Consider the following 47,331-nt stretch of genomic DNA (forward strand, 5'->3'; position numbering starts at 1 on the left):
ACTTAAATATCTGAAATTCAGTGAAATAAATCAAATTTAAACAGGACGAAAATTAATTTTTTTTCCACAAAAAAGAGACTGCCTTTTTGAGACAGCCTCTTTTTTTACGATATTTTGAACCTTGTTGTATCTCCTACTGTAGGGATTTAATTTCGATATCAAGGGGAATATTTTTTACTGACTTGTCCAAATTAGGTCAGCAAATTTAATTTCTCTATTATTTTTAAAATTTCTCTCTTTGAATACACTCTGATAGTTATTTCCTTGCCTGTGATTATGTTTTTCAACCTTGCAACTATAATCTTTTTACATTCGTGAGCAAAACAACTTTCTCCTTGATTTAGTAATCATGCGTATGGTTGAGCCTGATCCAAACTTCGTTCAATCAGTTTATTGGAGGAGTATTATGGCTTAAAAGATCGCAGACAGAAACCATTATTACTCCGCTCCAATGTAGATAAGGAGCTTTGAAATCAACTCATGTAAAAATGAATAATGTACACCAATAAAGTCAGTCGGTTTTATGTTTATAACGACGCTTAAGACAAAAATATTTCAATTGGAAAGTCTAGGTGCAAAATCTCACTCAGCCTATCAGTGGGGTAATACCCGGAGAGGCTACTGGAGAATAGCCCATAATCCAATATTCAAGTGAACGCTCAATAATAAAGCTTTAAAGAAAGCAGGCTTACTAAGTTTGATAGAGGTAATAAATCTCTGAAGACTGTTAATGTTTAATGAACCGCCGTATGCCGAACGGCACGTAAAGTGTGAGAGGAGCAGATAGGGACATAATCCCTATCTGCCTACTCGATTTAGGATTAGTTCTCTTTATAAAGATAAAGATGCTCCTATTCCAGTTAATAATGATACGAATCCTGTTAAATCGCTAATAGCGCTAGACTGTGTAGTATATTTGTTGTTTTCTTCTTTAATAATTTTAGTATCACTCATGTTGTTAATCATGTTTGTTACTGTTTTAGTGCTACTAAATAAGTTAAAACCTAAATTGTTGTAAAACTCAAGTGTACCACCAGTATTGTATAAATCTAACACCTGACCTTCCCAATCTTTAGAAGTATTCATTTGACCAACTGTGTTATTATACACTTTAGCATTCGCAAATGTCGTTTTACCAGGATACATGTTTCTATCGAAAGCTTGTAATTCAAAACCTCCGTATTTTCTTGTGTTGAAACAAATGTTATTGTAAATTTCGTTTGTTGCTGGAGTTGATCCTCTAGAATATAACCACATTCTTATAGAGTTTCCTTGATAGTTTGTGCATTTGTTATCATGGAATTTACCATTACCCTGCATTGAGAATATCCCATTATGGTTATTGTTAGAAGGATTAACGTTGTTTACAACATTATGATGGATGTTGTAATCCTGAACATTTGTGAAAGAACATAAACTTCCAACATTTGTATTTTGGAAAGTATTGTACGCAATTTCAACATCTTTAAAGAAACCACTGTCTTCTCCCGAATCTTTGTTCAGGTTTCCGCCAAAAGTTATTGCACCAGCGTTATCAAACAGGCAATTTAAAATTTTAAAGCCTTCAGTTCTTGTAGCAGCTGTACCAGCATATTTTAAGTTATTATCGTTACCGCTGTCACCAGAAATGGTATAATCGTTAACGTTTTTGAAACTCATGTTTTTCAAAGTTAAGCCACTCATTTTACCGTGTAAGCTAATCGCTCTATAGCCAATATTAGTAAAGCTAAAGCCATAAGTAATACCAGCGGTATAATCTCCGGTAATTTGAAGGTTACTGATATTGTCAGTAATCAAAGATTCAGAAATGTTAACCTGTCCGTTGTTTTTAATTAAGACTGGTTGATCAACTGTACCTGCGATATTTAAAACAGTAATTGTTTTATAGGTTCCTGCTTTAACTTTAATTAATTTAATTTTGGTTAAATCTAAAGATTTGCCATCAATTGTTAAGTTTCCTGAACCAGTTCCAATTTCATAAGAAGGTGTAACTGCAATAGGGTTTGAGGTTGTTGGTGGTGTTGTACTAACTGGAGTTTCTGTTGTTTGATCGGCTGCAGTATTATTTTTCTTGCAAGCAGCGAACAAGATAATCAGCACGAAAACGATGAATTGCATTTTTTGAAATCTTTTCATTAAATATCTTTAAATATAAGTGATAAATTGTTTGTTCCTTCTTAAACGACAATTGTAATGAATATTATACATATTAATATATATCTCTATATATCACTATTTAGGGTTATTTATTTGGGTAAGTGTGATTGTAATAGAAATATACCGTTATCATACACTGAGGCCTTATTCCCAAAGGGAATTTTTTATTATTCTGGTAAGTTGTAATTTTATTTTATGACATTAAAATTACAAACAAATTTCAAAAATCAAAAGTCTTCTTAATTTGCTGATAATGTATGTTTTGCTTTGTTTATCTGTGTTTTTGCTACAGATCATGTATGATTATTGATGCAATTTTAAATGAAATTGTTGGAAAATCGAAAAAAAATATTTAAACTGCAATTATTTTAATTTTTGTAGGTTAAAAAATACGCAGTAGCTAATTCTACATTAGTTCTTATATGGTTGATTCTCAAAAAGCTAACTTGATATGTGAAGCGCTGTTACAAAACCTCTCACTAAAGTTACCAAAGCTTATTTTTCTTTTAAACTTAAAGTAGGTAAATTGCCGAGAATATTTTAAATTAAACACTCCTATTTTTTAGTAATGATTGAAAAAATTGAGCATAATAGCACCCTTTTAGCTATAATTATTAGGGCTAATTATAAGTCTGATGGTATAGCTTTTTTTACTCCTGGAGATTTTTCTCAGCAATTGGGGTACATGAATAGAAATAAAGGCTATATCATCGAGCCCCATATTCACCGAATTGTCGAAAGGAAAGTTACGCTCACTCAAGAGGTCCTCTATATTAAAACCGGTAAAGTTTTAATTAACTTTTACGATGACGATCAAAAATATTTAGAACATAGAATTTTAGAAAAGGGTGATGTAATATTGCTGGCAAACGGAGGACATGGTTTCGAAATGTTAGAAGATACAGAAATGATAGAAATTAAACAGGGACCGTATATTGGCGACGAGGACAAAGTTAGATTTAAAGTCGATTAAGCTTATAATTAGGAATAACTCCCACAATATTTTAATATAGCTAAAAGCTATTATCAGAATAATAATTAATGTAATTTGCTCTCATGAATTTTATCCCCGTTAATGTTCCTCTTCTCGAAGGAAATGAATTAAAGTATGTAACGGAATGCATAACCACAGGTTGGATTAGCAGCGAAGGCCCCTTTATTACTAAATTTGAAAATAAATTTTCTGAATATATCGGACAAAATCATGGTATAGCAGTTAGTAATGGCTCTGCCGCTTTAGATATAGCGATTAAAGCCTTAAATATTGGTAAGGGTGATGAAGTTATCATGCCTAGCTTCACCATAATTTCTCCCGCACAATCAGTTGTAACTGCGGGCGCTATACCTGTTTTGGTTGATAGTGATCCTGTTACCTGGAACATGGATGTTTCAGAAATTGAATCTAAGATAACTAATAAAACAAAAGCGATACTTATCGTTCATATTTATGGGCTACCTGTAGATTTGAATCCAATTATTGATTTGGCGAAAAAATACAATCTGAAAATTATTGAAGATGCAGCAGAAATGCATGGACAAACCTATCACGGTAAAATGTGTGGTTCATTTGGCGATATCTCTATTTTCAGTTTCTATCCCAATAAACACATTACAACAGGCGAAGGGGGCATGATTTTAACAAATGATGATGGATTGGCAAAAAGATGTAAAAAGCTAAGAAATCTTTGCTTCGAACCTGATGGGCCAAGATTTATACATCATGAAATAGGTTGGAACTACAGAATGACAAACCTTCAGGCCGCATTAGGTTTAGCTCAACTAGAGCAAATTGATTCTTTTTTAGTAAAAAAAAGAAGAATAGGCCATATTTATAATGAAAAACTACAATTTTTAAAGATTAAAGGGTTTCTTTTACCAGAGATAAGTACATCCTATGCGCATAACATTTATTGGGTTTTTGGCTTGGTAGCACCTACCGAGGAAGAAAAGAATAGGATTGTTAATGTTTTAAGTGAAAACAAAATAGCAACTCGACCATTTTTCTGGTGCATGCACGAACAACCTGTTTTTAAAGAAATGGGGTTGTTTGCTGAAGACAAATACATCAATGCCGAGAAAATGGCAAGAAATGGATTTTACCTGCCATCGGGTTTAGGAATAACCGAAGAAGAATTACTAAGAGTTGTAGATGTTATTGAGCATGCATATTAATAGGTTAAAAGTAGGAGTTTTATTAGAAAATTATAAAAAAGAAGAAGGCGGAGCTCATTCCTACTACAATACATTAGTTGAAGGGATTGCAGATTATAAATTCGATGCGAATTTAGAGTTTGTATTTATTGCTGTTGGAAAAACAATTGATCCATCAGCTCCTGAGAAAAGCCTTCTTTTTAATATTGATAAAATCATGAAAAGAAAACATACGTTTTTCTCCATTCTCAACATGATTTCAAAATTAAGAGGAATAAATTATTTCCCTTTAGCGATTAAAATCCAAAAATCTTATCTGCTTAGGTTTAACGAGGAAATCAAAAATAAACTTGTTGAAAATGAAATTGATTTAATCTATTCTTTAACACCTTATTACAACGATTTAAACTATCCTACCGTAATAACTCATTGGGATATTGGCCATAAAAGTACATTTGCTTTTCCTGAAGTAATGTACAATGATGAGTATGAATTTAGAGAATTGTTCTATAGAAGGTATTTGCAAAAAGCTTTTGCAATAATGTGCGAATCTGAAGCAGGTAAAAAGGAGCTTTGTTCATATAAAAATATTAACCCAAATAAAGTATTCGTTGTTCCTATGTTTGCTGGAAACATGGTGAATTTGAAGGTTGAAGAGGCTGAAGAAAAAACAATACTTGATAAGTTTAAAATTAAAAAAACAGAATTCTTTCTTTACCCATCTCAGTTTTGGGCGCATAAAAACCATTATAATTTAATTTTAGCATTTGAAGAATTTGGTCGGAAACACCAAGATGTTAAGTTGTTACTGCCAGGTAGCAATAAAGGCAACTTACCTTATATTAAAGAATTAGTGAAAGGTTTAGGTATTGAGCAGAAAGTTATTTTCGGCGGCTTTGTTACCAATGAGGAGTTAAACGTATTTTATAAAAATGCAATTTCTTTGGTTATGCCAACATTTATGGGACCAACAAATATGCCGCTTTTGGAAGCACAAGCATTAGGATGCCCCGTAATTTGTACCGATTTTCCTGGCCATAGAGAAAGCTTGGGTGAAAATGCAATTTATATTAACCCATCAAAAAAAGAAGATATTTTGCAGGCATTAGAAGATGTTTATGCAGGAAAAGATTTTGAAAGTAATAAGTTTAAAAACTCACTGGAAAATTCTTTGATTCAGATTAATAAGATATTTAACAGGTTGATTTCCATAAGAAAAACATTCCCTGTTAATTTTAAAGTGATTAATATACTTTTCAGTCTTTGGGCATTCTCTTAAATAATCTTATATATGGTTACTTTACTTGCCTAAATAGGTATTTCAATTTAACTATAGCTAGTTTAGAATAGAAATAGGGAATCATTAGAGGATTTTCCTTAAATAAATGCTGTTTTATTGTTTGATGTAAATGATACCCAGTATCAGCTACTGCAGTTTTATTCATTCCATCCGAATGAAAGATTCCTAGTATTTCGTTAATTTTTACGATTTTAAAATCTTTATAAACGCGTAAAAGAAACCATATATCCATCGCGTAATGATCATCTACAGGGAAATGACCTATTTTTTCTTGTACTTTTCGCTTATAAAAATAACTTATGGGGTTATTAGGAAATACATTCAACCAATACTGCAAGATATGTCGATACTTTTTTGATGGAACACGTTTAATACTTTCCTCATCGGTAGTAAAAATTAAATCGCCAACAACCATATCTGCTTTTGCATCCTTTTTAAAGGCATCAACAATTTTTTCAAACGCTCCTGGGCTGAATTCGTCATCTGCATTTAGGTAAACAATAATATCACCATCGCTCATCTTAAAAGCTTTGTTCATCGCATCCGACTGGCCTTTATCTTTTTCAGAAACGTAAATAATTTTATTGTGTTTTTTTACAATTTCAATGGTATCATCAGTCGAGCCTCCATCTGCAATAATATGTTCATAATTAGTGTAGCTCTGATTAAGAACACTATCAATTGCTCTTTGAATGTATTTGCCTGAATTATAGGAAGGTGTTAATACACTTATTTTCATTTAATTTTTTTAAGAGTTGTTTTTAATGTAGCCTGTTTAGGAAATAAGTTCTTTGTCTATTTTATCAAGAATTACCTCATCAATTTCTGTATCAAATTTTCTTGCGAAATGCATGGTTGATGATTTTAGATTCGAATAATCTTCTATTTTAAGCATTTTAGGATGTGCATTTCCTTCTGACCAATCTATATAACGTAAATTATTGTTATTGGTTTTATTTTTAAAATCAGAATTCATAACTAATGTTGCAATTATAAACTCATCAGTTCCCCAACAATATTTTAAAAAATTGTTTAGTTTCTTGTTTTTAGTTACCATTTCAGCAACATGTTGGGCGCAGTCGCCACTTAATGTCCACCATGAAGAATCACTTCCTCCATACAATTTTAGGTTTTCTGGAAATTTTCTCTTAGGTAAAATTTTATTAATCATTCTTTGGAAAAAATACTTCCCACTTATGTTTACGTCAGTAAGATGGTATTTTTCATAGCGTTCGGGTGCTGCTGCCCACCAATCGGAATTGTCAGGGGCAAAGTTTATAAAATTTTGCGAAGGTCTTTCGCTTAAATAATTATGAATCTCTGTTACAGAGCTTATTGGGTAATCTTGTGCGCTTAATAAATTAATGAAATTATAGTTCTTATTTAAGGATATTATTTCATTTATACAATTTATTATTCCTTGAGTAAAATTCCACCCACCCCAGTTACATTTAATTCTGTTTCTAATAAAAAAAACCTGATCCATTTTTTCTAAGAAGAGGAAATCATCAATTGAGATTTTCTTATCCAGGTGTATATAAAAATCAAAATCTTTATGCTGTAAGCTTTTTATTAATCTAGCCAATTGAGCCGGATTTTTATGAGTCATAACGATATGTGCAATGCGCATATTTGAGGAGTGAAGAGGTTACTATAAAAGTAATTAACTATTAAATGTTAAAAATACACTTAATTTATTATTTTCTTTGTTTCAATTCTAATAAATATAAGCTTACGTCTTTCGTAGCATATTTTTTTATAGGCTTGTAATTTTTAAAAAGTTCGTTTAATAAATGATTGGTGGGATTTAAATCTTTTGTGTAGTACCATTTAGGTGTATCAATCCTATCTCCAATATCGGTTAAGAATTGTGTATTATAAACTACCCATACACGTTTATTATTTGAGAATTTATTAAAGTCGCTTTGAAGATTCTGGTAATATTCTTTATAATTTTTTGAATTATTTCTCTGGTCAGTTCCTTCAATTGCATTATACTTGAAATTGTACATTTCATAATACAGTTTAAATCCAGGTAAATTATTCCAGTAAATATATACGGCATCATTTTTTGCGTAATTTTTGTCTAAATAGAGTAACGCCTCTCTTTGAAATGATTTTTTGTGGATATAAAATTTTTCAGGACTTACAATGCTATAAATTGAACCAAATACTGGTCCAGTAATTAATAATGCAAACAAAATTATTGATAATGCTTTTGATTTAAATTTTAAGCTCAAGTATTCGAAGCCAAAAGATATTATGATGATGAAAATTGGTGAAATGAAAACCCAAAACCTTTCTGTAAGTGGATATAATTCTAGCCCTGAAGCTAAAAACATTAAAATTATTGGGATAAGCAGAATTAAGGAAGTTTCTGCATTTTTTTTCTTAATTACGGTGTAAAGTCCAACTACCAACAATATAATCGGCAGCATTGGCATTTTCAGAAGCATGTTTAAAGCCTGGTATTTTGTTATGGCACTAAAATTCCATAGCAATCCTAGTGGATAGTCAAGCATCCTGTAAATACTAATGGCAAACCATTTCAAATCAGTTATAGATTTTGGAGGAAAAGGCATGAAATTATCATAAGCCCTAAACCAGTAGGCTATCCATTCAGATTCTGCATGTTTGTGTGTAAAAAGAAGATAGTTAGTAACAAAACTAATTAACCATATGGAGAAAGGTATTAAAGATATAAAGAAGATATTCCAGTTTTTTTTGAATAAGTTATATATACTTAATCCTATACCAATACCTGCAAACACAAATATCGAAGCATAAGAAAACCATAAGATAATAGCTCCGCTAATTCCCCAGAGCAGTAAGCTTTTTATATCGTTTTTTTCTTTAAACTTAATGAATAAAAAAAGCGCTAACAGAGTACCTAGTAATTCGGTAGAATATTGTTTTATTTCTACGCTATGATAAATTAATGCTGGTGAAAGGCAAAAAATACTAGAAGCTAATAGAGCTGCCTGATTTTTAAGAAAATATTGCGATACAGTAATAAACAAAAGCATGGATGCAATACCCGAAATTAAAGGAAAAATTCTAAGATATATTTCTTTGTTTCCAAATTGATTAACGAAAAATTTAACCGTTAATAAAAAGCCGATAGGTGCTTTTTGCTGGTAGTATAGTGGCGTTGAAATAATTTCTTTATAGCTCATCTTTACCAAACTCGTTGATAAATAAACTTCATCCATCCATAAAGAGCGATTATAGATAAGATGGAATATTCTTAAAGCTAAACCTAGTACGAAAATAGCATAGAATATTATTGTACTAGAGCTACTGGTATAAACTTTATTTTTACTATCTGATAAGTACATTATTTAAGGCTAACGCTTCGCAATATCGGATTTTTTAATAATTTTACTGTAATTAATACCTTCTGTGAAAAATATATACCTGGATAACATAAAACTAGTCATTTTTGATGTAGATGGAACATTATATGATCAATCTAAATTAAGAAAAAAAATGTTAGTGGAATTAATCAGATACTATATTTTAAGGCCCTGGAAATTTAAGGATTTACTAATAGTATATCATTTTAGAAAAGAACGGGAGAAAAAAGCTGGTCAGCAAATAGACAACCTTCAGGAGGAGCAATACAACTGGTGTGCTACAAAAATCAACCTACCAGTAAGCAGAATTAAAGAAGTTGTAAATAAGTGGATTTTTAATTTCCCAATCAAATACCTTAAAGAATCTACGTACCCGGGAGTAAATTCTTTCTTTTCCAAATTAGAGCAGAATGGTATTTTAACCGCAATATATTCAGATTACGATTCTAAGTTAAAGTTAGAAAGCATGAATTTAGCCGCCGCTTTACTGGTAAGCTCTACCGATGAGAATATAAATGCAATGAAACCACTACCCAACGGTTTAAACTACATTTTATCAAAACTTAACATAGTAGATAAAAACAAATGTTTATTTATAGGAGATAGACAGGAATTGGATGGTTTATGCGCCGAACAAGCAGGTATTCCATTTTTATTAGTTGATAAGGAACAAGCAAAAGATAATTTTTATAAATCACTCTCAAACAAACTGGCTTAATTTAAATTAAGTCGAAATATTATGATAGACAAAATCACGTTACCTAATGATCCCTCATCATCAGACGATACAGTACAGACGGAGCTGAGGCCAGCTAAACTAAAAGAGTACGTAGCAATTGCTCGACCAGATAATTGGGTTAAAAACCTTTTTATGGTACCAGGAATGCTCTTTGCGTTATCTATATTTCATACGCCATTTAATTTGGAGCTTATATTTAAAATTATTTTTGGCCTGATAAGTATTTGCCTTGTCGCATCAGCTAATTATGTAATTAATGAGTATTTGGATGCTAGTTTTGATAAATACCACCCTTTAAAAAGCAAACGTTCGTCGGTAGTTTCAATTATAAATCCTAAAATAGTTTATACCGAATATACAATACTTGCAATTATTGGCTTATTGTGCGGGTTTTTGGTTTCAATAAAGTTTTTATTTGTAGCTGCTTTTCTGTTATTCATGGGAGTAATGTATAATGTTAAACCATTTAGAAGCAAGGATAGAGTTTTTATGGACGTATTATCTGAATCTATAAATAACCCGATTAGATTTGCTGCAGGTTGGTTTATTTTTAGTCCAGCTTTAGGTATTCCAAACAGTAAATGGGATTTAAACTGGATAAATACTTTTCCGCCAGTTAGTATAATTATTGCTTACTGGATGGGGGGAGCATTTTTAATGGCAACTAAACGTTTTGCTGAGTTTAGGCTTATCGATAATCCTCATGTAGCAGGTTTATATCGCAAATCGTTTAAGTTTTATACCGAGAATAGTCTTTTGGTATCCATGTTTTTTTATGCAATTACCTGTGCCTTTTTTATGGGTATTTTTCTGGTAAAAGATAGAATTGAATTATTGGTTAGTTTCCCGTTTTTTGCTTTGCTATTCTCATGGTACTTAAAAATCGGTTTATTAAACGATTCTCCGGTACAAGGTTCGGAAAAACTATATACCAGAAAATGGTTTATGTTATACCTGGTTTTATTTACAGCATTACTTTGCACATTAATGTTTATCGATATTCCATGGTTGCATTGGTTCTTAAAAAATGCAAATAATTATTAATTCATAAGTCTTAAGTTGTTGCAATGAAAAGAGATTTTTATGATTTAGTTGTTGTGGGTACTGGTTTTGCCTCGAGTTTTTTTTTAAAGAAATATCTCTCAAAGGTTGGTAAAGATAAAGAGGTACTAGTTTTAGAAAGGGGGCATTTTTATCCACACGAAGAGCGCTTAAAGACAAAAAGGGGCGAAGAATCACCATATCAGAAATATGAAGAGCCTTGGGAAAAGGCCATCAATAATTTAAGTCCGTATAAAAAATGGCCTTTTACAACAGGCTTAGGTGGTTGCTCTAATTGCTGGTGGGGCTGTACACCGCGTTTTATGCCAACTGATTTTAAAATGAAATCATTGTATGGTATAGAACAAGATTGGCCCATAGATTATAATGATTTGGACCAATACTATTACGAAGCCGAAGATTTAATGCATGTTTCTGGGCCAGAAGGAACCCCATTTCCAAGAACTGGAAAATATCCTTTGCCTGCGCATGAGTTTAGTTTAGTAGATAAAATTTTACATAAAACCTACGGCAACAAGTACATAAGCCAACCTACCGCAAGAGCAAGTAGAGCTACTGAAGGGCGTAATCAATGTATGACTTCGAGTACTTGTGACACTTGTCCTGTTAACGCAAAGTTTACAATAGAAAATTCTAAAATAGGCGTTTATGAAGATGAACGCGTAGAACTGGTTTATGGTGCTCAGGTTTATAGTTTAGAAATCGCTAATAACGTTGTAAAAAAAGTTTATTTTATTCAGGATGGAAAAGAGAAAAGTATTGGAGGAGAATTAATTGTTTTAGGGGCAAATCCATTTTTTAATTCGAATATCCTTTTAAATGCTGGAGATACATCAAGTTTATTGGGAAAAGGGGTTGGCGAGCAGTTAGGAATGCAGGTCCTTATTTACTTAGATGGAATGAGTAATGCTGGTGGAAGTACATGGGTAAACGCTAATGGCTACATGTTGTACGATGGTGATCATAGAAAGGATTACGCCGCTTGCTTGATGGAGGTAAGTAATGCCCCTTATTATATACGATTAGAAAGAGGGAAGTATTTAAACATTGCAAGCATAAGATTGCTATTTGAAGATGTTCCTTTAAATGTTAATTATGTAAATAAAACTTCAAATAAACTAGTTCCTGATGTACACCATGTTGAAAGATCTCCATATACTTTGAAGGCGATTGAAAATATGAAAGAGAAACTTCCGGGTATTTTATCTTGCCTACCAGTTGAAAAATTGGAGTATTTAGAGCCATTTCCAAATGAAGGACATATAATTGGGGGTACAAGAATGAGTAGTGATCCATTACTTGGCGTTGTCGATAAGCATCTTATGCATCATAAATACAGAAATTTAATGGTTTTAGGAGCTGGTGCGTTTACAACATATAGTGCATCAAACCCCACACTCACACTATCCGCATTATCTTTATTTGCGGCTGATAAGACATTTTAATATGAATCGTAGAAAGTTTTTGTTTTTAACTGGAGTAGCAACCGGAGCGGTAGTAATTCCGGCATCGGTATATTTTGTTTCAGGCTCGGTTAAAAAATATGCGGTTTTATTAATCGAAAAGGAACTCAAATACCTTAAGTTAGAACCCGGAAGCGTTATTAAGTATGTAGATGATTATTTTCAAAATAGCAATGATGCTGTTTCGAGGATGAAATTCAAAACAATGTATTACCTTAACGTCAACTGGGAAAAATCTAATCATCTTAAAGAACTAATTAAATATTATTTACTTTCAACAGATTTCTTTATAAATAAAATGGACGAAAGTAAAGAAGTGAGGTATCTTGGTCAATATAGCCCTTATAAAAGCCCAGTACCAAATCCATTTGCGTATACGCTTTATCCTCCAGCAACTATAAAAAATCCTTAATACATTAATTAAATAAAAGTTTCGAAATTCTGTTTGTTATTATTGGTATAGATAATAAACAAGATTTATATCCTGTAAATGCAGAAGTATAGGATTGGATTACTATTTTTACATATAAATGAATACGGTCTCCATCATTACAGTTAATTTCAATCAGCATGAGGTTAATATTGATTTTTTAAAATCGATAAAATCTTATCCTTCAAATTTTAACGTAGAAGTTATTTTTGTTGATAATGGAAGCAAAGAACAATACGAGCAAGAGTATAAGCAGATCTTACCCGAGCTTGTATATATCCGATCGGAAAAGAATTTAGGTTTTGCCGGGGGAAATAATCTTGGTATTAAAGTGGCAACTGGCAAATATTTACTACTGCTAAATAACGATACCGAAATTACAGCCAATTTAATCGATTCCCTAGTTTCTGAAATGGAAGAAAATCCCCAAATTGGAATAGTTTCTCCTTTAATTTTATACTTTGATAAACCTGATACCATTCAGTATGCTGGTTTTACAAATATGAATTATAAAACTTGCAGAAACAGCGCAATAGGTTTTATGGAAATTGATAAAGAGCAGTATGCTGTAAATAGTAGAGAAACTGGATATTGCCATGGTGCTGCTATGATGTGTCGTAGGGCAGATCTTGCAACTGTTGGTTTGATGGCAGATGAATTTTTTCTGTATTACGAGGAATTAGACTGGTGCGAAAGATTTAAAAAGGCTGGAAAAAAGATTTGGTTTACCGGTAAAACTAAAATTTACCACAAAGAATCGATTAGCGTAGGTAAAGAGAGTGCTATCAAAACTTATTTCATGACACGCAATCGAATGTTGTTTATAAGACGAAACACCTCTACTTTTAATACTTTAATATTTAGTATTTATTATATTTTAATAGCTTGTAGCAAACAGGTAATAACACAATTCTTAAAAGGTAGAAAAGATTTAATAAAATGGACCTTTAAAGGCTTATTTTGGAACTTTAAGAATTCTAAAAACAGTAAAAACTTAGGTTTTAAAATTTAAAACATTCCAATGATTATAGCTTTCTGGATTTCTTTATTCGTAATTATCTACACTTTTGTAGGTTATGGTTTTGTGTTGTTTTTTCTGGTGCGTATAAAAAGAGTCTTTAAAAAGCGCTTTTCATTTAGTGATAATGCAGAATTGCCAACGGTAACGATATTAATAGCGGCTTATAACGAAGAGAACATTATAGAAGAGAAAATTAAAAATACACTGGAGCTGGATTATCCAAAAGATAAAACTCAAATTATATTTATTACAGATGGTTCTTCAGATTCTACACCAGCTAAGATTGCATTACACCAAAATGTTTTGCTTCTTCATAAAGATTTAAGAACTGGTAAAATGGCTGCTATTAAAAGAGCAATGCCATCTGTCGCCAATGAAATTATCGTTTTTACTGATGCAAATACCTTTCTTAATAAAACGGCAATAAAAGAATTAGTAAAACATTACCAAAACGAAAAGGTAGGTGCAGTTGCGGGCGAGAAAAGAATTATGGTAGAGGAACTTGCCGATGCGAGTTCAGCGGGTGAGGGGTTTTACTGGAAATATGAATCGTTATTAAAGAAGTGGGATTACGAATTATACTCTAATGTAGGTGCAGCTGGAGAATTATTTAGTATTAGAACAAAGTTATATCAACCTGTAGAAAGTGATACAATTATAGACGACCACATGATTGCAATGAGAATTGCAGAAAATGGCTATTTAATAGCTTATGAGCCTGAAGCTTATGCAATGGAAACAGCCTCAGCCAATACAAAGGAAGAGTTAAAAAGAAAAGTTAGAATCGCCGCAGGAGGGATACAATCGATATTAAGACTTAAAAAAGCTGCCAATCCTTTTTATTACCCTGTATTAACTTTTCAATACTTATCTCACCGCGTTTTAAGGTGGACTGTTACACCTTTTCTACTAATTGCTGCATTAATACTTAATGTAATTATTGTCTGTAAAACAGATTTTTTTTTCTATAAAGCTGTACTTATCGCACAAATTTTATTTTATGCATTAAGTTTATTAGGTATGTTTTTCGAAAGAAAAAATATAAGGATAAAGGCATTCTTTATCCCATATTATTTTTGCGTAATGAATTATGCAGTAGTGGCAGGAATTATTCGTTTTTATCGTAAAAACCAAAGTGCAGCTTGGGAAAAATCGCAAAGAAAATCTTAATCGCTTTTCAATTAACCCGAATTAAAAGTTTACTCTTTTGATTTTAATAATTCGTAAACATCTTTTCGTACAAACGTTCGTTTCATCATGTAGGTAGAATGAACTAAAACATAGCCTGCTTTTAGAAGCTGGCTGCACGATTTTTTAATTCTCATTTTATGAGATAAGCCCTTTGCGTGATAAACTTCGTCAAATTCTATACAAATTACTTTGATATCAAGCTTGTCTTTAACTATTGTATCAATCACTGTATATTCTGCACCTTCTATTTCAATTTTTACTAAATCAACCGTTTTGTGGTTAAATTCTTTCATAAAATTCGATAAGCGGTCTACTGGCGCCTCTATATACTCTCCAGAATCTTGAAAAAGATAAACAGAATGGGAGATGTAGTTATCTAATTTTGGCGCATAAAACTTCAATACCGTATTTTCGTCCCAAACACCTCTATTAACGTATTTGATTTCATCCAATTGTTTGGCAGTTGCCCGATACATAAAGTTTTCATCATCAAAAACACCAAAGGTCTCACCTCTTGCAACAAATTCTTTGAGCTTAATAAAATAATTAATACCCTCAGGCATTGGATCGAAAATGAAAATCTTTGAATCGTATAAAACTTTCAGTTCAGTATCAAAAGAAATATCCTCACCAGCCCCAATGCAATAACATACAGAATCTTTATTTAGAAAGCCATCAGGAACTTTATAGCCGTGATGTTCTGAACCTACATGAACCAAGTTTTGAAGTGGTTTAACATCAGATTGAGGGTGGAATTTGATAATTTTTTTTGCAATTTCCTTTATAGCCTTCATAGTATTTTCGGTATAATATAATGATTTTTGAAGTACAATTTTTTTAGCTAAATACTTTTGATTCAACAATTACAGTATTTAACTTATATTTTAAGTATTAACAGTTATAAAATTATAGTAAATAGAAGTTTTTAGGTAGATAACTATTTTAAATTATCACCCATTTTACAGCCAACCCATGCGTAACTATGCATCATTACGGCTCTCATCAAACCTTCCCGGCGTCTAAAGTCCCAAACGTCTTTTAAAAATGGTTTGTAATTTTTAGAGTTTAACTGATCGAAGGCGACTGAAATTGTAGCTGTTAAAGAATAGGCCGAATGCCAGGTTCCAAAAGGAATAAATAATGTTTCGCCGGCCCCAACCGTGAAATTTATTGGGGTTGCATTTTTGTAGAGCGGAAATTTATCGTAATCAGGTTCAAAAATATTCACTTCTGAGCGCCAAGGATCATCAGCTTTTGGGTAAAGAAATTCTTCTTGTCCTCTTGGAAATACTGTGAATTGTTTGTCGCCATACAATTGAGTAATCCAGGCATTTAAGTGATAATAATCAAGATGTAAATAAGGGAATTTACCACCAGGTCCACCAATAAAAAGCTCAGTTGCACTTCCCCAATATCCTTTTTTAAACCATTTGCTTTCTAACCAATTTGGAAGTGCATAATTTAAGTTCAAAGGATCTATAAGTGGTAATAGCTCAGGTAATTCTTTCGAAATATTATATTTTAACGGATAAGGGGCAGGGTTACTTTCTGTACTCGCTTCAACTAAATCCATGGCTTCTTTCATAGTGTATGTTTTTCCACTTTTTTCGAGCTTTCTATCTCCGTAATTTGATCTAAACCAGTCTGGGGTAAATAAACCTTTAGCTTTCCATACACTTGCTGCATTTTTGAAAACTACCGGAATGCCTGGTTCATAAAATTCTTTTATAAATTCTTGATGAGAAATGTTATCAACTCTTTGAATTTCCATGGGGAGTAATGGTTGTTTTAGAATACAATTATAATTATAAAATTTGTTTAAAAATATGTTATTTAGTAAGATAGCTTACTGAATATATTGATTTTTTATGTTTTATTAAACTTTTAAATCCCAGTATTTGTAATGATAATTTGAGTTTTTAACAGCTAAACTGAGCAGATAATTATCCTCTACCTTGTAGCTTTTCAGTTTGTAAATTGAACCAAATCTTTCTACAAATTCCTTTGAACAATCAATGGAATTTAGGTTGTCAACTAAGCCTTCTCCAGTTGCTTTAAGAAGCGCTTCTTTTCTTGTCCAAAATGTATAAAAATTTGTTGTGTTAATTATTTTTTCAATTTCAATTTTATTAAAACACTCTGGCAGTAACGATTCGAAGTCAAAATTTGCTTTAATTAATTCTATATCCACCCCAACGGGTAATGGACTTAAAACAATGACTACAAAATTGCCACTATGACTAACATTAAAATGGTAATCTTTAAAAAGAGGCTTGTTGTTTTTCGTGAAAGAGAAAATAACATCAGAAGCATCTAATTCGCCCAGCTTTGTTAACAATACCTTAGAAAAAAAAATTCCAATAATAAACCTTCTCTTATCATCATGTTGCCTAAATTTCTCAGCTTTTTGTAATTCGTTTTCTTGAAGAATTTCCCTGCAAGATTTTTCTATTTTTTCATATATATCAATTGAAATTTTAAAAACGTGAATACGATCGGTTTCCAGAATTTTTTCGCTGCAATAATCTTCCCAAATAATACTGTCGGTTATCAAGTTTTTCAATTTAATACGCTTACTTACTTTTGAATGCCATCCAGAACTTCTTGTAACTTTTCTGAAAATACATGTACGTACTTTGGATCAAAAAACTGCAAATGTTCCAAAGGAATATCAACAATGGTTAATTCTCCACCCACATATGGTGCCCAGCCATTAGTATCCATATTCGGTACATAATTCATTTTTTTATCATTGGCTTTAAAAAGATGAACATTTACATTGTATTTTTTTAGCTTATATTTATTTAAAGCAATTTCATGAGTTTTTTGAATTTTATCTAAAACATACTTCGGATTAGATAAATCCATCTTAATCGGGTTAAATTTTTTGTAAAAATTATACATCGATCCAAGCGTAAAGCTTATATTATGGTTTATGTAAGCTTTAGGGTATTTGGATAGGTATAAAAAAGCAGAACTAACTGTTTTAAAAACATGGCTGAAAACTGCAGAAAAATTAGTGTCTTTAATCAGTTTTAAATAACTATCTCCATCATAGTAAGTATCAAGAAGGCCTAAGAATAAAACATTTTTGTTCATCTTTTGAAGCTGATGAGCCATTTCCAAAGCAATGGTTCCGCCAGAGGAATAACCCATAATTAAATACGGCCCATTTGGGTTTTCCTTTAAAATTTCCTGAATGTAACCAGCTGCAATATCTTCGATAGTCGTAAAAGGATCTTCTTCAGGATTTAATCCTCTAGGCTGAAGACCATATACAGGTTGATCTTTATCGATTTCGCCTGCAAGGCTTTTAAAAATGATAATGTTCATTCCTTGCCCATGAATGATGTATAGGGGAGGTCTATTTCCTGATTTTTTAATCGGAATTAGCGAGCCCCATGTTATTTCCTGCTTTGTTTTATTTAGTTGTAATGCAAATTTTTCAATGGTTGAGTTATCAAATAAAATAGCAAGCGGCAAGCGTATTCCGGTTTGCTTTTCAATTTCAACCATCACTTTAATTGCAATCATAGAATGACCGCCAAGTTCAAAAAAGTCGTCAGTAATGCTAATTTTATCTAGCTCTAAACTTTCTGCCCAAATTTTTGCTACAAGTTCTTGCTCTCTATTTCTTGGTTCAACAAAGGTGTTTTTATCAACTTGCTCACTAACATCATATTGTGGGAGCGCCTTTCTATCAACCTTACCATTTGAGGTTAGCGGTATATTATCTAACTCAATTAATATACGGGGAATCATATATTCTGGTAGTTGGCTTCTTAAAAATGAAATTATACTTTCCTTATCAAGAACATTTTCCGTAACCAGATAAGCAACTAGTTGTTTCTCATCACCATCCGAATCTGTTGTTAGAACTGCAGATTGTTTTACATTTGGGTGTTTTTGCAAAATATTCTGTATTTCACCCAATTCAATACGATTGCCTAGTATTTTTACCTGATCATCAATTCTACCCAAATATAAAATATTTCCATCAGGTAGCCACTTAACTAAATCACCTGTTTTGTAAATTCTATTATCTTCAAAATTAGTATTAGGATTTTGGATAAACGATTTTTGAGTCAGTTCATCATTATTTAGATAACCTTTTGCGAGTCCATCACCACCAATATGAAGCTCTCCTGGAACACCAACGGGGCAGTATTTTAAGTGTTTATTTAACACATGAATTGAAGTGTTTGAAAAAGGTTTTCCAATCGGTATAATAATAGGATAATCATAATCCTTATCTACAAGATGTACTAATTTTCCTATTGTTGTTTCTGTAGGGCCGTAATGATTAACGATTTCGCATGAAGCATTTAACGCTTTTATTTGTTTGATATACTCTGCAGGTAATGCCTCGCCGCCGAACATTAAAATTTTATCCGAGGTAAGCAGTTTGCCTTTGTGATTTAAAAATTTCCAGTGAGAAGGAACGACTTTTAAAAAATCTATCGTGTTTTGATTAAAATATTCGTGAATATATTCTGGGTTATTAAATCTATCTTTAGCAAAAAGATGTAGTGAAGCGCCTAAAGTTAAAGCACTAAACAACGTTGTGTTGCCTAAATCTGTAGAAATTGCAGAACCTAATGCAAAATTTTTACAATTTTTTAAGCTGGTTAATTTTGTTTTCAAACCGAATAAGTAATCTACAATTGCGCTATGCGGAATCATAACACCTTTTGGATTTCCTGTAGAGCCGGAAGTATAGATAATGTAAATTAGAGCTTCAGGACTTATAGAAACTGAAGGGTTTTCTTTTTTTGCTTGCCACACTTGATGATTAGCATCATCAAGACATATTATATCGCCACCAAAAGATTCGCTTATCTTTTGGTAGCTCATTTTATCACTAATTACGAAATTACCTTGCGATTCATCTGTTAAGAATTTTATTCGCGAAGAAGGATATTCTGGATCGATCGGTACGTACGCTGCACCTGTTTTTAGTATTCCGAAAATACTAATAACGGTTTCTAAAGATGAATGAATACAAATCGGAATTAACGTACCCTTTTTTAAACCAGCATCAATTAAATAATTTGCTAACTGATTGGATTTAATGTTCAGTTGCTCATATGACAAAGACTTTCCTTCAAAAACAACAGCCGTTTGGTTTGGGGATTCGTTTACCGTTTCGTTAAATAAATCAACAATTGTTTTCTCTTTTGGATAATCACAGTGTGCAGGGGTTATTTCGGGGAAAGGATTAGTATTAGATTGCGTATTACTGATTAAAACCTGCGGATTTGATGTTATATTCGATAATAACGAAACGAAATCGTTCATCATTCTGTTTATCGTTTCAGATGTAAAAAGCTGTGTATTATAAGCCCATTCAAAAATCATCGAATCTTTTGAACCATTTACATTCAACGAAATCTCAAAAGTTTGACAAACCCTTGGATTAGAAATAATTTTATGTGTTAATCCCGAAAAATTAACGGCATCGTCCATTCCTCTATCCACATTAAAAACCACTGGAACTAAAGGAATATTAGCTTTGTTCCTTTTTATATTAAGTTTTTTAAGTAATTCGCTAAAGGTTAATCGTTGATGATCGTAAGCATCTAAAATTTCATTTTTCCGTTTTAATAAATAATCTAAAAAGGTAGCATTTGGATCTATTTTACTGCGAAGGGGTAGTAAATTTACACAGTGACCTACAAGGTTTAAATTTTCTGATGCCAGTTGACCAGCAGATGGTAAACCTAATACAATTTCCTCTTGCCCAGTTTGGTTATATAAAAATACTTCGAATGCTGCGATTAATGTTGAAACAACACTGCTTTTTGCCTTAACAGATAGGTTTTTTACAGAATTGTACAAAGCACTATCTACAACATAATCATTTCTTTTACCTTCATATGTTCTGGTGGTTGGTCGGCTAAAATCTAAGGGCATATCCAGAACAGGAATGTTATTTTTATACTGATTTAACCAAAACTGCTGAGTTTCATAATATTCATCAGTTTTACTGAAAATAACTTGTTCTAAAGCGTATTTACTGATTTGATCTGGTAAAGCAAGTGTAGATTTTATTCCACTAAGAGTAATATTATAACAATTACTTAAATCTTCAAGAATGATTCCTAACGACCAGCCGTCTCCAATAATATGATGAATAATAATTGTAAAATAGTGAGTTTCCTCATCTAACTTATGAATGAATATCTTGAAAAGTGCATCATCATAAAGGTTAAAAGGTACACCGACTTTTTCAGTCACAAAATCCTTTAGTTTGGCAGGTATTAAAGCGGAATCGATGTCAGAAAAATCGGTAAATATAATGTCGTTATCTACCTGATTATATACAATTAAATTTTCTCCATCTTTAGAAACATTCGCTCTTAAGGCCTCATGACGAGAAGTAACGAGCTTAACTGCTTCCTGAAATGCTCGCAAATTAAATCTGCCGCTCAATTGAAGAGAAATAGATTCGTTATAGGCTAAACTAGCAGGATCGCCACCAATAACACATGATAGCCAAATTTCTTTTTGCGATTCATTTAATATAATTACCTTCTCAATTTCCTTTCCTTCTTCGAAAGGATTGTAATCAACCTCAATAAAGTTAGCCTCTGTCATGAATAATTATGTAAGTTTAACTTGAAGATACTTTCCTTCCTGATTAGGGTCTTGTACAAACCAAGCAGGATTTCCTTCTTTATCTTTTCCCAACTTTGCACCTTTTACCGGAGGATTACTGCTATCTACAACTACATCGTTTGCAACATAATTATTATTTGATTGATTTAGTACCGGAAAAAAACCAGCTAAAACCATTTCATCCATACTTTCTACGAAGCAATTAATAATTTTATCAATATCCTGATAAGTTAAGGTTTCTGTTATAAAACATGGGAAACCATCCAATACATGAATTCCTTTTTCACGCATTAAAACAAACATTAACTCACTGTAGGGAATTTCTTCATGATATTTAACTTTCCAGAGTGAGCCGTAATTAGCAACATAAATTGGAAGTTGTCTTTTTTCGAATTCATCGTTCACGCCTTTACTCAAATAAGCACCTTTTTCGTTCAGCTCTTGCTGTAAAGCAGGTCCCTTTTCTTTCATGTAGTTAAGTGACGCTTTAGCTGATGCCAAAGCAAGCGGATGACGCACAAAGGTTCCTGCGAAATAGGTAACGCCAATTTCTGGATAAGAGTTATCGCCATATTCCCAATTTCCACCATCCAATGCATCCATTAAGTTACTTGTACCCGCAATTACACCAATTGGCACACCTGCACCTATAACCTTACCATAAGAAGCTAAATCTGCTTTAATACCGAATAAAGCCTGAGCTCCACCTGGATGCATTCTAAAACCTGTAATTACTTCATCAAAAATTAAAGCAATGCCTGCATCAGCAGTAATTGTTCTTACTTTCTTTAAAAATTCTATTGGAACAAATTCTGGCCTCCTACTTTGTACTGGTTCAACTAAAACAGCTGCAATTTCGTCTGCTCTTTCCTTAATTATGGCTAAAGATTCATCTGTTCCATAATCTAAAACAAGTATATTTTGTACGGCTTCTGGCATAATTCCCGCTGCAGCAGGGAATGATTTGAGTTTTTTTGTTCCTCTAACTAAAACTTCATCAATAATACCATGATAAGAACCTGTAAATGCCACAATAAGAGATTTTGCAGTTACTGTTCTTGCTATTCTAATACAGCCTAAAACAGCTTCAGAGCCAGTACTGCAAAGTGCAGCTCTATCAAAACCTGTAAATTCACATATTAATTTACTTACTTCAGCAGCTAGTTCATGCTGAGGACCAACTTCATAGCCTTTATCGATTTGCTCATGCATTGCAGCCTTTATAACTTCAGGCTGGTACCCCAACATACTCGAGCCGAAGCCATTTAAAGCATCAATATATTCGTTTCCATCAATATCCCATAATTTACTGCCTTTTGATTTATTAATAACTATCGGATAAATAAGTTCTTTGGTTGCAGGTCTGAAACCTGATACAACTCTCGGATCGGCCATGTAAGAGCGACTATTTTTTGTGTACTCTTTACTTTTTGAGGTTTTCCTGTTATAACTTTCAACCAAATTGCTAATAAAATCTGTTTGTTTTTGGCTTAAATCCGAAGATTGGCGCTCAATTTTTGGAGTAGCACCAAATGGTTTTTGTATTTCTGCTTTTTCTTCGGCCGAAAGCCCATTATCTGTTGTTTTGCTCAACTCTTGTGGTTTCGCAATATTGTTGGAAACAACCGCTTGTATCGGAGCGGTTTGCATAGGTGCCGGGGCACTACCTTGCATCAACATAACTTGTTTAGATAGTATTTCTAGTTGTTGCGCAATTAAACTGAGTGCACTATCGTTAGCTGGCATTGAAGCCGCATTTTGTTGAATGTATTGAATTGCTTGCTGCGTAGCAATAGGTTGTTGTGAAGCTGCCTGTGCTACATATTGTTGTTCTGTTGCAACATCTGCAGGCGTGTTTTCATCTAAATAATTAACTAAAGTATCTATTGAAGCGTATTCTTCGTTTAATTTTCTAAAAGTAATCGGTAAATTAAACTCTCTTTTTAATGAAATAGCAACTTGAGTTAGTAATAAAGAATCTAATCCCAACTCAAGGAAATTTCTTGCAGAATCAATGTTGCTCATTTCAATACCTGAAGCATCTTCCAATATTTGCTTAACTTTCTCTGTCAGGTTATTTTTTCTCATCACAGTAATATTTAGTGGTATACTTTGTTTGGTTTGCTCGGTTCTGATCTCGTTTATTGTTTCATTATTTTTTGCCGCAACTGCACTTACCCAATATCTCTTTTTATCAAATTGATAGCCCGGAATATCTATAACTCTTCTATTTTGGTTCGCATAGAAATCGTCCCAGTTCGGACTCATTCCATTAACCCACATTGTACCTAGTGCGTTTAATAAGGAACTATATTCATGTTCTTTTGTAGCTAAACTTGATACTGAACTTACTTTTTTTGTTTTAACGGCTGCAATTTGTTTAATTAAGGTTGCCGTTACATTTCCTGGTCCAATTTCAAGAAATAATGGTAAATCCCCATCTATAATAGTTTCTATTGCTTTAGAAAATAGAACGGTTTTTCTTAAATGTAATGTCCAGTAATCAATATCTGTTGCTTCTTCTATCTCAAGTTTTCTCCCAGTAACGGTAGAAACGATTGGTAGCGTAGGAGCAGAAAGTTTTACTTCAGCAACAATTTTTCTAAAGTCACCTAAAATTGGCTCCATCATAGCGGAATGAAAGGCATGACTGGTAAATAATTGCTTATTAGCGATTTCAGCTTGATCTAAAAGCTTGATAAATTCATCAATTTGCTCAAATGGTCCTGCTACTACGCAAACCCTCGGGCTATTAATTGCTGCTATAGATAACTCTCCGAATAATAAACCTTCCACAATTTCACTTTTTTCTCTTACAGAGAGCATAGCGCCCGAAGGTAGTCCACTGATTAATCTTCCTCGGTTAGAAACTAATTTTAAACTATCTTCTAAAGTGAAAATTCCTGCAAGTTGGGCCGCAACATATTCGCCCACACTATGGCCGCAAAGTATTGTTGGGTTAATTCCCCAGCTTATCCAGAGTTTAGCTAAAGCATATTCAGTTACAAAAAGTGCTGGCTGAGTGTATTTTGTGTCTTTTAGCTTATTAGTTGCATCTTCTGATGCATCATCAACATAAATTATTTCCCTGATGTCAGTATCTATATATTTTTTTAAAATACCAGCACACTCATCTATTGCGGCTTTATAAACAGGTTCTTGCTGGTAAAGCTCAAAACCCATATTTAAGTATTGCGCACCTTGACCAGGAAAGGTGAAAACTAATTCTCTTGGTAGTTCATTAAGGGTATTGTCGTTTATAACGTTCGATTGTTCTAATAATTCTTTAAATTGATTAGTAGAATCAGCGACTAAAAATCTACGATATCTAAAGTCATTTCTGGTTTTTTGCAACGTGTAAGAAACATCAGAAAGCTCTGTATCAGGATGTTTATCTAAGTAAACAGTAAGCGCCCTTGCGTAGTTTTCTCTACTATTTTCTGAGTTTGCTGACCAGGTAATAAGTGCAGCAGGCATTTTTTCTGCAGCTTCTTCGATTGTATGCTCGTATCCTTCAAGTATAACATGAACATTTGTTCCACCAACACCAAAAGAGCTTACACCGGCAATTCTTTTACCATCAGTTTCCCAATCAGCAAATGTATTGTTTACATAAAACGGACTGTTTTTAAAATTGATATTTCGGTTTGGTATGGTGTAACCTAAAGATGCAGGAAGCTTTTTGTGTTGCAATGCCAAACATGTTTTTATTAAACCTGCAACACCAGCAGCATGTGTTAAATGACCAAAGTTGCTTTTGACAGAGCCTATAGCACAGAAATTGTTTTTGTCTTGTGGGCCAAAGGCTTCAACAAGACCTTCAAATTCAATTGGATCGCCAATAGGGGTGCCCGTTCCGTGTGCTTCAACATAACTTATTTCCGAGGACTCTATTCCTGCGTCTGCAATTGCATCAGCAATGGCACCCGCCTGACCTTCGATACTTGGCGCAGAGAAACTGCCTTTACCAAAACCATCGTTGTTGATTCCAACTCCTTTTATAACAGCATAAATTTTATCCCCATCCTTTAAAGCATCGTCAAGTCGCTTTAATAAAACAGCTCCAACACCATCGCTAAAAACAGTTCCAGTTGCATTATCGTCAAATGGAGCACAGTGCCCATCAGCACTTAGCATACTGCCTTCCTGATAAATATGTCCACTATTTATTGGTGCGGTAATACTTGCTCCACCAGCAATAGCAATTTCACATTGATTTGTACGTAAGCTGTTTACTGCCGTAGCAATAGCTAAAAGAGAAGTTGAACATGCTGAGTTTACGCTTACCGCAGGCCCTTTTAAATTTAAGTGATAAGCAGTTCTCGAAGCAAGATAATCTTTATCATTAACAGATAAAACCTGTGTTTTACCTTGATTGTTTATTAAGGTTGGATGGCCTAAAACATTGTTTTCGTAATAGGTATTGTTTCCATTACCTGCAAATACTCCAACTTTAGCATTGTGTTTAGAAGACAAATAACCCGTTTTTTCCAGCAACTCATGAGAAACTTCTAAAAAAACGCGTTGTTGAGGATCCATTAATTCAGCTAGCTTTGGATTTATGCCAAAAAATGCCGGATCAAATTTATCAGCATCATTTATAATACCCCTTGCCTTAACATAATTCGAATCATTTCTAAATTCTTCGGGTATACTATCATCTAATTCACATTCAGAAAAGAATGTTGTGGTTTCTCTACCTTCCGATAAAAGGTTCCAGAACTCTTCAATGGTATCAGCGCCAGGAAACCTGCCCGATAGACCAATTACAGCTATATCTTTTGTATTATTTAATGTTCCGTTTATCTTGCTTATTTTTTGTTTTGAATTGGTTTTATCTAAGTATTTTGCTATTCCAGATATAGTTGGAAATTGATAAAGCCTGGTAACGGGTAAAATATAATTAAATGAAGATTTTAATTCGGCAACGGTTTTTTGAGCCAATAACGAATTACCGCCCAATTCAAAGAAATTATCGTTTACACCGATTTTATCATAACCAAAAATGCTTTTTAAAACTTTTTCAATGTCAATTTCTTTTGGTGACGATGGCTTTTTAAAGATTACGTTCGATTCAGGTCTTTTACTATCTGGTTTTGGAAGCAATTTTCTGTCAACCTTTCCGCTTGTTGTTTTGGGGAATTCAGATAACCATACAAATGCGTCCGGAAGCATATAATCTGGCAAAGATTTAGCCATTAACTCACGAAGTTTATTGCCCTCGTAATTCTCCTTTTCGCCAATTAAATAAGCAACTAAAACTTGTCTCCCTGGTAAATCTTCTCTCAAAACAACAGCAACCTGTTTAATATCTTTTTGCTGAGCTAAAGCAACTTCGATTTCTCCAAGTTCAACTCTATAGCCTCTTATTTTAATTTGAAGGTCTCGTCGGCCTAGAAATTCAATATTTCCATCCGGAAGAATTAATGCAAGATCTCCGGTTTTGTAAATTCTTGTTTGCGATTTTGGTATAACTACAAATTTCTCAGCAGTCATTTCAACCGAGTTTAAGTAGCCATTTGCTAGGCAAACGCCACTAATGCAAAGTTCGCCAATTTCTCCGTCAGGTAATTCTTCTAAATTCTCATCGAGAATTAAAATCTTTGTATTATAGATGGCTTTACCAATATTTGGTAGGCTAGGCCATTCTGATGGCACCCCGGTAAGTTTAAGCTCGGTTACAACATGAGCCTCGGTAGGACCATACTGATTATATAGTATTGAACCTGGAATTTTCGTGAAAAAACTAATCACCTGTGGTGTTACTTTTAACTGTTCACCAGCGGTCATTACCTCTCTTAAAGATGAGGGGAAAATATCGTTTACAATTGCACTTTCTGTAATAGATTGCAAAGCAATAAATGGAAGAAATATTCTATTTACCTCTTGCTCTACAATTAAGTTTAATAGCATGTAAGCATCTAGCCTTAAATCTTCTGAAATAAGAACCAAATGGCCACCTGTAGTTAAGGTAGCAAAAATTTCCTGAAAAGAAACATCAAAACTAAGAGGTGAGAATTGTAAAGTTTTAGTTTTATGGCCAGCTATTGATTTTTCCTTTTGCCATAATAGTAAGTTAACCATTGCCATTTGCCCCATGCAAACGCCTTTTGGGGTGCCTGTTGTGCCAGAGGTATGCAGAATGTAAATCAGGCTGTCTTTTTCTGTTTTAACATCTAAATTTTCACCTGAAAGTTCTTTCGAAGAATTCAATGCATCTTCTACAATTAAAATTTTAGCATCACAATCAGCATATTTCGATGCGTTTTTATTCGAAACCAAAAAGAATTTAGCTTTGGAGTTGGTTAAGACAAAATTGGCTCTATCTTTTGGATAACTTAAATCTACAGGAACGTAAGCGCTTCCTGTTTTAATAATGGCAAGTAAAGCAATAATAGTATCTATCGAACGCTCTGTAGATAGAGCTATACGATCGTTAGGTTGAATATTTTCTTGAACTAAAAAACGGGCAAGTTGGTTAGCTTTTTTATTTAATTGATCATAAGAAAGTGAAGTATTACCAAAACTTACCGCGATACTATCACTATAGCTAGCTACAGCATTATGTATCAAGGTATTTAGCATTAAACTAATGTCGCTTTCTGATGTGTCTTGTTTGGTTGAAAACATATTTTTAAATATTGCAATAGCTTAAAAAATAAAGCTTTATAATAAAAAAATGATGATTACTGTATTTTGAAATTTAATATCATAATGTATTTAGAAGCTTACCATTAAATTTAACAAATTTTATTAATTTTTTCATAAAAAACCATGTCAGATAATGATAGACTATATTTTGCAGAAACATAGAAAAGCGTTGGTGCAAACTGCCAGACTGGGTGGCCTAATCTGTTTTTTCTTTTAGTCATGATTGAGAGCTGTTGACTTAAATTTACATAAAAAAGCATCAAATAAATGATAGTTTTTGTTTTTATCATAATAGGGTAATTCGTTGTTTTTATGAAACAACCAAGGTCTATTTGGTAATTAATTAATTGTTTGGTTGCGTATAAATACATTTCAAATATAGCGAAATGGTATTTACTTATTGTACAAATTATGTTACTAACTGTGGCTATTGTATTATTAATTCTTTTTTAGTATATGACTATGCATGTTAAGTGAGCTTAAAAAATTTCTCATTTTCTAAATGCTTTTATTTAATACTTTAGGGAGAAAAATAATAGCAAGTTTAGAAAAGAGAAAGGGGCTTAAATCCATAAGCCCCGATAAACCAAACAAACTATTTATGAAGTTAAAGTATAACCATCAATAAATTAATTTGTTTTAAAAAAGAGATTAAAATTAATTAATCCCTTTTTTGATGTTAATTTTAAATCGTCCCGTTGATTTATTCCTAACGAAACAAACCTCTTGAAATAATGGCGCTAAAACAATACCTAATACTTGGTATTTTTTACTCGTTTTATTAAAATAGATTGAGTTGAGCAGGTTTATACAAGAGTGGATCGAAATTATATTCTGCAGTAGTACTGGTTAGATTAGAAGTGAAATATACTTCGCTTTCTTCATAACGAGAGGCAACAGCTATATGAGTTTTATCGGCAACATCTTTAAATAACTTTTCTACCAAAGTTGGGTCGTTATTATCTTTCGATAAATGACTAAGTAAAAGATGACTCATGTAGCTTGGCTTGTAGTTAAGAAAAAGATCTAAAGCCTGAGTATTTGATAGGTGACCTTTTCCACTCGTAATTCTCCTTTTCAGATGATAAGGATATCTGCCATTTTCGAGCATTTCGGTATCGTAATTTGCTTCAAGAAATGCAGCATGGCAATTTTTAAACTGCGAAATTAATCGATCGCAAACTGAACCTATATCAGTGAAAACGCCAACCCTCGTATCATTATATTCAATGGTAAAACTAAAAGGATCTGCTGCATCATGAAATTTAGAAAACGCACAAATTTTTAAGTTTCCAATGCTAATTGTTTCTAGGTGGGTAAAGGAAAAAATATTTTCGGTATTTAAAATAAGTTTACTGCTTTTTAATGTGTTTGCAGTTATATAAACAGGAATATTATATTTTTTAGATAATACAGCCAACCCCTTTATGTGGTCGCTATGTTCGTGCGAAATAAAAATTGCTTTAACTTTGTTTATGTTTAAACCAAGCCGTGTCATTCTTTTTTCCACCTCTTTACAGGATAACCCGACATCAATTAACACCGCTTCTTCTGCGTTGCCAATATAATAGCAATTACCATTGCTGCCCGAATTTATTGATGTAAAATATAGTGCCATTTATTAATGCCGAAGATAAAGTTAATTTGTTGCGATGGCAAAGTTTGGGGCAGTTTTACGTTAAATCGTGGATAACAAGTTTGCAATCGACCATTACTTTTTGATAATTCTCCATTTCAATTTCTCTGTTAATTAATTTCAATAAGAGATTGATTGCATTTTCGCCAACAGATTCGGGGTTTTCTTCTATGGAAGCAATAGGCGGAGAGTCGAGATAGCTGATAAAAGAGTTATTACCAAAACCAACACATTCAAATTCATCAAATTTAGGGTGATTAATACCGCGTAAATACTTCACTGCATCAAATAATATTGGCTCCTTAAATGCAACTAAGGCAGTTGGCGTATTTTCCTGGTTAGCAAACAAGTTTTGAATGGCAGCTATGGTGTTTTCTTTATCGAAGTCTGTATAAGCAACTAAAGAGGCATCAAACGAAACCTGATTATCTTTCAAAGCATTAATATACCCATTAAAGCGATCGTGTGTAAAATTAATCATTTTTGGCCCACCCAGATAAGCGATTTTTTTATGACCTCTATCAATCAAGAACTTCGTTGCCTGGTAACAGCCTCGAAAAGTATTACCTAAAACTTTGTGGCAATTAAGATTGAAACTTGGGTTACGGGTGTAATAAACTACTGGCAAGCCTATTTGTTCAAACTGATCGAAGTGCGAAAAATCTTGTGTATGCTTCGAAATGGCTACAATTAGGCCGTCTACCCTGCTTTTTAAAAGCATGTTGGCCAATTGAATTTCCTTTTCTAAATCATCGTGAGATTGCCCTATGATTACATTATAGCCATGTTCCATTGCAAACTGCTCAACACCATAAATACTTCTCGTAAAAAAGTGGTCCAACAGGTTAGGTAAAATAATACCTATGATTCTAGATTTACGTTCCTTTAAGTTAATTGCCGATTTATTTGGCGTAAAGTGTAAATCACGAGCCATTTCCTGAACACGTTTCTTTGTGTATTCATTAATTGTAGGGTAATTGTTAAGTGCTTTGGATACCGTAGATACAGACATTTTCAGCTTTTCGGCTAAAAATTTTAATGTAACGGGCGTATTATTCATCTTTTTTTCCGATCTCCATGCATAGTTAAGAAAAATTTTTGGAAATTATTTCAAACGTTTGAAATACTATTCAGGTTAATTTTCGCCCTTTTTAACCCAATAACAGTGATTTTATAAATTACTGTTTTATACATTCGTTAAACAGTAATTATAACTAACCAAGTAACTATGCTTAAATTATTATTCAAAATTAAAGGAAGTAAGGGGATTATCGACTTCTAAATTTCTTATCCAAAAAAATCAACCTTAAAGCTAAGGGTGATTGTCCTGTAAATTTTAATAAACATCAATGTGGTTAAAAAGGCCATCGAGGATTTTTTTTGCAAATTTTTTTAAGAATAAAAATCTTTCTATCCTAAACAAAAAATTTAAAATAAAATAGATAAATAATTAATTATGAGTAAACTATATACTTTAAATAGGAGTTTTCAGTGTCTAAATCTGAATGTTTTCAGAATGGAAGATTTCTGTATTCTTTAGCTTTCTTTATGCTGTTTTCGTGTTTCGCGGCTTTTGCGCAAACTACAATTTCCGGTACGGTAAAAGATGCTGGCGGTTTGGTTATGCCTGGGGTAAGCATTAAGGTTAAAGGAAGTCAAAACCTAACGGTTACTGACGATAATGGTAAGTTTTCGTTAAAAGCAGATGCACGCTACAAATGGTTTATACTCGCTTACCTTTCCTAAAGCGGTTACTAAAATAGATACCATTTATGTTAAGGTATTAAATAGTTCGGTTGCTGGTACAAGAAAAATAGAAATCGATTTGGTGCAAAATACCACCGAACAGTATACCGTTGGTACTTTTACGCAAGCTTTTAAACGCTTTGTTGAAGTAAAATAAAAGCGAGTAGAAAACTCGTTACTTAAGGCCGCAATAGCCTTAATTTCGGGTTAATGAGAATAAAATCAATATATTTGAAACTCAGTTATACTTAGAGGCTGTATCAAAATTAATTTTGAAGGACTATTAGCAGAATAATATTTTGAGCGGTCGTCATTCACGTGAAAACGGGAATCGTAAAGCGATAGAAAGGTTGTGAAATAAAAGCCTTTTAAAGCCCTAAGATGCCCAGTCAAGCTGAGCATGACGATGCCGCCAAATTAAATTCTTTTACAATAGCTAATTTTTTTTGTGATAAGCCTCTATTCTACTAACCAAGTTTATTGTTTTATCTCTTGAACTGAAATCAATTAATTGCTTCAGTTCTGCTTAAAAATTAAATGATTATGCCAAAATTAAAAGTTAGGGTTTTTATAATTTGCTTCACGCTCTTCTCGTCAGTTTGTTTTGCTCAGGTAAGCTCTATTCAAAATATTCAGGCACGTAAAATTCAAAGTCTTAATGGCAAGTGGAACTACATAGTAGATCCTTACGAAAACGGATTTTACGATTACAGGCACCAACCTTATGATCAATCTAAAACTGGAACAGGCGGTTTTTTTGATGATAAAGAACAGAAAGATAAAAGCGAATTAATAGAATATGATTTTGATGGTTCACCTCAAATGAATGTTCCTGGCGATTGGAATTCTCAATCTGAAAAGCTTGAACTTTATGAAGGTACAATTTGGCTACGAAGAAAATTTAATGCTCAACCCGAAAAAGGAAAACGCTATTTTGTGTATTTCGCTGCGGTTAATTATGAAGCACATGTTTATTTAAATGGTAAAAAATTAGGTACACACAAAGGTGGTTTCACTCCATTTCAATTTGAAGTAACCGGAAAACTTAAAGCTGGTAATAATTCATTGATTGTAAAGGCAGATAATACCAGGAAACCTGATGAAATACCAACTGTAAATACCGATTGGTGGAATTATGGAGGTATAACTCGCGATGTTTATTTAGCCGAATTGCCTGAACATTTCATTGCCGATTATAAAATGCAGCTCGAAAAAGGCAGCAATAATTCCATTAGCTTCTCACTAAAATTAGCCGATTCTTTTGCTGGACAAGATGTTTCTGTTACCATTCCAGAGCTAAACCTTAAAAAAGATTACAAAACAGATAACGAAGGCAAAATTAGCGAAGTTTTTATTTGGAATAACCTTACGCTGTGGTCGCCGGAAAACCCTAAGCTTTATACCATTAATATTAAATCGGCTAATGAAAATATCGAAGATAAAATCGGTTTTAGAACGATAGAAGTACAAGGCGATAGCATTTTACTTAATGGGAAATCAGTTTTCTTCCGTGGAATTTCAATGCATGATGAAAACCCACTTTTACAAGGTCGCTTACGCTCGCAAGGCGATATGCGTATGATGTTGCAATGGGCTAAAGATTTAAACTGTAATTATGTTCGTTTGGCTCACTATCCACATAACGAAGAAATGATTCGTTTAGCTGATGAAATGGGTTTATTAGTTTGGGCTGAAGTACCAGTCTATTGGACAATTAGCTGGGAAAATCCGGTTACTTATGCAAATGCAAAGCAACAGTTAACCGATTTAATTTCCAGAGATAAAAACAGAGCAAGCGTTGTGGTTTGGTCTATCGGTAACGAAACGCCATTAAGTGCGCCAAGACTTAGTTTTATGAGTAATCTGGCAGAAACAGCACGCTCGCTGGATGATACAAGATTAGTTGCTGCGGCACTTGAAGTTCATCGCGAAGGAAATACAATGATTTTAAATGATCCACTTGGCGAAAAAATTGATTTAGTAAGCTTTAACGAATATGCAGGCTGGTATTTTGGCGGTGTGCCTAGTGAAATTACTAAATACAATTTCAATATTAAATACAATAAACCAGTTGTAATTACCGAGTTCGGTGGCGATGCCTTAGGTGGCTTCCATGCCGATGAAAATACAAGATGGAGTGAAGAATATCAGGAAGCTTTATATAAAAACCAGTTAATTATGCTTGGTAAAATTCCGGCACTTCGCGGAATAATTCCATGGATTTTAACTGATTTCCGTTCGCCAAGAAGGCAACACCCAGTTTACCAGAATTTTTGGAATCGTAAGGGATTAATGAGTGAAACTGGGAAAAAGAAAAAAGCATATTTTGTGCTTAAAAACTTTTACGATCAAATGCAGGCAAAATATAAATAAGGTTCTATAAATATCATCATGAAAAAATATCTTCCACTTGCACTTCTTTTAACCTTGCCTTTAGCAAATGTTTTGGCACAGGATAAAAAGATTGAAAAGAAAATAGATTCAGTTTTAAAACTGATGACTTTAGAAGAGAAAATCGGTCAGCTGAACCAGTACACTGGAGGCGATGCAACAGGACCAATTACTAATAACCCGAATAAGTTAAAAGATATTCGTGATGGCAAATTAGGCTCAATGCTTAATGTAAAAGGTGCCGCTGAAACCAGAAAGGTTCAGGAAGTAGCCATGCAATCGAGAATGAAAATTCCTTTGCTCTTTGGTTTAGATGTAATTCATGGGTATCGGGTTACTTTTCCAATTCCTCTGGCCGAAGCTGCAAGTTGGGATTTACCTGCTATGGAAAATGCGGCCAGAGTGGCTGCAAGAGAAACAGCTGCTTCTGGTGTGCATTGGACATTTGCGCCAATGGTAGATATTGCCCGCGACCCGCGTTGGGGAAGGGTAATGGAGGGTGCAGGAGAAGATACTTACCTGGGTTCTCAAATTGCTAAAGCTCGTGTGCATGGTTTCCAGGGAAAGGGTTTAGGTAATCTTGATGCGATTATGGCCTGTGCAAAACATTTTGCCGCTTATGGTGCAGCAATAGCAGGAAGAGACTACAATACCGTTGATATGAGCGAGCATACTTTATGGGAAACTTACTTACCTCCCTTTAAGGCCGCAGTTGATGCTGGTGCTGCAACTTTTATGAATTCTTTTAATACTTTAAATGGTATTCCGGCAACGGGAAATGCTTATTTACAGAGAGATATTTTAAAGGATAAATGGAAATATACTGGCTTTGTGGTAAGCGATTGGGGTTCGATAGGAGAGATGATTGACCACGGTTTTGCAAAGGATAAATCTGAAGCGGCAGAGTTAGCCATTAAAGCAGGTAGTGATATGGATATGGAAAGCAGAAGTTATTTGCCTTCGTTACCAAAACTAGTAGCAGAGAAAAAAGTACCCGTTGCTTTAATAGATGATGCCGTTAGAAGAGTTTTACGCAAGAAATTTGAGATGGGATTGTTTGACGATCCTTATCGATTCAGTAATGAAGAACGTGAGCAGAAAGAATTAAATTCGACTGAAAACAGAGCTGCATCATTAAAAATGGCAGAGAAAAGCATCGTATTATTGAAAAACGAAAAGCAAACACTTCCTCTTTCTAAAGATTTAAAAAAGATTGCAGTTATTGGTCCCTTGGCAAAATCTGAAAAAGACATGCAGGGTTTTTGGTCAATAGCTTGGGAAAACGACAAACTTGTTTCCCTATACGATGGCTTAAAAAACAAGGTTGGTAATAAAACAGAACTTTTGTATGCTAAGGGATGTGGTATTTCTGATTCTTCTAAAACTGGTTTTGCAGAGGCTGTAGCAGTTGCTAAGGCAGCAGATGTTGTAATTATTGCTGCGGGCGAAACGTTAGATATGAGTGGCGAGGCAAAAAGCAAAACCAATATTCATATTCCTGGTGTTCAGGAAGATTTAATTAAAGCCATTCAGGTAACCGGCAAACCTGTTGTAGTATTGCTAATGGCTGGCCGCCCGTTAATTTTTAACTGGACGGCAGATAATGTTCCTGCAATTATGTACACATGGTGGCTAGGCAGCGAGGCAGGTAATGCGATGGCAAATGTTCTATTCGGCGATTACAATCCAGCCGGTAAATTACCGATGACTTTTCCGCGTAGCGAAGGGCAAATTCCTCTGTATTATAACTATCTAAGCACTGGTCGTCCATCTAAAAGCGATAATGACAGAAATTATAAATCAGCTTACCTTGATTCTCCAAATAGTCCAAGATTTGCTTTTGGCCATGGATTGAGTTACACTACATTCGATTACAGCGGATTAACGCTTAATAAAACTCAGATGGCCATGAATGATAAAATCAATATTAGTTTTACCTTAAAAAATACAGGTAAATACGATGGAGAAGAAGTTGTTCAATTGTATTTGCAGGATAAGTTTGCTTCTATTGTGAGGCCTGTTAAGGAGCTTAAAGATTTCCAGAAAGTAATGTTAAAAGCTGGTGAAACTAAAACATTAAGCTTTACAATCGATAAAGAAAAACTTTCATTTTATAACCAACAATTAAAATGGACAGCCGAAGCTGGAGATTTTAAACTAATGATTGGAACAGCTTCAGATAATATTAAACTCGAAAAAGATTTTACTTTAATCAATTAACCATTTCCTTCTAATCTTATTGGACAGAAAAACCGATGATTCATATCTATGGGCATACCTGGCCGGTACGTTGGGGCGATAACGGTGAAGAGAAAATGGTTAAAGTTTATGCTAACTGTACAGAGGTCGAAATATTTTTAAATGGTAAAAGCTTTGGTTCTAAGAAACGTAATAGTCAGGATTACCCTGCCGCTGGTTTGCGCTGAAATTTACCTTTTGTAAAAGGAGAGAACATCGTAAAAGTAATTGGTAAGAAAGGTAAAGAAATTGTAACTGATGAAATCAAATTCAATTATCAGACTGAAAAGTGGGCTAAGCCAGCTAAAATGGAGTTAAAAAAGATAAGCGAGCAGGGTGATGAAGCAACCGTAGAAGTGAAATTATTTGACAGTAAAGGCGTACAATGTTTAGATGCTATTAATTGGATAAACTTTGGGTTAACTGGCGATGGAAAATTATTAGACAATCTTGGAACATCTTCTGGCTCGAGAAAGGTTCAGGCTTTTAACGGAAGAGCGATAATCAGTATTAAATTAAATAAAGGGAAAAGTGTAGTTTCTGTTAAATCAGAAGGATTGCCAACCTTATTTACAGAACTTTAGTATTATGAAAAGAATAATAACGAATACATTTATTCTGTGTTTCTTCCTGCTATCAACAGCTTTCTCGGCTTTTGGTCCGGCGAAAGGTACGATAGAAAAAGAAACGGAAGCTGTTTTAAAAAAACAAATTTTAGAAGAAGCAAACTGGGCCATGAAACAAAAACCAGTTACTGTAACAGCGTCATCTTCGCCTAGAAGCGCAGGCGAGAAACACGATTTCTTTTCAGAAGCAGATTACTTTTGGCCCGATCCGAAAAATCCCGATGGTCCATACATCAACAGAGATGGTTTAACTAACCCCGATAACTTCCTCGAACACAGAAAGGCAATGGTTAGATTAAGCAAAATAATTGGTTCGCTCGCATCGGGTTATAAAATTACAGGCGATGAAAAGTATGTTAAGCAAGCAGTGGTACACCTCAAGGCTTGGTTTGTTAATAAAGAAACTTTAATGAATCCGAATTTACTTTATGCTCAGGCGGTTAAGGGAAAATTTACAGGGCGAAATTATGGTATTATCGATACAATCCATTTAATGGAAGTTGCCCAAGGTGCTTTGATAATGGAAAAGGCAAAAGCATTTGATAAAGAAACTGCAAAAGCTGTTAAAAAATGGTTTGCTGATTATGTTTTGTGGTTAAATACTAGTAAGCCTGGTATTCAAGAGAAAACTGTAAAAAACAATCATGCAACTTGTTGGGCTATGCAGGTTGCATCGTTTGCCAAACTTTGCGGCTATGAAAATATGTTAGATTCCATTAAGACAAACTTTAAAACCAATTTACTACCCAATCAAATGGCTGTTGATGGAAGTTTTCCTTTAGAAATGGCTCGTACAAAACCTTATGGATATTCTATTTTTAATTTAGATGCAATGACTATGCTTTGCCAGATTTTATCAAGCCCAAAAGATAATTTATGGAATTTTGAAACAGCAGATGGTAAATCGATAAAAAAAGGAATTGCCTACTTATATCCATTTATTGCAGATAAAAGTAAATGGACATTAGCAACTGATGTTATGTATTGGAACAATTGGCCTGTTGCACAGCCTTTTTTACTTTTCGGCGCAAATGCCTATAACGAAAAATCCTGGTTAAATACCTGGAAAAAATTAGATCATAATCCTCAGGTAGAAGAGGTAATTAGAAACCTGCCAATCCGTAATCCTTTAATCTGGTTATAATATGAAACAGAAAATTCAAATCTTATCGTTGATGTTATTGTCTTTCAACGTAGTAAAGGCACAAAAAACAGATGTTGCAAAAGCATTTGCATCAGCAGAAAAACAAACAATTGTCCTAATTAAGAATGTAGATTCTGCCAGAAAAGATAAACCTAATTTGGTATCTCCAAGAACGGTAGAAAAAGGAGCTTTTAAAATGGTTGTTTCAAAAGACTGGACTAGTGGCTTTTTCCCAGCAGAGCTTTGGTATTTTTATCAATATACAAAAGATAAAAAGTGGCTTGATTTAGCTAAAAAATATACAGAAGATATTAAAAAAGAACAGTTTAACCGGGGTACGCACGATTTGGGTTTTATGATTTATTGCCCTTTTGGTAATGGTTATAAACTAACAAAAGATACCGCATATCGTTCCGTTATTGTTCAGGCTGCAAAATCACTTTCTACAAGATTTAACAAAACAGCAGGCGTGTTAAAATCTTGGGATCATAATGGTGATAAATGGAAATACCCAGTAATTATTGATAATATGATGAATTTGGAATTACTATTCGAGGCAACCAAATTTACCGGCGATTCATCATTCTATAAAATTGCAATTTCTCATGCTGATAATACGATTAAAAATCACTTCCGCCCTGATTTTAGTTCTTACCATGTTATAGATTATGATACTACGCAAAATGGTAAAATTCTGCAAAAACTAACGGCTCAGGGTTATGCAAACGAATCGGCATGGGCACGTGGCCAGGCATGGGCATTGTACGGATACACAATGTGTTTTAGAGAAACAAAAAAGCAAGCATATTTAGCTCAGGCAGATGGTATTGCGAACTTTATTTTAAGTTCTAAAATAACTCCCGAAGATGGTATTCCTTATTGGGATTATAACGACCCTCAAATACCTAACGTATCCAGAGATGCCTCTGCAGCTTCAATTACGGTTTCTGCACTTTATGAACTCGCTAAATACAGTAAAAATAGTAAAAAATATAAATCAGCAGCCGATAAAATTTTATATTCGCTTAGTACAAAATATGTAAGTAAGCCAGGCGAAAATTATGGTTTTATTTTAGAACACAGTACAGGTCATCGTCCGGCAAAATCAGAAATTGATGTGCCAATTAACTATGCAGATTACTATTATCTCGAAGCATTATTAAGAAGTAAAAACTAATATCAGAATTAATTAAGAAAAGTTGAAAAATGATTTATAGATTTTATAAAGGTGCGTGGGGACACGCACCTTGGCTATGGAGTAGGGACACCAATGTTATCAACTTAAAGAGAGTACAAAAAATATTGTCATCGTGAGCGTAGTCGAAGGAAAGATATTTTATGTATTCGACTATTAAAATGGTTTTCGACTATGCTACCATTGACGTTTTTTGTTTGTCGTCATTGCGAAGCAGGGTTTGTGTGAGCTGAAGCAATCTTATTTCAATTATCTTTCGAATAAGATTGCTTCTTACCTCGTAATGACGATTGCCTTAAAACGTTATTTATATTTATTTTTATGAAATAAATTAACCCTGCCACTGACGTTTTTTGTTTGTCGTCATTGCGAAGCAGGGTTTGTGTGAGCTGAAGCAATCTTATTTCAATTATCTTTCGAATAAGATTGCTTAGTAACTCGCAATGACGATTGCCTTAAAACGTTATTTATATTTATTTTTAAGAAATAAATTACCCCTCAGACTGACAACGTTTGTACTTAAATTAATAGCATTTTGGTAGGGATACGCACCTTGGCTATTGCCATGGAACGTGTCTCCACGTTCTATAAAGTAATTGGAGTTGAAATTTAAACAGTTTCTAAATTTTTAATTAATTAGAACTTGGTAGATGAAATTTTAAGGATAAGGATTTACTTAAATTAATAAGAGTTTAAAGAAAAATGATGGTAATTTATTAATAATATTGCAAGCAAAACCCTATACAATAAACGAGCAAATAGAATGAAACAAAACTTAAGCCTTCTTTTAGTTTTAGCTACCGCATTTACAGCTGGTGCTCAAATCAAAAAAACAACTAAACCAACTCAGGCCTACACGGTAGGTAATAAAAAAGTATCAGTATATGTTACTGCTCAAAATTCGGATTTAAGAATTCGCAAAACGGAAACTTTAAATTTTGTAACAAATAAGCAGCCATTTGAAACGGAGCCTTGCGTTTTTATCGATCCTACAATAAAATACCAAACTATGGTTGGTATTGGTGGTGCTTTAACCGATGCTTCTGCAGAAACATTTGCAAAGCTATCAAAGAAAAACCAGGATGAATTAATGGAGAAATACTATAATCCAACCAGTGGAATAGGTTACACACTGGCACGTACAAACATAGCAAGTTGCGATTTCTCTAGCGGCAGCTACACGTATGTTCAGGATAACGACAAAGAACTGAAAACTTTTAGTGTTGCACACGATGAACAATTTAAAATTCCATTAATTAAGCAGGCAATTAAAGCCGCTGGCGGTAAATTAACCCTTTTTGTAAGTCCATGGTCGCCACCAGCATGGATGAAAGATAATAACAGTTTACTTGGAGGCGGACATTTACTTCCTGCGTATCGTCAAAGTTGGGCAAACCACTACGTAAAATTCATTAAAACATACGAATCGATGGGAATGCCAATTTGGGGTTTAAGTGTTCAAAATGAACCAATGGCTAAACAAAAGTGGGAATCATGCGTATATACGGCAGAAGAGGAACGCGATTTTATTAAAAACTTTTTAGGTCCAACGCTTCAAAAATCAGGATTAGCATCGAAAAAGTTAATTGCCTGGGATCATAATCGCGATCAGATTTTCCAAAGAGCATCTACCATATTAAATGATAAAGATGCAGCAAAATACGTTTGGGGAATTGGTTTTCACTGGTACGAAACATGGACCGGAAGTAACATGCAATTCGGAAATGTTAAACAAACACATGAGGCATATCCAGATAAAGCATTGATTTTTACTGAAGGATGTAAAGAGAAGTATGATGTAACTAAGCTAGATGATTGGACTTTAGGTGAACGTTATGGTTACTCTATGATTAACGATTTTAACAGTGGAACAGCAGCTTGGACAGATTGGAATATTCTGTTGGACGAAAACGGAGGACCAAATCATGTTGGTAATTTCTGTTTTGCACCAGTTCATGCAGATACAAAATCAGATAAATTAATTTATACAAATGCTTTCTATTATATGGGACACTTCTCTAAGTTCATCCGTCCGGGTGCGAAGAGAATTGGTTCGGCATCAAGTCGCGATAAATTGCAAACAACAGCATTCATTAACCCAGATGGTAAAGTTGCGGTTGTGGTTATGAATCAATCTGATGAAAAATTGAAATATAGTTTATGGATTAAAGGAGAAGCAGCTACTACAACAAGCTTGCCTCATTCTATAACCACATTAGTAATCGAATAATATTAAATTAATGGTAAAAGAATCTAATCTTTTCTCTTTAGAAGAAAAGGTTGTAGTGGTAACAGGCGCTACAGGTATATTAGGCGAGGCATTTGTTAATGGCCTTGCCGCTGCGAAGGCATCATTGGTCATTATCGGAAGAAATGAAGATGTTGCAAAACAAAGAACAGAAGAAGCTATTAGTGCAGGTGCTAAAGCAATTTATATCCTCGCTGATGTTTTAAATGAGGAAGATTTAGAGCATGCTAAGCTGAAAATTCTTACTGAATTTGGAAGAATCGATGCGCTGGTAAACGCTGCTGGTGGAAATGTTGCCGAAGCTGTTGTTCAACCAGGAAATGATGTTTTCGATTTAAATATTGCTGCATTGAAACAAGCTTTCGATTTAAACTTATTTGGTACTATTTTACCAACACAAATTTTTGGTAAGGAGATTGCAAAACAGGGTGGAAGCATTGTAAATATATCTTCAATGGCTGCATCACAGGCAATTACAAGGGTTTTGGGCTATTCTTTAGCAAAATCTTCTATAGATAGCTATACCAAATGGATGGCCGTCGAACTTGCCAACCGCTACGGCGATAAAATCAGAATGAATTCTATTGCACCGGGCTTTTTTGTTACCAACCAAAACAGAACCTTGTTAACCAATGAAGATGGTTCGCTTACTGCCAGAGGAAAATCAATCATCACAAAAACACCTTTTAAAAGATTTGGTAATCCGGATGAATTAATTGGAGCCTTGGTTTATTTGCTAAGTGATGCTTCAAAGTTTGTAAATGGCGAGAATATAAAAGTTGATGGTGGTTTTAGTGCTTTCTCTGGTGTGTAATTTATGGAATCAAAATATAAAAAATTAGAACAAACTTGGCGCTGGTATGGCCCAAACGATCCGGTTAGCTTACAAGATGTAAAACAAGCAGGAGCTACAGGAATAGTTACCGCTCTTCACCATATTCCTCATGGCGAAATTTGGCCTTTGGCAGATATTCAGGAAAGAAAATCAATTATCGAAGCTTCAGGTTTAACTTGGTCGGTAGTAGAAAGTGTACCCGTACACGAGGCGATTAAAACCCGAAGAGCTGATGCTGATAAGTTTATAGAAAACTATAAGATTTCACTTCAAAACTTAGCGAAATGCGGTATTAAAACTGTTTGTTACAATTTCATGCCGGTTTTAGATTGGACGCGTACACAGCTGGATTTAGAAATGACAGACGGCTCAAAGGCTTTGTATTTTAACTGGATTGACTTAGCGGTTTTTGATTTACATATTCTAAAAAGAGCAGGCGCTGAAGATGATTATCCACATTCTGTTTTAGAACGTGCGAAAGCTAAATTTGCAACCTTAAATCAGCAACAGCTTGATGATTTAAGGGTTAATGTGTTGATGGGCATTCCAAATGAAAAGGAAATAGAATTGGAAACACTTCGCAATAGTATTAATGAGTATAAAGTAATTGGTTTTAATGGTTTAAGAGAAAATCTGGTTTACTTTTTATCTTCAATTGCAGAAGTTTGTGAAAAAGAAGGAATAAAAATGACGATACATCCTGACGATCCGCCATATCCGATTTTAGGTTTGCCAAGAATTGCTAGTACAATTGATGATTTTAACTATATTCTTAAAAATGTAGATAAACCATTTAATGGCGTTTGTTTTTGTACAGGCTCATTAGGTGCCGGTGTAGATAATAATGCATTAGAGATTTTTAATGTGGTAAAAGAACGTGTTTATTTTGCGCATTTACGTAATGTAACTAAAGACGAAGACGGGAGTTTCTACGAAGCCGACCATTTAGGCGGAGACGTAAATATGTACGAAATTATGAAAGCATTATCAGAAGAAAATGCTTTAAGAGATAAATCTATTCCTTTCAGACCTGATCATGGTCACCAGATGTTAGATGATTTAGCAAAGCAAAGTAATCCGGGTTATTCGGCTATTGGCCGTTTACGCGGTTTGGCAGAACTACGCGGACTTGAGCTTGGTGTAACCGGTAATTATTAAAGTTAATCCTGTCGGTTTGCTAATCGGCAGGATTAATAGTTATCAAATAAATACAATCTATACTATAGAGTAATATATAGTCGTTTATAAGTGAGGATGCTAAAAATTTTGTTTGTTTTTTGATGAAAGTTGGTGTGAATCAAAAATCTGATAAAAACAGAAAGAGTTCAGTTTTTGTTAATCGAAGATTGAAATAGATAGTAATAGTATCAATATTTTATTTCACTTTTGCATTGGTTCAATTTGATTGATTGATTTATGGAAGATAATACAAAACCGGGTAAAAGAATTCTAACACCCTCAGTAATTCATGAGGATTTGCCTGAAGTTAAAAAGCCTGAGCATTTAAGAAAAGGACCGGTTGAGCAGGAAGATATGTTGCCAGAAAATCCTGAAAGAAATTATCATCACGAAGAATTTAGAAGTGTTACGGGAAGTCACGATGAATTGAGATACGCAGATGATGATGTTTGGAATGGAGAAGATGCCTGAATTACATTATTGCGGGCTACCGAAATACCTGTCTGTAATATAAATAATAGTCCTTATTAGCCCTTAAAGGCTATCTTTAAGTTAATGATAATTGTTTATATTGGTATTAAGATAAATCAATATCAGCTTTATTTGAATAATGGCTATAGAAATCATGCAATTGACTAAATCGCCTTTTTGGATAATTTCTTTCTTTTAAAGATTTAGCTTATAATTTACCAAATCAGATTCTAACTTGTTCTGAGTCTACATTGTTTTTTAATAAAATAAAATTTCCTAAATCTATCTTTAAAATGTTCAAATGATTTGTTACATTATGCCTTTATAAATACTAGATGGATAAATTGGATAACACTAAAGTTTCTTATAATATATTTCAAGACTGGAAAGCTAATAGCGGAAGTGTAAGCAGTAAATTTGTTATGGTGTTTTATCGAATCGCCAGTTGGACAAGAAGCAAAACTATTCTCACTATACTTTTTTTCTGGTATCTCATCTTTTATATCGTTTACATCGAATGGATATCTGGAATTCAAATTAGCTTATTCGCTAAAATTGGAAAGGGCTTCAGGATAGAAAATGGAAGAGGAACTTCCATAGATAGCGAAGCCGAATTTGGTGTAAATTGTACCATTCGTCAATTAACAATCGTTGGAAGAAAAAAATTAATAGATAATACGTTTAGTGGTGCACCAAAAATAGGCGATAACGTGGATATTGGTGTTAATGCCATAATTATCGGAAATATTCAAATAGGTAATAATGTGGTAATAGGGGCAGGTGCAGTTATAACCAAAAATGTGTCTGATAATTCTGTAATGGTAGGCAATCCTGCAAAACTGCTTAAAAAGGTTTATGATTTCCCTGCTTTCGAAGATAGTGAAAGGAAAATAGATGACGAAGATACTTCAGTTAGTTTATTAGACAGGGTATAGGTTTAATCCTGTGTGCTGTTTGAGTTTAAATTATACTGGGTAAATTTATTTAAGGCCTCTACTCTATTTTGAACATGTAATCTTTTGTAGATATTTTTACAGTGATTTTTTACTGTGTTTTGGCTAATCTGTAATTTATCTGATATTTCTTTATATAAAAGCCCTTCGCTTAAAAGTGATAATACCTCTAACTCGCGACTACTCAAGCCAAAACTATTTTCATCACTTTTTTGATGCAATAATGTTATTACTTTTCTTGCAATGTAGGGGCTCATTGGCGAGCCTCCATTATGAAGTTCTATAATTGCACTTTGAATTTCGAAAGAGGTAGAACCTTTAACTATATATCCAGATGCACCAGCTTTTAGTGCGCTAAAAACGTATTCGTTATTTTGATAACCTGTACACATTAAAAATTGAGTAAAAGGCAAACTGGATTTTATTTGCTGAATAAGTTCAATACCCGATAAAGCCTTTAATTTAATATCAACAACGGCAATATCTGGCGGATTAAGTGGTAAATTTATTAAAGCTTCTTCAGCAGATGAATAGGCTCCATTTATTTGGAATAAAGCATTTTCCTCAATAGCTTTAACTAAAGAGTTACGATAGTGGTCATGATCTTCAACAATAGACACAGAAATCATACTATTCGATAATTTAGATATTAGTATAGGTATTAAATTGTATTATATTCGTAAATCATCTGCGTACTAACAAACTATGACGAAAAATTATAAGTTGCTACTTACTTTATTACTTACTTCGGTAATTTGTATATTCTTAATTAACTCATCTTTAAATGATAAAGTAGAATATGAAAATAATAAAGCGGTTCAAACGAAAATTTCATCTTCCCATTATGGAAACTTAAATAACATATTCAATACGAATGTATTCGAAAAATATTATCATTTAGAAAATAATTCTATCCTTTTAAACCATAAGCTTAATAATTTGCAAAGCTTCGGCAAATTAGGTATTTATTTATATAATTTACAGCTTTCTAAATATATTTATAATCATTTAGGTGCAAAAAACTGTATTACTAATTATACTAATCAAGCTTTTGTTGTGAATTTCCCGATTTATAGCTCATTTGGTTTTTTAATTATTGGCGATAACCTTTTTTCATCAATACCGAATAAATGGATCATTGGATTTATTGTTTTGCTTGCTATTGGCATTATAATGTTTTTTTATTTTACTAAAAATTCAACCATTCACCATTATTCTCATCGAAATTACATCGAGCAAAAAAGGTATATAGATGCCGAAAGGCAACGTATTAGCAGTGAAATGCACGATGAAATTGGCGCAGGCCTATCTGCAATTAAGCTTTTTTCGGAGGTTGCCAGTAAAAACAGAAAAGATGTAGACGAAATACGGCAAATTAATGTGATGATTAATGAAATGGCCGATAAAATAAATGAGATTATTTGGAGTACTAATGCAGAAAGCGATAACCTGGAAAGTTTATTCGATTTTATAGAAGGCCAATCAAGAAAATTATTTGAGCACTCAAGCATTACTTTCACCGCATCAATGCCTCATAATATTCCTGATGTAATTATCAGCAGCCAAATAAGAAGAAATAATTATTTATTAATTAAAGAGGTTGTGCATAATGCACTAAAGCATTCGAAGGGTACAACGGTGCATTTAGGTATAAGTATTAGTAATGGACTGGTTATTTATTCTATTAAGGATAATGGCGTTGGTTTCGATCCAAATCTTGTTAAGCTTAATGCCATGGGTTTAAGCAATATTAAGCTTCGTATAGAAAGATTAAAGGGAAGTTTAATTATCGAAAACTATAAAGGAACTGGTATACTAATTAAAATTCCTTTGGAAGGTATGATAATGAAGTTCGAAAAGAAAAAGTTTGGCTGGATTTTCCCAGAAAAACAGACCCGCCGTTAATTGGCAGACTTGAGCCATTCACGCATAGTAGACTGTTTTAGTTCAATTTATTCATTCTATAAAAATCCTTTAATAAATAAATGAAGATGCTTAGATTTAGGTATTAAATTTTATTGGTCTTTGGTTTAAGTGAGGAGCAGATATCTTAAAAGTATCTGCTTTTTTATTACCTGAAGCCATAGACATCGTGCTCCATGCTCTGTGTCTTCACAGAACATAATCATTCGTTCCCTCAATTTACTTACGTTTTCACGAGAATGAGATATGGTGTGGTCATGCTGCTATTGGCGTTACGTCATGCTCAACTTGATTGGGCATCTTAATTGCTTTAGCAGGTATTTGTTTCGTTCCTTTCTATCGTTTTACGTCATCCTGAGCGGAGTCGAAGGACAATTGTTAGGCGGATAACCTACAAACTTATGCAGTTTTGGAAAACAGTATTGCAAAATCCGTCTGGTAAAAAATCAATGGACGACTTTGCCTCTTAAATAGTCGACCCTTAAAAACCACATAACTATTCGATTTACAGTTATTTAAAATTATATTTGGCATAATTTTTGCATTAAAATATGCAAGAAATGAGTATTTTCGTTTTCAAACCTTGCAAATTTTTTCGATATGTTGG

General features: G+C 33.5%; 35 protein-coding genes. 23 read left to right on the top strand and 12 right to left on the bottom strand.

Annotated features, from left to right (window positions below; genetic code table 11):
- Positions 1-831 precede the first annotated feature (831 nt).
- Entirely contained in the window at positions 832-2,136 is a 1,305-nt protein-coding gene (locus tag ACFOUY_RS13950) for a hypothetical protein (RefSeq protein WP_378961445.1), read from the bottom strand.
- Between the two features lie 589 nt (positions 2,137-2,725).
- Here ACFOUY_RS13950 and ACFOUY_RS13955 point away from each other — a divergent pair.
- The 3 genes from ACFOUY_RS13955 to ACFOUY_RS13965 all read left to right on the top strand — a co-directional run bounded on the left by ACFOUY_RS13955 (position 2,726) and on the right by ACFOUY_RS13965 (position 5,587).
- Positions 2,726-3,130 (top strand): cupin domain-containing protein, encoded by a 405-nt coding sequence (locus ACFOUY_RS13955; RefSeq protein ID WP_378961446.1) that lies wholly within the window; start codon positions 2,726-2,728, stop codon positions 3,128-3,130.
- Between the two features lie 83 nt (positions 3,131-3,213).
- A complete protein-coding gene (locus ACFOUY_RS13960; protein ID WP_378961447.1) occupies positions 3,214-4,329 on the top strand; it encodes a DegT/DnrJ/EryC1/StrS family aminotransferase in 1,116 nt (371 codons plus the stop codon).
- Positions 4,319-5,587: a glycosyltransferase family 4 protein gene (locus ACFOUY_RS13965; protein ID WP_378961448.1), complete on the top strand. Its 1,269-nt coding sequence runs from the start codon at positions 4,319-4,321 to the stop codon at positions 5,585-5,587. The genes ACFOUY_RS13960 and ACFOUY_RS13965 overlap by 11 nt, the downstream gene beginning before the upstream one ends.
- Before the next feature lie 16 nt (positions 5,588-5,603).
- Here ACFOUY_RS13965 and ACFOUY_RS13970 read toward each other — a convergent pair whose 3' ends face one another.
- The 3 genes from ACFOUY_RS13970 to ACFOUY_RS13980 all read right to left on the bottom strand — a co-directional run bounded on the left by ACFOUY_RS13970 (position 5,604) and on the right by ACFOUY_RS13980 (position 8,946).
- On the bottom strand, positions 5,604-6,347 hold the full coding sequence (locus ACFOUY_RS13970; RefSeq protein ID WP_378961449.1) for a glycosyltransferase family 2 protein: 744 nt from the start codon (positions 6,345-6,347) through the stop codon (positions 5,604-5,606).
- 36 nt (positions 6,348-6,383) lie between these two features.
- Positions 6,384-7,238 carry a beta-1,6-N-acetylglucosaminyltransferase gene (locus tag ACFOUY_RS13975; RefSeq protein ID WP_378961450.1) on the bottom strand — a complete coding sequence of 285 codons (855 nt, stop codon included), beginning with the start codon at positions 7,236-7,238 and terminating at the stop codon, positions 6,384-6,386.
- A gap of 67 nt (positions 7,239-7,305) precedes the next feature.
- Complete coding sequence (locus ACFOUY_RS13980) at positions 7,306-8,946, bottom strand: hypothetical protein (RefSeq protein ID WP_378961451.1); 1,641 nt, start codon at positions 8,944-8,946, stop codon at positions 7,306-7,308.
- A 64-nt stretch (positions 8,947-9,010) separates the two neighbouring features.
- Here ACFOUY_RS13980 and ACFOUY_RS13985 point away from each other — a divergent pair, with 64 nt between their 5' ends.
- From ACFOUY_RS13985 to ACFOUY_RS14010, 6 genes are all read left to right on the top strand, one after another.
- Positions 9,011-9,682 carry an HAD family hydrolase gene (locus ACFOUY_RS13985; RefSeq protein ID WP_378961452.1) on the top strand — a complete coding sequence of 224 codons (672 nt, stop codon included), beginning with the start codon at positions 9,011-9,013 and terminating at the stop codon, positions 9,680-9,682.
- Between the two features lie 21 nt (positions 9,683-9,703).
- The gene (locus ACFOUY_RS13990) at positions 9,704-10,747 is read left to right on the top strand and encodes a UbiA prenyltransferase family protein (RefSeq protein ID WP_378961453.1); all 1,044 of its coding nucleotides are present in this window, start codon (positions 9,704-9,706) and stop codon (positions 10,745-10,747) included.
- 23 nt (positions 10,748-10,770) lie between these two features.
- Positions 10,771-12,210: a GMC oxidoreductase gene (locus ACFOUY_RS13995; protein WP_378961454.1), complete on the top strand. Its 1,440-nt coding sequence runs from the start codon at positions 10,771-10,773 to the stop codon at positions 12,208-12,210.
- Position 12,211: 1 nt separating this feature from the next.
- On the top strand, positions 12,212-12,640 hold the full coding sequence (locus ACFOUY_RS14000; protein ID WP_378961455.1) for a hypothetical protein: 429 nt from the start codon (positions 12,212-12,214) through the stop codon (positions 12,638-12,640).
- A gap of 118 nt (positions 12,641-12,758) precedes the next feature.
- Positions 12,759-13,670 carry a glycosyltransferase family 2 protein gene (locus ACFOUY_RS14005; protein WP_378961456.1) on the top strand — a complete coding sequence of 304 codons (912 nt, stop codon included), beginning with the start codon at positions 12,759-12,761 and terminating at the stop codon, positions 13,668-13,670.
- Between the two features lie 9 nt (positions 13,671-13,679).
- Positions 13,680-14,849 (top strand): glycosyltransferase family 2 protein, encoded by a 1,170-nt coding sequence (locus ACFOUY_RS14010; RefSeq protein WP_378961457.1) that lies wholly within the window; start codon positions 13,680-13,682, stop codon positions 14,847-14,849.
- A gap of 29 nt (positions 14,850-14,878) precedes the next feature.
- Here the strand turns inward: ACFOUY_RS14010 and ACFOUY_RS14015 are convergent, their stop codons facing one another.
- The 7 genes from ACFOUY_RS14015 to ACFOUY_RS14045 all read right to left on the bottom strand — a co-directional run bounded on the left by ACFOUY_RS14015 (position 14,879) and on the right by ACFOUY_RS14045 (position 30,835).
- On the bottom strand, positions 14,879-15,730 hold the full coding sequence (locus ACFOUY_RS14015) for an FkbM family methyltransferase (RefSeq protein WP_378961458.1): 852 nt from the start codon (positions 15,728-15,730) through the stop codon (positions 14,879-14,881).
- 77 nt (positions 15,731-15,807) lie between these two features.
- The gene (locus ACFOUY_RS14020; RefSeq protein ID WP_378961459.1) at positions 15,808-16,641 is read right to left on the bottom strand and encodes a cupin-like domain-containing protein; all 834 of its coding nucleotides are present in this window, start codon (positions 16,639-16,641) and stop codon (positions 15,808-15,810) included.
- 105 nt (positions 16,642-16,746) lie between these two features.
- Complete coding sequence (locus ACFOUY_RS14025; protein WP_378961460.1) at positions 16,747-17,424, bottom strand: 4'-phosphopantetheinyl transferase family protein; 678 nt, start codon at positions 17,422-17,424, stop codon at positions 16,747-16,749.
- A gap of 23 nt (positions 17,425-17,447) precedes the next feature.
- Positions 17,448-21,467, bottom strand: coding sequence for a non-ribosomal peptide synthetase (locus tag ACFOUY_RS14030; RefSeq protein WP_378961461.1), 4,020 nt, complete (start codon positions 21,465-21,467; stop codon positions 17,448-17,450).
- Between the two features lie 6 nt (positions 21,468-21,473).
- On the bottom strand, positions 21,474-28,118 hold the full coding sequence (locus ACFOUY_RS14035) for an amino acid adenylation domain-containing protein (RefSeq protein WP_378961462.1): 6,645 nt from the start codon (positions 28,116-28,118) through the stop codon (positions 21,474-21,476).
- An 802-nt stretch (positions 28,119-28,920) separates the two neighbouring features.
- Positions 28,921-29,757, bottom strand: coding sequence for an MBL fold metallo-hydrolase (locus tag ACFOUY_RS14040; protein ID WP_378961463.1), 837 nt, complete (start codon positions 29,755-29,757; stop codon positions 28,921-28,923).
- A gap of 55 nt (positions 29,758-29,812) precedes the next feature.
- Complete coding sequence (locus tag ACFOUY_RS14045; protein ID WP_378961464.1) at positions 29,813-30,835, bottom strand: LacI family DNA-binding transcriptional regulator; 1,023 nt, start codon at positions 30,833-30,835, stop codon at positions 29,813-29,815.
- 431 nt (positions 30,836-31,266) lie between these two features.
- Between ACFOUY_RS14045 and ACFOUY_RS14050 the strand changes: the two genes are divergently transcribed.
- From ACFOUY_RS14050 to ACFOUY_RS14110, 13 genes are all read left to right on the top strand, one after another.
- The gene (locus ACFOUY_RS14050) at positions 31,267-31,521 is read left to right on the top strand and encodes a carboxypeptidase-like regulatory domain-containing protein (protein ID WP_378961465.1); all 255 of its coding nucleotides are present in this window, start codon (positions 31,267-31,269) and stop codon (positions 31,519-31,521) included.
- Positions 31,481-31,678, top strand: coding sequence for a hypothetical protein (locus ACFOUY_RS14055; RefSeq protein ID WP_378961466.1), 198 nt, complete (start codon positions 31,481-31,483; stop codon positions 31,676-31,678). Before ACFOUY_RS14050 ends, ACFOUY_RS14055 begins: the two co-directional genes overlap by 41 nt.
- Positions 31,679-32,064: 386 nt before the next feature.
- Complete coding sequence (locus ACFOUY_RS14060; RefSeq protein WP_378961467.1) at positions 32,065-33,894, top strand: glycoside hydrolase family 2 protein; 1,830 nt, start codon at positions 32,065-32,067, stop codon at positions 33,892-33,894.
- Between the two features lie 18 nt (positions 33,895-33,912).
- A complete protein-coding gene (locus ACFOUY_RS14065) occupies positions 33,913-36,132 on the top strand; it encodes a glycoside hydrolase family 3 N-terminal domain-containing protein (RefSeq protein WP_378961468.1) in 2,220 nt (739 codons plus the stop codon).
- Between the two features lie 35 nt (positions 36,133-36,167).
- A complete protein-coding gene (locus ACFOUY_RS14070; protein ID WP_378961469.1) occupies positions 36,168-36,338 on the top strand; it encodes a DUF4982 domain-containing protein in 171 nt (56 codons plus the stop codon).
- 120 nt (positions 36,339-36,458) lie between these two features.
- Positions 36,459-36,734: a hypothetical protein gene (locus ACFOUY_RS14075; protein ID WP_378961470.1), complete on the top strand. Its 276-nt coding sequence runs from the start codon at positions 36,459-36,461 to the stop codon at positions 36,732-36,734.
- A gap of 4 nt (positions 36,735-36,738) precedes the next feature.
- Positions 36,739-37,920, top strand: coding sequence for an alginate lyase family protein (locus ACFOUY_RS14080; protein WP_378961471.1), 1,182 nt, complete (start codon positions 36,739-36,741; stop codon positions 37,918-37,920).
- Between the two features lies 1 nt (position 37,921).
- Complete coding sequence (locus ACFOUY_RS14085) at positions 37,922-39,097, top strand: glycoside hydrolase family 88 protein (protein WP_378961472.1); 1,176 nt, start codon at positions 37,922-37,924, stop codon at positions 39,095-39,097.
- A gap of 781 nt (positions 39,098-39,878) precedes the next feature.
- Positions 39,879-41,345 (top strand): glycoside hydrolase family 30 protein, encoded by a 1,467-nt coding sequence (locus ACFOUY_RS14090; RefSeq protein ID WP_378961473.1) that lies wholly within the window; start codon positions 39,879-39,881, stop codon positions 41,343-41,345.
- A 10-nt stretch (positions 41,346-41,355) separates the two neighbouring features.
- Positions 41,356-42,177, top strand: coding sequence for an SDR family oxidoreductase (locus ACFOUY_RS14095; protein ID WP_378961474.1), 822 nt, complete (start codon positions 41,356-41,358; stop codon positions 42,175-42,177).
- Positions 42,178-42,180: 3 nt separating this feature from the next.
- Positions 42,181-43,356, top strand: a complete 1,176-nt coding sequence (gene uxuA, locus ACFOUY_RS14100) for a mannonate dehydratase (protein ID WP_378961476.1) — start codon at positions 42,181-42,183, stop codon at positions 43,354-43,356.
- 258 nt (positions 43,357-43,614) lie between these two features.
- Complete coding sequence (locus ACFOUY_RS14105) at positions 43,615-43,848, top strand: hypothetical protein (RefSeq protein ID WP_378961477.1); 234 nt, start codon at positions 43,615-43,617, stop codon at positions 43,846-43,848.
- A 335-nt stretch (positions 43,849-44,183) separates the two neighbouring features.
- Positions 44,184-44,783: a DapH/DapD/GlmU-related protein gene (locus ACFOUY_RS14110; protein ID WP_378961478.1), complete on the top strand. Its 600-nt coding sequence runs from the start codon at positions 44,184-44,186 to the stop codon at positions 44,781-44,783.
- A gap of 2 nt (positions 44,784-44,785) precedes the next feature.
- On the opposite strand, the gene ACFOUY_RS14115 is transcribed toward ACFOUY_RS14110, so the two are convergent.
- Positions 44,786-45,430 (bottom strand): response regulator, encoded by a 645-nt coding sequence (locus ACFOUY_RS14115; RefSeq protein ID WP_378961479.1) that lies wholly within the window; start codon positions 45,428-45,430, stop codon positions 44,786-44,788.
- A gap of 76 nt (positions 45,431-45,506) precedes the next feature.
- Here ACFOUY_RS14115 and ACFOUY_RS14120 point away from each other — a divergent pair, with 76 nt between their 5' ends.
- Complete coding sequence (locus ACFOUY_RS14120; RefSeq protein ID WP_378961480.1) at positions 45,507-46,706, top strand: sensor histidine kinase; 1,200 nt, start codon at positions 45,507-45,509, stop codon at positions 46,704-46,706.
- Positions 46,707-47,331: the final 625 nt, after the last annotated feature.

The sequence above is a fragment of the Pedobacter jamesrossensis genome, from assembly GCF_042650905.1.
GTDB classification, from domain to species: domain Bacteria; phylum Bacteroidota; class Bacteroidia; order Sphingobacteriales; family Sphingobacteriaceae; genus Pedobacter; species Pedobacter jamesrossensis.

Bases quoted from the DNA above. Each gene is read 5' to 3' on its own strand.
- ACFOUY_RS13950 (WP_378961445.1), bottom strand. From the start codon at position 2,136: ATGAAAAGATTTCAAAAAATGCAATTCATCGTTTTCGTGCTGATTATC.
- ACFOUY_RS13955 (WP_378961446.1), top strand. From the start codon at position 2,726: ATGATTGAAAAAATTGAGCATAATAGCACCCTTTTAGCTATAATTATT.
- ACFOUY_RS13960 (WP_378961447.1), top strand. From the start codon at position 3,214: ATGAATTTTATCCCCGTTAATGTTCCTCTTCTCGAAGGAAATGAATTA.
- ACFOUY_RS13965 (WP_378961448.1), top strand. From the start codon at position 4,319: ATGCATATTAATAGGTTAAAAGTAGGAGTTTTATTAGAAAATTATAAA.
- ACFOUY_RS13970 (WP_378961449.1), bottom strand. From the start codon at position 6,347: ATGAAAATAAGTGTATTAACACCTTCCTATAATTCAGGCAAATACATT.
- ACFOUY_RS13975 (WP_378961450.1), bottom strand. From the start codon at position 7,238: ATGCGCATTGCACATATCGTTATGACTCATAAAAATCCGGCTCAATTG.
- ACFOUY_RS13980 (WP_378961451.1), bottom strand. From the start codon at position 8,946: ATGTACTTATCAGATAGTAAAAATAAAGTTTATACCAGTAGCTCTAGT.
- ACFOUY_RS13990 (WP_378961453.1), top strand. From the start codon at position 9,704: ATGATAGACAAAATCACGTTACCTAATGATCCCTCATCATCAGACGAT.
- ACFOUY_RS13995 (WP_378961454.1), top strand. From the start codon at position 10,771: ATGAAAAGAGATTTTTATGATTTAGTTGTTGTGGGTACTGGTTTTGCC.
- ACFOUY_RS14000 (WP_378961455.1), top strand. From the start codon at position 12,212: ATGAATCGTAGAAAGTTTTTGTTTTTAACTGGAGTAGCAACCGGAGCG.
- ACFOUY_RS14005 (WP_378961456.1), top strand. From the start codon at position 12,759: ATGAATACGGTCTCCATCATTACAGTTAATTTCAATCAGCATGAGGTT.
- ACFOUY_RS14010 (WP_378961457.1), top strand. From the start codon at position 13,680: ATGATTATAGCTTTCTGGATTTCTTTATTCGTAATTATCTACACTTTT.
- ACFOUY_RS14020 (WP_378961459.1), bottom strand. From the start codon at position 16,641: ATGGAAATTCAAAGAGTTGATAACATTTCTCATCAAGAATTTATAAAA.
- ACFOUY_RS14030 (WP_378961461.1), bottom strand. From the start codon at position 21,467: ATGACAGAGGCTAACTTTATTGAGGTTGATTACAATCCTTTCGAAGAA.
- ACFOUY_RS14035 (WP_378961462.1), bottom strand. From the start codon at position 28,118: ATGTTTTCAACCAAACAAGACACATCAGAAAGCGACATTAGTTTAATG.
- ACFOUY_RS14040 (WP_378961463.1), bottom strand. From the start codon at position 29,757: ATGGCACTATATTTTACATCAATAAATTCGGGCAGCAATGGTAATTGC.
- ACFOUY_RS14045 (WP_378961464.1), bottom strand. From the start codon at position 30,835: ATGAATAATACGCCCGTTACATTAAAATTTTTAGCCGAAAAGCTGAAA.
- ACFOUY_RS14055 (WP_378961466.1), top strand. From the start codon at position 31,481: ATGCACGCTACAAATGGTTTATACTCGCTTACCTTTCCTAAAGCGGTT.
- ACFOUY_RS14060 (WP_378961467.1), top strand. From the start codon at position 32,065: ATGCCAAAATTAAAAGTTAGGGTTTTTATAATTTGCTTCACGCTCTTC.
- ACFOUY_RS14065 (WP_378961468.1), top strand. From the start codon at position 33,913: ATGAAAAAATATCTTCCACTTGCACTTCTTTTAACCTTGCCTTTAGCA.
- ACFOUY_RS14070 (WP_378961469.1), top strand. From the start codon at position 36,168: ATGATTCATATCTATGGGCATACCTGGCCGGTACGTTGGGGCGATAAC.
- ACFOUY_RS14075 (WP_378961470.1), top strand. From the start codon at position 36,459: ATGGAGTTAAAAAAGATAAGCGAGCAGGGTGATGAAGCAACCGTAGAA.
- ACFOUY_RS14080 (WP_378961471.1), top strand. From the start codon at position 36,739: ATGAAAAGAATAATAACGAATACATTTATTCTGTGTTTCTTCCTGCTA.
- ACFOUY_RS14085 (WP_378961472.1), top strand. From the start codon at position 37,922: ATGAAACAGAAAATTCAAATCTTATCGTTGATGTTATTGTCTTTCAAC.
- ACFOUY_RS14090 (WP_378961473.1), top strand. From the start codon at position 39,879: ATGAAACAAAACTTAAGCCTTCTTTTAGTTTTAGCTACCGCATTTACA.
- ACFOUY_RS14095 (WP_378961474.1), top strand. From the start codon at position 41,356: ATGGTAAAAGAATCTAATCTTTTCTCTTTAGAAGAAAAGGTTGTAGTG.
- uxuA (WP_378961476.1), top strand. From the start codon at position 42,181: ATGGAATCAAAATATAAAAAATTAGAACAAACTTGGCGCTGGTATGGC.
- ACFOUY_RS14105 (WP_378961477.1), top strand. From the start codon at position 43,615: ATGGAAGATAATACAAAACCGGGTAAAAGAATTCTAACACCCTCAGTA.
- ACFOUY_RS14110 (WP_378961478.1), top strand. From the start codon at position 44,184: ATGGATAAATTGGATAACACTAAAGTTTCTTATAATATATTTCAAGAC.
- ACFOUY_RS14115 (WP_378961479.1), bottom strand. From the start codon at position 45,430: ATGATTTCTGTGTCTATTGTTGAAGATCATGACCACTATCGTAACTCT.
- ACFOUY_RS14120 (WP_378961480.1), top strand. From the start codon at position 45,507: ATGACGAAAAATTATAAGTTGCTACTTACTTTATTACTTACTTCGGTA.